At 69.3% G+C, this 54,365-nt stretch carries 61 protein-coding genes and 2 tRNA genes (1 of these 63 running past the window's edge); 40 read left to right on the top strand and 23 right to left on the bottom strand.

What is annotated here, in order from left to right; genetic code table 11:
- On the top strand, position 1 holds a 1-nt sliver of the coding sequence (locus tag ON34_RS17170; RefSeq protein WP_040780485.1) for a hypothetical protein. It extends 422 nt beyond the left edge of the window; just 1 of its 423 coding nucleotides falls inside the window; the start codon falls outside the window, past its left edge; the stop codon is cut by the window's left edge — 1 of its three bases falls inside, at position 1.
- Between the two features lie 13 nt (positions 2-14).
- Here ON34_RS17170 and ON34_RS17165 read toward each other — a convergent pair whose 3' ends face one another.
- Entirely contained in the window at positions 15-344 is a 330-nt protein-coding gene (locus ON34_RS17165; protein ID WP_051022788.1) for a helix-turn-helix domain-containing protein, read from the bottom strand.
- Between the two features lie 93 nt (positions 345-437).
- On the opposite strand from ON34_RS17165, the gene ON34_RS17160 reads away from it, so the two are divergent.
- The 6 genes from ON34_RS17160 to ON34_RS17135 all read left to right on the top strand — a co-directional run bounded on the left by ON34_RS17160 (position 438) and on the right by ON34_RS17135 (position 4,394).
- The gene (locus ON34_RS17160) at positions 438-1,655 is read left to right on the top strand and encodes an MFS transporter (RefSeq protein WP_051022787.1); all 1,218 of its coding nucleotides are present in this window, start codon (positions 438-440) and stop codon (positions 1,653-1,655) included.
- Between the two features lie 71 nt (positions 1,656-1,726).
- Positions 1,727-1,802: transfer RNA gene (locus tag ON34_RS17155), tRNA-Gly, on the top strand.
- A gap of 195 nt (positions 1,803-1,997) precedes the next feature.
- Positions 1,998-2,888: a manganese catalase family protein gene (locus tag ON34_RS17150; protein WP_040780484.1), complete on the top strand. Its 891-nt coding sequence runs from the start codon at positions 1,998-2,000 to the stop codon at positions 2,886-2,888.
- Positions 2,889-3,145: 257 nt separating this feature from the next.
- On the top strand, positions 3,146-3,559 hold the full coding sequence (locus ON34_RS33610; RefSeq protein WP_157172320.1) for a hypothetical protein: 414 nt from the start codon (positions 3,146-3,148) through the stop codon (positions 3,557-3,559).
- Complete coding sequence (locus ON34_RS17140; protein ID WP_040780483.1) at positions 3,556-3,756, top strand: DUF6186 family protein; 201 nt, start codon at positions 3,556-3,558, stop codon at positions 3,754-3,756. Before ON34_RS33610 ends, ON34_RS17140 begins: the two co-directional genes overlap by 4 nt.
- Positions 3,757-3,905: 149 nt before the next feature.
- Positions 3,906-4,394 carry an FBP domain-containing protein gene (locus ON34_RS17135; protein WP_040780482.1) on the top strand — a complete coding sequence of 163 codons (489 nt, stop codon included), beginning with the start codon at positions 3,906-3,908 and terminating at the stop codon, positions 4,392-4,394.
- A gap of 220 nt (positions 4,395-4,614) precedes the next feature.
- Here ON34_RS17135 and ON34_RS17130 read toward each other — a convergent pair whose 3' ends face one another.
- From ON34_RS17130 to ON34_RS17120, 3 genes are all read right to left on the bottom strand, one after another.
- The gene (locus ON34_RS17130) at positions 4,615-5,040 is read right to left on the bottom strand and encodes a YbaB/EbfC family nucleoid-associated protein (RefSeq protein WP_051022776.1); all 426 of its coding nucleotides are present in this window, start codon (positions 5,038-5,040) and stop codon (positions 4,615-4,617) included.
- A gap of 148 nt (positions 5,041-5,188) precedes the next feature.
- Complete coding sequence (locus ON34_RS17125; RefSeq protein WP_040780481.1) at positions 5,189-5,581, bottom strand: DUF4440 domain-containing protein; 393 nt, start codon at positions 5,579-5,581, stop codon at positions 5,189-5,191.
- A gap of 23 nt (positions 5,582-5,604) precedes the next feature.
- Positions 5,605-5,994, bottom strand: a complete 390-nt coding sequence (locus tag ON34_RS17120) for a VOC family protein (RefSeq protein WP_040780480.1) — start codon at positions 5,992-5,994, stop codon at positions 5,605-5,607.
- 146 nt (positions 5,995-6,140) lie between these two features.
- Here ON34_RS17120 and ON34_RS17115 point away from each other — a divergent pair, with 146 nt between their 5' ends.
- A complete protein-coding gene (locus tag ON34_RS17115; RefSeq protein ID WP_040780479.1) occupies positions 6,141-7,253 on the top strand; it encodes an alcohol dehydrogenase catalytic domain-containing protein in 1,113 nt (370 codons plus the stop codon).
- Positions 7,254-7,281: 28 nt separating this feature from the next.
- On the opposite strand, the gene ON34_RS17110 is transcribed toward ON34_RS17115, so the two are convergent.
- Positions 7,282-7,716, bottom strand: a complete 435-nt coding sequence (locus ON34_RS17110) for a MarR family winged helix-turn-helix transcriptional regulator (protein WP_040780478.1) — start codon at positions 7,714-7,716, stop codon at positions 7,282-7,284.
- A 75-nt stretch (positions 7,717-7,791) separates the two neighbouring features.
- Here ON34_RS17110 and ON34_RS17105 point away from each other — a divergent pair, with 75 nt between their 5' ends.
- The 8 genes from ON34_RS17105 to ON34_RS17070 all read left to right on the top strand — a co-directional run bounded on the left by ON34_RS17105 (position 7,792) and on the right by ON34_RS17070 (position 14,829).
- On the top strand, positions 7,792-8,229 hold the full coding sequence (locus tag ON34_RS17105) for a MarR family winged helix-turn-helix transcriptional regulator (protein WP_040780477.1): 438 nt from the start codon (positions 7,792-7,794) through the stop codon (positions 8,227-8,229).
- Positions 8,230-8,363: 134 nt separating this feature from the next.
- Positions 8,364-9,110, top strand: a complete 747-nt coding sequence (gene dapB / locus ON34_RS17100) for a 4-hydroxy-tetrahydrodipicolinate reductase (RefSeq protein WP_040780476.1) — start codon at positions 8,364-8,366, stop codon at positions 9,108-9,110.
- A 76-nt stretch (positions 9,111-9,186) separates the two neighbouring features.
- Positions 9,187-9,687: a hypothetical protein gene (locus tag ON34_RS17095; RefSeq protein ID WP_051022774.1), complete on the top strand. Its 501-nt coding sequence runs from the start codon at positions 9,187-9,189 to the stop codon at positions 9,685-9,687.
- Between the two features lie 28 nt (positions 9,688-9,715).
- Positions 9,716-10,168 carry a flavodoxin family protein gene (locus ON34_RS17090; RefSeq protein ID WP_040780474.1) on the top strand — a complete coding sequence of 151 codons (453 nt, stop codon included), beginning with the start codon at positions 9,716-9,718 and terminating at the stop codon, positions 10,166-10,168.
- 107 nt (positions 10,169-10,275) lie between these two features.
- The gene (locus tag ON34_RS17085) at positions 10,276-10,962 is read left to right on the top strand and encodes a response regulator transcription factor (protein ID WP_040780472.1); all 687 of its coding nucleotides are present in this window, start codon (positions 10,276-10,278) and stop codon (positions 10,960-10,962) included.
- The gene (locus ON34_RS17080) at positions 10,926-12,251 is read left to right on the top strand and encodes an ATP-binding protein (RefSeq protein ID WP_245548072.1); all 1,326 of its coding nucleotides are present in this window, start codon (positions 10,926-10,928) and stop codon (positions 12,249-12,251) included. The genes ON34_RS17085 and ON34_RS17080 overlap by 37 nt, the downstream gene beginning before the upstream one ends.
- A gap of 13 nt (positions 12,252-12,264) precedes the next feature.
- Positions 12,265-13,284: a DUF8320 family protein gene (locus ON34_RS17075; protein WP_040780520.1), complete on the top strand. Its 1,020-nt coding sequence runs from the start codon at positions 12,265-12,267 to the stop codon at positions 13,282-13,284.
- 345 nt (positions 13,285-13,629) lie between these two features.
- Positions 13,630-14,829 (top strand): winged helix-turn-helix domain-containing protein, encoded by a 1,200-nt coding sequence (locus ON34_RS17070; RefSeq protein ID WP_040780469.1) that lies wholly within the window; start codon positions 13,630-13,632, stop codon positions 14,827-14,829.
- A 24-nt stretch (positions 14,830-14,853) separates the two neighbouring features.
- Here the strand turns inward: ON34_RS17070 and ON34_RS17065 are convergent, their stop codons facing one another.
- Positions 14,854-15,300: a hypothetical protein gene (locus ON34_RS17065; protein ID WP_040780467.1), complete on the bottom strand. Its 447-nt coding sequence runs from the start codon at positions 15,298-15,300 to the stop codon at positions 14,854-14,856.
- Between the two features lie 148 nt (positions 15,301-15,448).
- On the opposite strand from ON34_RS17065, the gene dapA reads away from it, so the two are divergent.
- Entirely contained in the window at positions 15,449-16,357 is a 909-nt protein-coding gene (dapA, locus tag ON34_RS17060; RefSeq protein WP_040780466.1) for a 4-hydroxy-tetrahydrodipicolinate synthase, read from the top strand.
- The gene (locus tag ON34_RS17055; protein WP_040780465.1) at positions 16,354-18,333 is read left to right on the top strand and encodes a ribonuclease J; all 1,980 of its coding nucleotides are present in this window, start codon (positions 16,354-16,356) and stop codon (positions 18,331-18,333) included. Before dapA ends, ON34_RS17055 begins: the two co-directional genes overlap by 4 nt.
- A gap of 64 nt (positions 18,334-18,397) precedes the next feature.
- Here ON34_RS17055 and ON34_RS17050 read toward each other — a convergent pair whose 3' ends face one another.
- Both ON34_RS17050 and ON34_RS35570 read right to left on the bottom strand, forming a co-directional pair.
- Positions 18,398-18,955: a WKL family lipoprotein gene (locus ON34_RS17050; protein ID WP_040780519.1), complete on the bottom strand. Its 558-nt coding sequence runs from the start codon at positions 18,953-18,955 to the stop codon at positions 18,398-18,400.
- 29 nt (positions 18,956-18,984) lie between these two features.
- Positions 18,985-19,365, bottom strand: a complete 381-nt coding sequence (locus ON34_RS35570) for a DUF4189 domain-containing protein (protein WP_245548071.1) — start codon at positions 19,363-19,365, stop codon at positions 18,985-18,987.
- Between the two features lie 333 nt (positions 19,366-19,698).
- Here ON34_RS35570 and ON34_RS17040 point away from each other — a divergent pair, with 333 nt between their 5' ends.
- Positions 19,699-22,278 carry a DNA translocase FtsK gene (locus tag ON34_RS17040; protein ID WP_040780462.1) on the top strand — a complete coding sequence of 860 codons (2,580 nt, stop codon included), beginning with the start codon at positions 19,699-19,701 and terminating at the stop codon, positions 22,276-22,278.
- Positions 22,279-22,284: 6 nt separating this feature from the next.
- On the opposite strand, the gene ON34_RS17035 is transcribed toward ON34_RS17040, so the two are convergent.
- Positions 22,285-22,361 (bottom strand) — tRNA-Leu (locus tag ON34_RS17035).
- 497 nt (positions 22,362-22,858) lie between these two features.
- On the opposite strand from ON34_RS17035, the gene ON34_RS17030 reads away from it, so the two are divergent.
- The gene (locus ON34_RS17030) at positions 22,859-23,839 is read left to right on the top strand and encodes a TerC family protein (RefSeq protein WP_040780460.1); all 981 of its coding nucleotides are present in this window, start codon (positions 22,859-22,861) and stop codon (positions 23,837-23,839) included.
- Between the two features lie 4 nt (positions 23,840-23,843).
- Here ON34_RS17030 and ON34_RS17025 read toward each other — a convergent pair whose 3' ends face one another.
- On the bottom strand, positions 23,844-24,128 hold the full coding sequence (locus ON34_RS17025; protein WP_040780458.1) for a YciI family protein: 285 nt from the start codon (positions 24,126-24,128) through the stop codon (positions 23,844-23,846).
- 26 nt (positions 24,129-24,154) lie between these two features.
- On the bottom strand, positions 24,155-24,721 hold the full coding sequence (locus ON34_RS17020; RefSeq protein WP_040780457.1) for an amino-acid N-acetyltransferase: 567 nt from the start codon (positions 24,719-24,721) through the stop codon (positions 24,155-24,157).
- Positions 24,722-24,863: 142 nt separating this feature from the next.
- Here ON34_RS17020 and pgsA point away from each other — a divergent pair, with 142 nt between their 5' ends.
- The 5 genes from pgsA (at position 24,864) to pspM (ending at position 28,723) form a co-directional block, all read left to right on the top strand.
- Entirely contained in the window at positions 24,864-25,523 is a 660-nt protein-coding gene (gene pgsA, locus ON34_RS17015; RefSeq protein WP_040780455.1) for a CDP-diacylglycerol--glycerol-3-phosphate 3-phosphatidyltransferase, read from the top strand.
- On the top strand, positions 25,520-26,041 hold the full coding sequence (locus ON34_RS17010) for a CinA family protein (protein ID WP_040780518.1): 522 nt from the start codon (positions 25,520-25,522) through the stop codon (positions 26,039-26,041). Before pgsA ends, ON34_RS17010 begins: the two co-directional genes overlap by 4 nt.
- Positions 26,042-26,147: 106 nt before the next feature.
- Positions 26,148-26,597: a helix-turn-helix domain-containing protein gene (locus tag ON34_RS17005; RefSeq protein ID WP_040780453.1), complete on the top strand. Its 450-nt coding sequence runs from the start codon at positions 26,148-26,150 to the stop codon at positions 26,595-26,597.
- A gap of 200 nt (positions 26,598-26,797) precedes the next feature.
- Complete coding sequence (gene pspA / locus ON34_RS17000; protein ID WP_040780451.1) at positions 26,798-27,619, top strand: phage shock protein PspA; 822 nt, start codon at positions 26,798-26,800, stop codon at positions 27,617-27,619.
- A 213-nt stretch (positions 27,620-27,832) separates the two neighbouring features.
- Complete coding sequence (gene pspM / locus ON34_RS16995) at positions 27,833-28,723, top strand: phage shock envelope stress response protein PspM (RefSeq protein WP_051022772.1); 891 nt, start codon at positions 27,833-27,835, stop codon at positions 28,721-28,723.
- Positions 28,724-28,733: 10 nt separating this feature from the next.
- Here pspM and ON34_RS16990 read toward each other — a convergent pair whose 3' ends face one another.
- A complete protein-coding gene (locus ON34_RS16990; RefSeq protein WP_040780449.1) occupies positions 28,734-28,934 on the bottom strand; it encodes a hypothetical protein in 201 nt (66 codons plus the stop codon).
- A 253-nt stretch (positions 28,935-29,187) separates the two neighbouring features.
- Between ON34_RS16990 and ON34_RS16985 the strand changes: the two genes are divergently transcribed.
- The 3 genes from ON34_RS16985 (at position 29,188) to ON34_RS16980 (ending at position 31,741) form a co-directional block, all read left to right on the top strand.
- Positions 29,188-30,714, top strand: a complete 1,527-nt coding sequence (locus ON34_RS16985) for a bifunctional phosphatase PAP2/diacylglycerol kinase family protein (RefSeq protein WP_083889508.1) — start codon at positions 29,188-29,190, stop codon at positions 30,712-30,714.
- Between the two features lie 158 nt (positions 30,715-30,872).
- On the top strand, positions 30,873-31,037 hold the full coding sequence (locus ON34_RS36095) for a hypothetical protein (protein WP_157172319.1): 165 nt from the start codon (positions 30,873-30,875) through the stop codon (positions 31,035-31,037).
- Between the two features lie 80 nt (positions 31,038-31,117).
- Positions 31,118-31,741, top strand: a complete 624-nt coding sequence (locus ON34_RS16980; RefSeq protein ID WP_051022771.1) for a PRC-barrel domain-containing protein — start codon at positions 31,118-31,120, stop codon at positions 31,739-31,741.
- Between the two features lie 69 nt (positions 31,742-31,810).
- Here the strand turns inward: ON34_RS16980 and ON34_RS16975 are convergent, their stop codons facing one another.
- Both ON34_RS16975 and ON34_RS34670 read right to left on the bottom strand, forming a co-directional pair.
- Entirely contained in the window at positions 31,811-33,508 is a 1,698-nt protein-coding gene (locus tag ON34_RS16975; protein ID WP_083889507.1) for a PucR family transcriptional regulator, read from the bottom strand.
- Positions 33,509-33,620: 112 nt separating this feature from the next.
- Positions 33,621-33,887 (bottom strand): UBP-type zinc finger domain-containing protein, encoded by a 267-nt coding sequence (locus tag ON34_RS34670; protein ID WP_083889506.1) that lies wholly within the window; start codon positions 33,885-33,887, stop codon positions 33,621-33,623.
- Positions 33,888-34,256: 369 nt separating this feature from the next.
- Between ON34_RS34670 and ON34_RS36790 the strand changes: the two genes are divergently transcribed.
- The 5 genes from ON34_RS36790 to ON34_RS16950 all read left to right on the top strand — a co-directional run bounded on the left by ON34_RS36790 (position 34,257) and on the right by ON34_RS16950 (position 37,969).
- Positions 34,257-34,430, top strand: a complete 174-nt coding sequence (locus ON34_RS36790) for a hypothetical protein (protein ID WP_040780448.1) — start codon at positions 34,257-34,259, stop codon at positions 34,428-34,430.
- A 64-nt stretch (positions 34,431-34,494) separates the two neighbouring features.
- A complete protein-coding gene (locus ON34_RS16965; protein ID WP_040780446.1) occupies positions 34,495-35,205 on the top strand; it encodes a PIG-L deacetylase family protein in 711 nt (236 codons plus the stop codon).
- Positions 35,206-35,311: 106 nt separating this feature from the next.
- Positions 35,312-36,469, top strand: coding sequence for a glycosyltransferase (locus ON34_RS16960; RefSeq protein WP_040780444.1), 1,158 nt, complete (start codon positions 35,312-35,314; stop codon positions 36,467-36,469).
- A 61-nt stretch (positions 36,470-36,530) separates the two neighbouring features.
- Positions 36,531-36,725, top strand: a complete 195-nt coding sequence (locus tag ON34_RS16955; RefSeq protein WP_040780443.1) for a DUF3046 domain-containing protein — start codon at positions 36,531-36,533, stop codon at positions 36,723-36,725.
- Positions 36,722-37,969: an aminoglycoside 3'-phosphotransferase gene (locus ON34_RS16950; protein ID WP_245548070.1), complete on the top strand. Its 1,248-nt coding sequence runs from the start codon at positions 36,722-36,724 to the stop codon at positions 37,967-37,969. The genes ON34_RS16955 and ON34_RS16950 overlap by 4 nt, the downstream gene beginning before the upstream one ends.
- A 19-nt stretch (positions 37,970-37,988) precedes the next feature.
- On the opposite strand, the gene ON34_RS16945 is transcribed toward ON34_RS16950, so the two are convergent.
- Positions 37,989-38,504, bottom strand: a complete 516-nt coding sequence (locus ON34_RS16945) for a CGNR zinc finger domain-containing protein (protein ID WP_040780511.1) — start codon at positions 38,502-38,504, stop codon at positions 37,989-37,991.
- 155 nt (positions 38,505-38,659) lie between these two features.
- Here ON34_RS16945 and ON34_RS16940 point away from each other — a divergent pair, with 155 nt between their 5' ends.
- Genes ON34_RS16940 through ON34_RS16930 form a run of 3 tightly spaced genes read left to right on the top strand, consistent with a single transcriptional unit; the run spans position 38,660 to position 40,514 of the window.
- A complete protein-coding gene (locus ON34_RS16940) occupies positions 38,660-39,121 on the top strand; it encodes a VOC family protein (protein ID WP_040780441.1) in 462 nt (153 codons plus the stop codon).
- 32 nt (positions 39,122-39,153) lie between these two features.
- On the top strand, positions 39,154-40,038 hold the full coding sequence (locus tag ON34_RS16935; protein WP_040780439.1) for a pyridoxamine 5'-phosphate oxidase family protein: 885 nt from the start codon (positions 39,154-39,156) through the stop codon (positions 40,036-40,038).
- 26 nt (positions 40,039-40,064) lie between these two features.
- A complete protein-coding gene (locus ON34_RS16930) occupies positions 40,065-40,514 on the top strand; it encodes a nuclear transport factor 2 family protein (protein WP_040780438.1) in 450 nt (149 codons plus the stop codon).
- Between the two features lie 61 nt (positions 40,515-40,575).
- On the opposite strand, the gene ON34_RS16925 is transcribed toward ON34_RS16930, so the two are convergent.
- Positions 40,576-41,985 (bottom strand): MFS transporter, encoded by a 1,410-nt coding sequence (locus tag ON34_RS16925; RefSeq protein WP_245548069.1) that lies wholly within the window; start codon positions 41,983-41,985, stop codon positions 40,576-40,578.
- 98 nt (positions 41,986-42,083) lie between these two features.
- On the opposite strand from ON34_RS16925, the gene ON34_RS16920 reads away from it, so the two are divergent.
- The 3 genes from ON34_RS16920 (at position 42,084) to recX (ending at position 45,302) form a co-directional block, all read left to right on the top strand.
- Entirely contained in the window at positions 42,084-43,106 is a 1,023-nt protein-coding gene (locus tag ON34_RS16920) for an Lrp/AsnC family transcriptional regulator (RefSeq protein WP_040780436.1), read from the top strand.
- A 170-nt stretch (positions 43,107-43,276) separates the two neighbouring features.
- The gene (gene recA / locus ON34_RS16915; protein ID WP_040780434.1) at positions 43,277-44,317 is read left to right on the top strand and encodes a recombinase RecA; all 1,041 of its coding nucleotides are present in this window, start codon (positions 43,277-43,279) and stop codon (positions 44,315-44,317) included.
- Between the two features lie 406 nt (positions 44,318-44,723).
- Entirely contained in the window at positions 44,724-45,302 is a 579-nt protein-coding gene (gene recX, locus ON34_RS16910) for a recombination regulator RecX (RefSeq protein WP_245548076.1), read from the top strand.
- 358 nt (positions 45,303-45,660) lie between these two features.
- On the opposite strand, the gene ON34_RS16905 is transcribed toward recX, so the two are convergent.
- From ON34_RS16905 to ON34_RS16875, 7 genes are all read right to left on the bottom strand, one after another.
- Positions 45,661-46,113: a GlcG/HbpS family heme-binding protein gene (locus ON34_RS16905; RefSeq protein ID WP_040780433.1), complete on the bottom strand. Its 453-nt coding sequence runs from the start codon at positions 46,111-46,113 to the stop codon at positions 45,661-45,663.
- Positions 46,058-47,452 carry a DMT family transporter gene (locus ON34_RS16900; RefSeq protein WP_040780431.1) on the bottom strand — a complete coding sequence of 465 codons (1,395 nt, stop codon included), beginning with the start codon at positions 47,450-47,452 and terminating at the stop codon, positions 46,058-46,060. Before ON34_RS16900 ends, ON34_RS16905 begins: the two co-directional genes overlap by 56 nt.
- The gene (locus ON34_RS16895; RefSeq protein WP_040780429.1) at positions 47,442-48,962 is read right to left on the bottom strand and encodes a flavin monoamine oxidase family protein; all 1,521 of its coding nucleotides are present in this window, start codon (positions 48,960-48,962) and stop codon (positions 47,442-47,444) included. Before ON34_RS16895 ends, ON34_RS16900 begins: the two co-directional genes overlap by 11 nt.
- A gap of 278 nt (positions 48,963-49,240) precedes the next feature.
- Positions 49,241-50,143 carry an amino acid ABC transporter permease gene (locus ON34_RS16890; RefSeq protein ID WP_040780427.1) on the bottom strand — a complete coding sequence of 301 codons (903 nt, stop codon included), beginning with the start codon at positions 50,141-50,143 and terminating at the stop codon, positions 49,241-49,243.
- Positions 50,140-50,820, bottom strand: a complete 681-nt coding sequence (locus tag ON34_RS16885) for an amino acid ABC transporter permease (protein WP_040780425.1) — start codon at positions 50,818-50,820, stop codon at positions 50,140-50,142. Before ON34_RS16885 ends, ON34_RS16890 begins: the two co-directional genes overlap by 4 nt.
- A 104-nt stretch (positions 50,821-50,924) precedes the next feature.
- Positions 50,925-51,761, bottom strand: coding sequence for a glutamate ABC transporter substrate-binding protein (locus ON34_RS16880; RefSeq protein ID WP_040780422.1), 837 nt, complete (start codon positions 51,759-51,761; stop codon positions 50,925-50,927).
- A 51-nt stretch (positions 51,762-51,812) separates the two neighbouring features.
- Positions 51,813-52,541, bottom strand: a complete 729-nt coding sequence (locus ON34_RS16875; RefSeq protein WP_040780508.1) for an amino acid ABC transporter ATP-binding protein — start codon at positions 52,539-52,541, stop codon at positions 51,813-51,815.
- 262 nt (positions 52,542-52,803) lie between these two features.
- Between ON34_RS16875 and miaB the strand changes: the two genes are divergently transcribed.
- Positions 52,804-54,351 carry a tRNA (N6-isopentenyl adenosine(37)-C2)-methylthiotransferase MiaB gene (gene miaB / locus ON34_RS16870; RefSeq protein ID WP_051022769.1) on the top strand — a complete coding sequence of 516 codons (1,548 nt, stop codon included), beginning with the start codon at positions 52,804-52,806 and terminating at the stop codon, positions 54,349-54,351.
- Positions 54,352-54,365 lie beyond the last annotated feature (14 nt).

The raw sequence follows: 54,365 nt of genomic DNA, 5'->3' as shown, positions 1-54,365 counted from the left end.
AACGCGTCCGGCGGTCACTCGGTGTGGGAGCGATTGGCGGCGTCGACGATCGCCGGGATCACGCCCGGCAGTGCGGATTCCAGGTCGTCGACGCGGAGGCGCTGGCAGGTATGGCCGTCCACGATCAGGCGCTCGGTGACGCCCGCTTCGCGCAGGATCTTGAAGTGATGGGTGGCGGTGGACTTGTTGATCGCTTCATAGAGCGCGCCGCAGCGGACCGCCGTACCCGCGTTGCTGAGCCGGCGCACCATCTCCAGGCGCACCGGATCCTGCAGCGCGCCGAGCACGGTGGACAGCCCGGCCACCGGAGGCAGCTCCGGCGCCCCGTCCTTGGCGTCGGCCATGATCTGGCTCACTCTCAGGTTTGATGATTGTCGTACCGGATGTATCGTCGACTGCGGTTCGATCACTATCAAACTTACCTGATCGGAGATCTGATGGCAGCGACGATAGCGGTGGCCGCCGACGAGCGGACCGCACAACGCTGGGCCTACGCCTTGATTCTCGCGGCCAGTGGCGTCGCACTCGGGGTGTCCGGCGTGCCCGCACCGCTCTACGGCATCTACGAAAGCCAGTGGCACCTCTCGCCGCTCACCACCACCATCGTGTTCGCCGTCTACGCCGTAGCCGCGCTGGCGGCGGTGCTGGTGTCCGGCCGCATCTCCGACGTGGTCGGCCGGAAACCGGTGCTGCTCGGCGCCTTCGGCACGATGGTCGTCGGACTGATGGTGTTCGTGCTCGCCGACAGCGTGCCCATGCTGCTACTGGCGCGGGCGCTGCACGGGATCGCGGTCGGATCGACCGTGGTGGCGGGTGCTGCCGCCCTGCTGGATCTGCGTCCACACCGGGGAGCGCGGTCCGGGCAGCTCAGCGGCGTCGCGTTCAATGTCGGGATGGCGGTGGCGATCCTGGGCTCGGCCTTGCTGGCGCAGTACGCCCCGCACCCGCTGCGCACGCCCTACGTCGTGATCACCGTCGTCTGCCTGGCCATCGGCGCCGGGGTGCTCGCACTGCGGGAACCGCATTCCGCGCGGGTGGCCGGACGCATCCGGATCGCGAAACCCGCTGTTCCGCAGGAGATCCGCGCCGACTTCTGGTTTTCCGCGATCGGCGTGATGGCGGCCTGGTCGGTGCTCGGCGTGCTGCTGTCGCTGTACCCGTCGCTGGCCGCGCAGCAGACCGGCATCCACAATCTCGTCTTCGGTGGCACGGTGGTCGCTTCGACCGCGCTCTCCGGTGCGACCGCGCAGCTGTTCGCGACCGGTATACCGGCTCGGTGGGCCGCGATCCTCGGCGACACCGGCATGGCGCTGTCGCTGCTGTCGACCGTGCCCGCGCTGGCCACGCACAGCTGGGTCGCGGTCCTGGTCGCGGGCGTCGCGCTCGGAGCGACCTTCGGACTCGGCTTCGGCGGTTCGCTGCGTCATCTGTCGGACGTTGTGCCGCAACACAAGCGGGGCGAGACCATGTCGGCGTACTACCTGCTGGCCTACTCGGCCATGGCCATGCCCACCATCCTGGCCGGCTGGGCTGCCACCACATGGGGCCTGAGCACCGTGTTCCCGTGGTTCGTCGGTGTGGTCGCGGTGGCTTGCCTGATCGCGGCCGGGCTGGGCCTGCGCCGCGATCGGGCGGCGGCCGAGCAGCAGGCATGAGCGGCGATTGGCTTTCGCGGCCGAGTGTCGGCTAATGTTCTGTGTCGCATCGCGGACAACGTGATGCGAGTGCGGATGTAGCGCAGCTGGTAGCGCATCACCTTGCCAAGGTGAGGGTCGCGGGTTCGAATCCCGTCATCCGCTCCACGAAAAGACGCGCATATCGCCCGTTCGTGTCGCTGCGAACAAGTGGCAACCCCGCCCCGTATCGTCGCCCTTACGAGAAATGCTCTTGCTCGTCCCCGGTCTGGTACGGCACTGAAAGCCGCGCTGGAGGCGGAGCGTAAGCGGCCCAGACCACGAGTGGATCGTCGAACAGCCACCACACTGGTAAGGAGAGCGATGTTCACCCATAACAAAGAGCTCCAGTTCGAGGTACGCGTGGACCGGCCCGATCCGCGGTTCGCCACATTGCTGCAAGAACAGTTCGGCGGCGCCAACGGTGAACTGAAAGCCGCGATGCAGTACTTCAGTCAGGCGTTTCTGCTGCGCCGCGCGCATCCCAAGATCTACGACCTGTTCATGGACATCGCGACCGAGGAATTCAGTCACCTGGAGATCGTCGGCTCCATGATCACCATGCTGCTCGACGGGCTCAACGAGGATCTGAAGCAGGCCAACGAGCGGTGCGACTGGATGCCGGTCGTGGCGAGCTCCGGCGGACGCGAACAGGCCATCCACCAGGTCGCGGTGAACCCGGTGTACTTCGCGCTGACCGGCGGCGGCCCCGACGTGAGCAATTCCGCGGGTGTGCCGTGGTCGGGCGCCTACGTCAACGCCAACGGTGAGCCCTCGGTGGATCTGCGCAGCAACCTCGCCGCGGAATCGCGCGCCAAGATCGTCTACGAGTACCTCAAGCAGTTCACCGACGACCCGGGTGTGCAAGACACGCTGTCGTTCTTGATGACCCGGGAAGTGGCGCACTTCCAGCAGTTCACGGCCGCCCTCAACGAACTGCCGGTCAACTTCCCCCCTGGTGTGCTGCCCGGCGACGACCGGTTCCAGAACGTCGCGTTCAACATGTCCAACGGCGCCGCGAGCGCCCGGGGGCCCTGGAACGAAGGGCAAGGCCCCTGGCCCGCGGGCACGGAATGGCGCTACATCGACAACCCCGTCGCCGAATGGCTCCCCTCCGATGCGCACGTCAACCATGGCGCCGAAACCAACCCGCAGGGCGAACCCGCGGTGCGCGGCACCAAGCCGTTCACCCACGAATCGCACGTACCCGACTGAGACGGTCTCCGACGTCGACCCCAGGCGACGGCGCGGCCCACGGTCGCGCCGTCGTCGGGGTTGTGTAGCGGGACCGGCGCGCTCGGACGGCGGAAACCGTTATTGCCCGTGGTGCTGCGGCGAAGCATCCGGGAGTCAGGCGGCTGCGGGTCGTGGCCCGCAGTTTGCCGGTCGTCACCGAACACGCCGTGCGGCCTCGACAAATCGCAAGTGCGAATGTCCCGGGGACGGCCGCGTGCGAGCCATATTCTGCCAATGTGACCCCCGAACCGGCATCCCCGCCGCGAGCATTGCGGCGACGCGTGGTGCTGTTGGCCGCTGGTGCGGTGCTGGCGGCGGGGGGTGCCGCCACCCGGCCGTTCAGCTGGTCGGCCACCGCATTGCTGGTTGTGCTGCTGGTCGTGGCTTCGGCATTGGCCTGGCGGGCGCGGCCCGTGCGGACTCCACCGACCGCCCGGCTGCGGCGCGGTGCGGCCCTGTGGTCGGCGCTGCTGGTCGCCGCGGTGCTCTGGGAGGGTTACGCCTTTGCGCGGCAACCGGATCTGATGCGGCCGAGTGAAGAACATCCGACCTTGTCGACGCTGCTGGATCCGGCACTCGAGCAGTTGCCGCTGCGGTTCGCCGGATGGGTGGTGTGGCTGGGTGTCGGCTGGTGGCTGGTGTCGCGATGAGTGATCGGGCGATCGTCGTCGTCGGGTTCGTGCTGCTGCTGGCGGCCACGCTGGGCGCGGTCGTCCTGACGCATGTTCGCCGGGATCTGATCGCGCCCGTCGGTGAAACCATCGCGTACCTCAGCCGCACTCGGGTGGCGCGGATCGCCGCCGTTCTCGTGTGGGCCTGGCTCGGCTGGCATTTTCTGGCGCGCTAGGGGTTCAGGGCGCGGCGCCAAGGCGACGGAACCGGAGGCCGCCGCGCACTGTTTTCAGCGTGATCGGTCAGGAAAATCCGTTGTTCGAGCCTCGCTCGGACCGTAACGTCCCTTCGGTTTGTCCACCGATCAACCGAAGGAGAGCCGTCATGGAACCCGTTACCGAACGCGACATCCGGTCGTCGTTCGTCAACTGTTCGAAAGGGGATGCCAAGCGACTGCCCGTGCCCAGGGACCTGGACGAGCGGCCGTGGGACGATCTGGATTTTCTCGGCTGGAGCGACCCCTCCCTACCCGGTCGGGGCTATCTGGTCGTCCCGCAGGACGACCGCCTGGTCGGGGTCGCACTGCGCTATGCCACCGGCGGCAACGGCCGGGCGCAGATGTGCACGATCTGCCTGACCGGCCACATCGGCGGCGGCGTCTCCCTGATGACCGCGCACAAGGCGGGCGAATCCGGGCGCCGGGGTAACTCGGTGGGCACCTACATGTGCACCGACCTCGCCTGCTCGCTGTACGCGCGCAACAAGAAGCGGCCCGCGCTCGGGAGCCGCTATCGAGAAGATCTCACGCTGGAGCAGAAGGTCGAGCGGGTGCGCGACAACATGACCGCGTTCCTCGCCAAGCTCTACGCCTGATCGTTTTCCGACACCTGACCACCCGCAGCCGACGAGCTGCCCGCCGAACGGAGGTAGATGCCATGTGCCGACACTCGAGGACCACCGGTCGCGCCGCCCCCGGTGCAGCGACGCCGCGACTCGGTGCGGTGCCGGATTCCTCGCCGGTCGAGTCGGCCCGGATCGCCCGGACCGTCCCATCCGGCGAGGAATCCGCACTGTCAGAGACGTCGTGTCCAGTTCATTGCGCCGGATCCTGACGCGCGGGTTCCCAGATCTCGCGCAAGCTCGGTGCACCGGGAACCAGATCGGGCAGGTCGGGAACGGACCCGGCTTCGGCGGCGATCGGAACGATGATCCGCGCGTGCTGTTCGCGGGCCAGGCGCGCCGCCTCCCGCCCCGCCTCGGTGACCGAGCGGCCCAGTTGTTCGGGTGTGCCGCGCAAGGCGGCCGGAGTGAACCGGACATCGGTGAGAACGCCACCGGCGTCCACGGTCACTTCCACCAGGCCATCGGCGGAGGCAGCCGTGCATCGCACCGCCGACAGCTTCTCGTGGAGGTCCGTCAGGTGGGTGCGCTGCTCGACGAGCGCGTCCAGAATGTGGTCGACCTGGTTGCGGATTCCGCTGTTGGCGGAGCGTAGCCCGTCGCGTTCCCGCCGATCCACCGGAACGTACCTCCTCGACTCCCATGCTCTCGGACCGTCCTCGACGGGAGGAAATTCCGAGACCGAAAGCCCTCATTGTGTCGGCACCGGTGTGGCTGCCGCGGCACAGTATTCCCAGTGCTCGGGGATGGTGGGGTGACGCGCGCGGTCAGCCGACCGGCGCTTCGGTTTCCTGCACGGTCAGCCAGCGCACGCCGTCCGGGTCATCGATGACCAGCACCGCGGTAACCCAGCGCCGCGTCACGCCTTCGGCCGCCCGGTGCGTCTCCAGGAAACGAACCACCGCCACGCTCTCCGACCGCAGGAGTTCCTCGACGTCGGATACCTCGATCCGCAGCCCCGGCACCCCGTTTCCGGCCGCGCGTAATCCGGCGATCAGCTCGCTCCGGCCCAGCACTTCACCGCCGGTCGTCACCATGGAGAACCGCTCGTGCTGCGCCGCCGCGAACCGCTCGAACACCTCGACCGGCGCCTGCGACCCCAGCCACGTCGCGAGGTCGGCATGCAACCGCTCGACCACCCCGACCAGATCGACACCCATGCGCGGCATCGTATCCAGCGGAATCAAAAACCGCCGTACGGGACGGTGATCAACTCCAGGTAATGACCACTGGGGTCGAGGAAGTACACGCCGCGCCCGCCGTCGTTGTGATTGATCTCGCCGGGACGCTGCTGGCGTGGATCGGCCCAATGATCCAGCCGATAGCGCTGGATCTTGGCGTAGGCCGCGTCGAACTCGGCCTCGGAGATCAGGAACGCGTAATGCTGGGGCTGAATTTCGCCGATACCGGGCGGCACGTTCGCGAAATCGAAGGTGACGCCGTTGGCGACAGAGACCGGAATGAACGGCCCCCACGGTGTTCCTACTTCCAGGCCCAGGATGTCGGCCCAGAATTCGGCGGACTCGCGGTTGTCGTGGCAACCGACAATGGTGTGGTTGAACTGTACGGACAGTGGAATTGCTCCTCTGAGTCGTGACGATCCCGACCCCGGGCTCGGTACAAGGCGGCCAACGGGAGCACCGTCACGATCGGCGAAGATAGCACCGACTCGTGGAAGCCGCCAGTGTCGGCACAGCGCTGCGAACTAGACTCGGCCGAATGAGGATTCGTGGCGCGGTACTGGAGCGGATCGCGGCGCCTGCGCCGTTCGCCGAATCGACACCGATCACGGTGTGCGATCTGGACCTGCGCGAACCGGGCCCAGGGGAGCTGCTGGTCCGGATCGAGGCCGCGGGGCTGTGCCATTCCGACCTGTCTGTGGTGGACGGCAACCGCGTGCGGCCGGTACCGATGCTGCTCGGACACGAGGCCGCGGGACGGGTCGAGTCGGTCGGCCCCGGCGACAGTGATATCGCGGCCGGGCAGCGTGTCGTGATGACGTTCTTGCCCCGCTGCGGCGAATGCGCGGGCTGCGCGACCGAGGGACGCACCCCTTGCGTGCCGGGCAGCATCGCCAACAACGCGGGTGAACTGCTCGGCGGGGGAAGGCGGTTGCTCCGCGACGGCGCCGAAGTGCACCACCATCTGGGCGTGTCCGCCTTCGCCACGCACGCGGTGGTGGATCGCAGGTCGGTGGTCCCGGTCGACGACGACGTGCCCCCCGAAGTCGCGGCCGTGCTGGGCTGCGCGGTGCTGACCGGTGGTGGCGCCCTGCTGAATTCGGCGAAGCCGGGCATCGGCGACCGGATCATGGTCGTCGGTCTCGGCGGTGTCGGCATGGCGGCGGTCCTGGTCGCGGTGTCGCTGGCCGCGGAGGGCCACGAAGTCATCGCGGTGGACACCGTGCCCGCCAAGCTCGCTCTCGCACGGGAATTGGGAGCGCACGCGGTGTACACCCCGGCCGAGGTCGCCGAGCTCGGCGTGCAGGCCGAAGTGGTGGTCGAAGCCGCGGGCAATATTCGCGCCTTCGAGACCGCGGTCGCCGCGACCGCGCCCGGCGGCACCACGGTCACCGTCGGACTCCCGGCTCCCGATGCCCGTGCGAGCATTTCGCCGCTGGCGCTGGTCGCGCAGGGGCGTTCGATCGTCGGCAGTTACCTCGGTTCCGCCGTGCCTTCCCGCGACATTCCCGAATATGTCCGCATGTGGCGGTCGGGACGTCTGCCGGTGGAGCGGCTGGTCTCCGCGCGGGTGGGTCTCGACGACATCAACCGCGCCATGGACGAACTCGCCGCTGGCCACGCCCTGCGTCAGGTGATCGTCTTCGACTGAGGCGACGCGTCCGGCCCGGTGTCTCCGTTCACTCGGCGGATCGGTCCATCGCGTCGACGAATCGTTCGAGCAGCCGGGCGAAGTCGGCGCGCTCGGTGGGGGTCCAGTCCGCCATGGCGGCGGCCATGGCCGCACGACGCCCCGCCTTGGCGGTGGCGACGGCGTCGCGTCCGGCGGGGGTCAGGCGCAGGACCGCGCGCCGTCCGTCGCGCTGATCGGCGACCCGTTCCAGCAGCCCGGACGAGACCGCCTGGGCGACCAGGCGACTCGCGCGGGGTTGATCGACACCGAGAGCCGGAGCGAGCGCGCCGACCGTGTCGGCGGCGCCATCGGCAACGGCATCGAGCACGCGGGACACGGCGACCGGAATCGCGCCGTCGCTGAGCGCTCCGCGCGTCTGCCTGCGCCGGATCCGGACCATGGCCGCCTCCACGGCGATGGTGGTCGCGTCGTGCTCGTCCATGCACTCAGCCTGCCATGCCCGATCAATACATGTAATAATACATGCAGTTGTACATTTATATACAAAGGAGCTGTGATGGCTATCCAGCGTGGAATCGGGTACTGGCTCGTGGAACTCGACCGGTTGATCAACCAGCGTTTCGACGAGGATCTCGCCGCGGGCGAACTCAGCCGCAGACGCTGGCAGGTACTGCACTCACTCGCCGACGGGCCACAGCGCGCCGACGACATCCGCGACGCGCTCGACACCTTCTGGACCGACGACGCCGAATGGCCCACCGAACTGGCCGACCTCCTCGACAACCGGCTGGTCTCCGAGGACGCGGGCGTGCTCTCGCTGACCGAGGCGGGACGAGCGACACACGACCAGGCCTGGGTCCGGATCAGCGAGCGCAGGCGGCAGATGGCCGACGGGATCACCGACGAGCAGTTCGCCGAAACCATGCGGATGCTGCGACGAATGGCGGCGAACCTGGCTGGCGCGCCGACTGCGGAGATCGGCGGCCGGGCGTAGGCGCGCTCGATCCGCGGCTGCCTCGCCGCGGCGGCTGTCTCGGGTTCGTTCGGCGCGGTGCGGGGGCTGCGGGCGGATCTCGTTCGGCGGCGCACACTAGGCTGACACCGACCGAAGCGGAACGAGGAGGTGCGGTGACCATTCGGGTCGGAGTGCTCGGGGCGCGTGGCAAAGTCGGGCAGGCGATCTGCGCGGCGGTGACGGCGGCGGATGACCTGGAATTGGTCGCGGAAGTCGACAAGGGCGATTCGCTCGACCTGTTCACCGCGGCCCGGACGCAGGTGGTCGTCGACTTCACTCATCCCGACGTCGTGATGGGCAACCTGAAGTTCCTGGTGGAGCACGGTATTCACGCGGTGGTCGGCACCACGGGATTCGACGAGTCCCGCCTGGCCGAGGTGCGCGGCTGGCTGGCCGGACATCCGGACGTCGGCGTGCTGATCGCACCGAACTTCGCCATCGGCGCGGTGCTGTCCATGCGTTTCGCCGAGCAGGCCGCCCGGTTCTTCGACTCGGTCGAAGTCATCGAGCTGCACCACCCGAACAAGGCGGACGCGCCCTCCGGCACCGCTTACCGCACCGCCGGACTGATCGCCGCGGCCAGGGACAAGGCGGGTCGGGGCGGCAGTCCCGACGCGACGACCACCGAGCTCGAGGGCGCGCGCGGCGCCGACGTGGACGGGGTGCGGGTGCACTCGGTGCGTCTGGCGGGGCTCGTCGCCCACCAGGAGGTGCTGTTCGGCACCCAGGGCGAGACCCTCACCATCCGGCACGACTCGATCGACCGCTCGTCCTTCGCGCCCGGTGTGCTGCTCGGCGTACGGGAAATCGCGAACCGTCCCGGCCTGACCGTCGGGCTCGATCCGTTCCTGGACCTGTGAACGAGCGTCGGCGAGTGATCCGAGGACACCGGGCGCGGTTGCGCGCGGCGGAACCGAGACCCGGCCGGGAGCGGTCGTGAGCAGCGCGGAACCGGTCGAGCCGAAGGGCGGCGCGGAGGTCGTCAAGGTCGTCGCGTTGATCGCGGCGCTCGTGCTGGTGCTCGGGTTTTACTTCCTGCTGCTCGGCCGGATCGCGTTCAGCCTGATCGGTTCCGGTGACGTGGCGGCGATCGTCATCGGTGTCGGCGTGCTGATCCTGCCGCTGCTCGGCGTCTGGATCGTCGCGGCCACCGTGCGCGCGGCGCTGGCGCATCAGCATCTGGCCCGGCGTATCCACGACGAAGGTCTCGAGCTGGACACCGAACAGCTGCCGCGCCTTCCGTCCGGCCGCATCGAGCGTGCGGCCGCCGACGAACTGTTCGCGAAGGTCAAGGCCGAATGGGAAGCCGATCCGGACAACTGGCGGATCTCCTACCGACTGGCGCGGGCCTACGACTACGCGGGTGACCGGACCCGAGCCCGCGAGACCATGCGCCGCGCGGTCGCGCTGGAACGGCACGAGCGCGACAACACCTGAGCACCGCGGCGGCCGATACGATCGCAGGGTGGCCCGGTTGCTGATCATCCATCACACGCCGTCCCCGCACATGCAGGCGATGTTCGAGGCCGTCGTCTCCGGGGCCGCCGACCCCGAGATCGAAGGCGTGCAGGTCGTACGCCGCGCCGCACTGGCCGTCACCGCGTCCGACGTGCTGGCCGCCGACGGGTACCTGCTCGGCAGCCCCGCCAATCTCGGATACATGAGCGGTGCGCTCAAGCACGCGTTCGACACGTTCTACTATCCGTGCCTCGATTCCACCAGGGGTCGCCCATACGGGCTGTACCTGCACGGGAACGAAGGCACCGAGGGCGCCGAGCGCGGCGTGGTCAGCGTGACCACCGGACTGGGCTGGGAGCAGGCAGCCCCCGTCGTGGTGGTGTCCGGTCCGCCCGCCAAGGAGGACCTGCAGCGGTGCTGGGAACTCGGCGCGACGCTGGCCGCTGGACTCATGGAGTGACAGCGTCCCCCGATTTCTGGTGTCTGACCATTCCGCACCAGGGACCGGCATACTGGCTTGGCTGTTGTTCCGGTGGGGTTGTGAGTGAGCTCGGATGGGAGAGTCAGGTGACGTGGGCCGAAGGGGGCGAGAACGCGCCGCGCCGGATCGGATTGGTGGAAGACCACGAATCGGTCGCGATCGGTCTCGCCGCGATGCTTGCGCCGGAAACCGACCTCGATCTGGTCCTGACCGCGGGTACCGTGCCGGAACTGCTCGCCGCCGCGGACGGCGCGGCGCCACTGGATCTGGTGGTGCTGGATCTGCGGTTGGCCGACGGCTCCTCGCCCGAGGACAACGTGCGCGCCCTGCGGGCCCGCGGCATCGAGGTCTTGGTCTTCACCGGGGCGGACAACGCCTTCCTGGTGCGCTCGGCCGCGCGTGCCGGTGTGCTCGGCGTCGTGCGTAAATCCGAGGACGTGCCGACCGTCGTCGCGGCGGTGCGCCGGGCCGCGTCCGGCGAACAGGTGGTCACCACCGATTGGGCGGCCGCCATCGACGGCGACCCGCAACTGTCCGACGTGGGTCTGAGCCCGCGGCAAGAGGAAGTGCTCACGTTGTACGCGTCCGGCGAGAAAGCCTCCCGGGTCGCGCGATTGACCGGTCTGTCCGAGCAGACGGTCAACGACTATCTCGGCCGGATCCGCCAGAAGTACGCCGACGCCGGTCGTCCGGCGCCGACCAAGACCGACCTGTACAAGCGGGCGGTGGAGGACGGATGGCTTCCGGTTCCCGAGCGGCATCCGCGCGGATGACCGCGTCCAGCATGCTGGACACCCCGTCGCACTCCCGCTCTCTCGCGCTCGGCCGGTTCCGCCCGAGCTGTTGGCGCCGCGGTGTCGTCGCGCTGTCGGGCGAGAAGACCTCCGAGGGCGCCGCCGACCGCATCCTGCGCAGGCTGGGGCTTGCCATCGGCATCGCCGGGGTGATCGCCGCGGTGGTCGAGCTACCGGAGATCGCCGACCAGAGCCGGTTCGTGTCGGTCGGCTGGACGGTCGTCGAGGTGGTGCTGGCCTTCGGGTGGTTCCCGGTGCTCGCGGTCGTCTCGATCGCCCTGGGTCCGCGCGTCATCCAGCTGGTCGCCGGCGCGGCGGCGGTGAGTTTCCTCGCCGCCATGGCCGTGGTGCCGTTCGCGTACGCCGAACCGGCCGCCGAGGGGGCCGCCTCGGTGTGGCTGTACCGCGTCCTGGCGTTGGGCGTCCTCGCGGCCGTGCTCGCGTGGCGTCCGCCGTTCGCCGTGGCGTACCTGATGGTCGGCGCCGCGTTCAGTGCGCTGGCGAACCTGGCCGTGCTGCACGAGACCACCGCGTTGGCGCTGCTCGGCGATTTCGCCAGGGCGGCAGGGCTCAGCGCGTTGTTCCTGTGGTGTGTGATCTACGCCAGGGCCGCGGCCGACCGGGTGGATCGGGAGTCGGCGATCGAGAGCAGCCGGGCGGCGGCGGTCGCGGGGGCGGCGGCCAGGGAACGGGAACGCGCGCGATTCGCCGCGCTGATCCACGACGCGGTGCTGTCCACCCTGCTGGACGCCTCGCGTGCCGGGACCGAATCGCCGGTGCTGCGCCGCCAGGCCGAGCGAACCCTGGAACAACTCGACGAATGCCGGGTGGGAGACACCGAACCCGATCGGCTGGACGCGCAATCCGCGATCGGATTCCTGCGCTCGGCCGTGCACGAGGTGAACCCGGGCATCCGGTTCACGGCACGGCGCTGGACCGGATTCGACGATCTGCACCTGCCGGTCGAAGCCGCCAGCACGATCGCCGCCGCGCTCGCCGAGGCCGCGCGCAACAGTCTGCGCCACGCCACCGTCGCGGGGCGCGAGGTCGTGCGGACCGTCACCGTGACGATCAGCGCGGGCGGTATCCGCGTGGTGTTCCGCGACGACGGTGCGGGATTCGATCTGAGCGAGGTGCCCGTCGATCGGCTCGGCATCTCGGTGAGCATCCTGGGCCGCATGCGACAGCTCGCGGGCGGCGCCGGGTTCGTGGAATCCCAGCCGGGCGAGGGTACGACCGTCACGCTGGTGTGGGGTGGCAATGGTTGAGCAGGACACGGCAATGGCTGAGCAGGACACCGAATTCGGGCTGCGGGATCTGCTCGGCCTGCGCGAGCGGGCGGCTTGGCTGTTCCTGGTCATCCTCGAGGCGACCATCGCGCTGTACATGGTCCGGAACTTCTCGGAAACGCCGCTGTCCGCCGCCGTCGCCGCGCTGATCGTGCTGGCGCTGGCCGGTGTGGTGGTCGTGGCGTCGCCGGTCGACCCGCTGCCGTGGCCCGCGACCGTGTTCGTCGCCGCCGCCGGACCGGTGGCCACGATCCTGACCTCGTTCGACGTCGAACACGGCTGGTCGAAGCAGGTGTGGACGGCGTTCGCCGCGTCGTACGTGCTCGCCGTGCTGGTGCTGCGCGGACGGCTGGCCGCGGCGTGGCTCGGCGTCCTCGGCATCGGCGTGGTGATCGCGGTGGTGGGTGTGGTGGCCGGGCTGCGGGTCGGCGTGGTCGTCGGTTCCATCGTGCCGGTCGCCACGGTCGCGGGAGTGTCGCTGTTCGCGGCGATCATGCGCCCCACACAGCGCTCGCTGCGCCTGCTGCGGGAGGAGGCGACCATGCGCGCCGCGGCCGAGGCCGCCATGGCCGCGGAGAACGGGGAACGCAACCGGCAGATCGCCCGTCTCGACGCGGTGGCGCGTCCGATCCTGGAACGCATCGCCGACGGCGACGAACTCACCGCCGCCGAGCGGGAACAGTGCCGCCTCCTGGAAGCCGAGTTGCGCGACGGTCTTCGAGCCCCGCATCTGGTCACCGACCAGCTCAGCAGCGCCGCCCGCGGAGCCCGCTCGCGTGGCGTCGAAGTGGTTCTGCTCGATGACGGCGGTTTCGCGGGCGTCCCGGCCCCGGTGCGCCAGCAGGTGATCGACGCGGCCACCCGCGAGCTGGACGCCGCGAACGAGGGCTCGGTGACGGTCCGCATCCTCCCGACCGGCCGCCGCATTCTGGCGACCGTCCTGGCGACCGCGTCGGACCGAGACCGCCGCACCGAGATCGACGCGACCGGCGCGGTTACCGTGTCGACTTGAGGGTGTACTCGGCCTCCCGTGGGAGGAGCGGAATGCCGTGCGGGCAGCGTCCGACTGCGCTTGCTGACTCGAGCCGAGGGCCTGGCGACTCCTTGAACAAGCGGCGAACACTCAGGTTCTGCGCTTGTCACCCACGCAACCAGATGGCCCAGCTCCGACTTTCGAGCGAAGCGAGACCGGGCATTGTCCGTTCGCGGCCCGGCTCGCGTCCGAGTGGCCGCCGCGTCCGCGACGAAGTCGCCAGCGGCGGTCGCTCGGACGCGAGCCACAAGGGGGCCGCGAACACGCAGCGCCGCAGGCGCTGCAAATCCAACACTGTCGGTAGCCCATGGCATGGTTCCTTCCATGCGGAAGATGGGTGCGGCGGCTGCGCGTCGAACGGCGTTGGCGGCGCAGGGTTTCGGGGCGCGCAAGCCCGGACGGGCGACACGGCGATCGGTGCTCGGGGTACTGGACAGAACGCAGCTGCTGCAACTGGATTCGGTGTCGGCGGTGGTCCGGGCGCATTACGCGCCGGTGTTCAGCCGAATCGGTCCTTACGATCGCGCGCTGCTCGATCAGGCCGCGTGGAGCAATGGTGTGCGGCGGCCCCGCGCGCTGGTCGAGTACTGGGCGCACGAGGCCGCGCTGATCCCGGTGCAGGACTGGCCGCTGCTGCGCTGGCGGATGCGGCGGTATGAGCACGGGCGCTGGTCCGGCATGCGCAAGGTGGTGGAGCGCAATCCCACGTTGGGCAAGGACATCCTGGACGTGATCACCGAGGTGGGGGCGGCCACCGCCGGTGAAGTGGAGCGCCATCTCGAACTGGACAAGCCGCGGCCCAAGGGTTCCTGGTGGAATCTCAGCGACACCAAGATGATCTGCGAGCAGCTTTTCGCGGCGGGCGCGCTGTCTGTGGCCACCCGGGTCGGGTTCACCAGGCATTACGACCTCGCGGAGCGGGTGCTCCCGCCCGACGTGCTGGCGCGCGACGTCTCCGAGCAGGACGCGGTCCGCGAGCTGGTGCTGCGGGCGGCCACCGCGCACGGCATCGGCACCGAGGCCGATCTGCGCGACTACTACCGCCTGCAGCGCACCCAGACCGAGCCGGCCATCGCCGATCTGGTGGACGGGGGCGAGTTGATCCCGGTGGAGGTGGCGGGCTGGGGGAAACCGGCCTATCTGCGGGCCGGGGCGCCCACACCGCGCCGCATCGAGGGCGCCGCACTGCTGTGCCCGTTCGATCCGCTGATCTTCTTCCGCGCGCGCACCGAGCGGATTTTCGACTTCCACTACCGCATCGAGATCTACACGCCGGAACACAAACGGGTGCACGGCTATTACGTCTTCCCGTTCCTGCTGGACGGCGAACTGGTCGGCCGCGTCGACCTGCGCGCCGAACGCGCCGCCGGACGGCTGCTGGTACCGGCCGCGTTCGCCGAACCAGGCCACGACACCCCGGCCACCGCCCACGCGCTCACCGGCGCGCTGCGGGAACTGGCCGACTGGCTCGAACTCGACGACGTGGTGATCGGGGACCGGGGCGATCTCGCCGCGCTGCTGTAGGGCGAGCGCCGGTGCGGGCGGGGCTCAGGTGTCGTCGCGCTTCGGGCCGTGGCCGCGCATCTGGTCGCGCAGCGCGCCGTGCACGGCGCTGGACAGCCAGGCGTTCAGCGACTGACCGCTCTGTGCCGCAGCCTCTTCCGCGCGCGCCTTCATCTGCTCGACGAGCCGGAGCGTGACCCTGCTGATGTCTCCGGTCATCTCCTCGAACGTGGGCGGATCGTCGGTCGTCGTGCTCTTGCGCACATCCACGGAGGCGTTCGTGCCGTCGACCGACACGTGCACCGTGCGGTCGCCGAGCGCCGCGCTGACCTCCGCGGCGAGCTCGGACAGCGCGGCGAGCAACGCCAACCGGGCCGAACCCTCGGTCGCCGCGGCCAGCGCCGCCGCCGTGGCCTGGGTCTTCTCGTCGCCGAGCGCCGCGGCGGCGATCAGGTTCTCGCGCAGCTGTCCGGTGTACTTGTTCAAATCCATGACATCAGTCTGATGTCAAAAATGACGCCAAGCAAGCGGTGGTATGACGCCATCGTGTAGTCGGTCGCGGGCGATCGCCCCGCTGTTGCGGCCCGATCGCCGACAAGGGTGTCGAGGGTCTGTCCCAGACCGGGTAGCCTTTTTGACCATGACGAACGGTGAATCGACGCCAACGGAGCTGCGTGCGTCCGGCACGGTAGGTGTCGCGATGGTGACCCCCTTCAGTGCCGACGGCAAGCTCGACGTCGATGCCGGGGTCGCGCTCGCGGCCCGCCTGGTCGACCGCGGCGTCGACCTGCTCGCGATCTCCGGAACCACCGGGGAGTCGCCGACCACCACCGAGTCGGAGAAGGCCGATCTGCTGCGTGCCGTCGTCGACGCGGTCGGCGACCGCGCCACCGTGATCGCGGGCGCGGGCACCTACGACACCGCGCACTCGATCGAACTCGCGCGCTGCGCGCAGCGCGCGGGTGCGCACGGTTTGCTCGTGGTGACGCCGTACTACTCCCGGCCCACCCAGGCGGGCCTGATCGCGCACTTCACCGCCGTCGCTGACGCTACCGACCTGCCGGTCACCCTGTACGACATCCCGGGCCGGTCGGTGGTGCCGATCGCCAGCGACACCATTCGCAAGCTCGCCGAGCACCCGCGCATCGTCGCGGTCAAAGATGCCAAGGGCGACCTGAACATGGGCGCCGAGCTCATCGCGAGCACCGGCCTGACCTTCTACTCCGGCGACGACGCGCTCAACCTGCCGTGGCTGTCGGTCGGCGCGGCCGGATTCATCAGCGTGATCGGGCATCTCGTGCCCGAACGGCTGCGTGCGTTGCTGGAGGCGTATACCGCCGGTGAGGTGGTGCGCGCCCGGGAGATCAATGCCACGCTGCTGCCGCTGCACGCCGCGATGGCCAGGCTGGGCGGCGTCGCGATGAGCAAGGGCGGGCTGCGCCTGCTCGGGGTCGAGGTGGGCGAGCCGCGGCTGCCACAGCTGATGCCCTCCGCCGAGGAATTGGCAGCGTTGGCTGCCGATCTGCGCACGGTTGGGGTGCTCTCATGAGTGACCCCCTAGCTCGTCGTCGCCGCCGCAGCGCATCCCGCCCCGCGGGGGCGCCCGCACCGTCCGCGCCGGTCGAGCCGACGCCGCCCGCACCGCCGCGTGCGGCCGAACCGCGTGCGGCCGCGCCCGTCGAGGTGGCGGTGGAGGCCGCACCGGTCGTGCCCGCCGAGGCGGCGAAGCCCGCGCAGGCCCGCCCGGAGCCCCGGGCCAAGGAGGCGCCGTCCCGGCGTCGTGGACGCGCCGCCTCCGGCGGACGGCGAGCCGAAGCGCCCGCACCGCAGCCGGTTCCGACCGCCACGCACGACCGTCTCGGCGCCCCGCCCGCCCTGCCCCAGAACGGCCTGCGGGTGTTCGCGCTCGGCGGCATCGGCGAGATCGGGCGCAACATGACCGTTTTCGAATACGGCGGCAAGCTGCTGATCGTCGACTGCGGCGTGCTGTTCCCGGAAGACCAGCAGCCCGGCGTCGACTTGATCCTGCCGGACTTCCGTCCCATCGAGCACCGGATGGACGACGTGGTCGCCGTCGTGCTCACCCACGGCCACGAGGACCACATCGGCGCGGTGCCGTTCCTGCTGCGGCTGCGGCCCGATATTCCGGTCGTCGGCTCGAAGTTCACGCTCGCGCTGGTCGCCGCGAAATGCCGGGAGCACCGGCAGCATCCGAAGCTGGTCGAGGTCAGCGAGGGACAGCACACCACGCACGGCCCGTTCGGCTGCGAGTACTTCGCGGTCAATCACTCCATTCCGGATGCGATCGCCGTCGCCATCCGCACGCCCGCGGGCGTCGCCCTGCACACCGGCGACATCAAACTCGACCAGCTGCCGCTGGACGGACGGCTCACCGACCTGGCCGGATTCTCCCGGCTCGGCGACGAGGGCGTCGACCTGTTCCTGGTGGACTCCACGAACGCGGAGGTCCCCGGGTTCGTCACGCCGGAACGCGAGATCGGCGGAGTGCTGGACACGGTCATCGGCAAGGCACGCAGCCGGGTGATCGTCGCGTCGTTCGCCAGTCACGTGCATCGCATCCAGCAGGTGGTCGACGTGGCGCAGAAGTACGGGCGGCGGGTGTGTTTCATCGGGCGCTCGATGGTGCGCAATATGCAGATCGCCCAAGACCTCGGCTATCTGACGGTGCCGGACGGCGTGGTCGTCGACCTCGACGTCGCCGCGACCCTGCCGGGCCACCGCCTGGTGCTGATCTCGACCGGGTCGCAGGGCGAGCCGTTGTCGGCGCTGTCGCGGATGGCGCGCGGCGAGCACCGGCAGATCAACATTCGCGCCGACGATCTGGTGGTGCTGGCGTCCTCGCTCATCCCCGGCAACGAGAACTCCGTGTTCGCCGTGGTGAACGGCCTGGCCCGGCTGGGCGCCACGGTGATCACCCAGCAGAACGCCAAGGTGCACGTCTCCGGGCACGCGTCCGCGGGTGAGTTGCTGTATCTGTACAACGCGGTGCGGCCGACCAACGCGATGCCGGTGCACGGCGAGTGGCGCCACCTGCGGGCGAACGCCGCCTTGGCGGTGGCGACCGGGGTGCCCGAGGACCGGGTGGTGCTCGCCGAGGACGGCGTGGTAGTCGATCTGGTCGACGGCATCGCATCGATCGTCGGACGGGTGCCGGTCGGGCACGTGTACGTCGACGGGCTGTCGGTGGGCGATGTCGGCGAGTCGACGCTGTCGGACCGGCTGGTGCTCGGCGAGGGCGGTTTCATCGCGATCACCGTCGCCATCGACGAGACCACCGGCAAGGCGGTCAGCACACCCGAACTCAGCGGGCGCGGCTTCTCCGACGATCCGACCGCATTGCTGGACGCGGCGGAACTGGTGGAGGCCGAGCTGCTGCGGCTGGCCGGCGAGGGCGTCACGGACACCCATCGGATCGCGCAGGGCGTGCGACGGGTGGTCGGGCGCTGGGTGGCCGACACGTATCGGCGTCGTCCGATGATCGTGCCGACGGTTATCGGCGTCTGATCTCCCGAACGCGAAAGCGCCGGACAGCTCGGCTGTCCGGCGCTTTTCGCTCATTCGTGCGCGGTCACTCCTGGCAGGCCGCGGATTCGATCTTCGCGCTCTTGACGATGTTGCAGGCGAAGGTGTGGTCGACCTTCCACTGGCCGCCCTCGGAGACGAACTGGATGAACGCGTCGTCCACCGGGGTGCCGTCGATGGTGACTTTGGCGTCGGCCTTGAGCTTGCCGTCCTTCGGGTCGCCCACATTGGTGACCTCGACGGTGACCTTCTGCTTCTTCGCGGCGTCGACGAGGTTGGCGACCAGGTAGGGGTCCTGCTCGGCGGCCTGGATCCAGCTGATCTTCTCCGCGTTCGGCACGTTGGGATCGAACGCCTTCTGCAGCCGCTCGTTCAGCTGCGCGACGGTGGGCTTGGCCAGTGCGGGCGAGGACGGCGTGGTCGGCGCGGAGCCGGCCTCCTTGTCGCCCTTGTCGGAGCCACCCTCCAATTCGCCCGCCGCATGGCTGGGGTGGGCGCTGGTGCTCGGGGACGAGGAGTCGTCGCCGGAGGCGCACGCGGTCAGGGAGCAGGCCACTGCGGTGAGGACGACAGCCACGGCGGTCCGGAAAGTGCGGTGCTTCACGATGTTTCCTTCGACTCGAATACCGGGCATCAGCCGTGGTTGGACGTGCAGTTCCAGTGCACGATGTAGGCGTCGGAATCGTTGTGCAGCAGGGCTTGCCCCTGCGCGCTGCGCCGGGACGACGCGTACCCCCAGCTCCAGGTGCCGCTGCCGCTGGAGTACGCCACGGCGCCGCAGCCGTTGCGGAACCAGACCACCGAGTTGCAGTCCGCGGCGCCGCAGGAGCTCACGGCGCGCCGCTGCGCGGAAGCCGAATCCGGGTAGTCGTAGGAGTACCCGATCAAGCCGGTGGAGGTGGACAGCGCGATGGCGCCGTAGTTGTTGGTGTAGGCGTGCGCCGCGGGCGCGCTGACGGCCAGCGCGGTACCCGCGGCCGCCAACGCGGCCACACCGGTAGCAAACTTCTTCACGGAGGATTTGCCCCTTCTTGTCATTAGGCCCACGACCCGATGGGCCGAGAGACAAGGTACAGAGCGGACTCTCGTTGCGCTAGCCGGGAGATTTCCCGGCATGGGGAGTAACAGACCCTGTGGTATGAAATCCCGGCCTCTCCTGGCAGCTGATCGTCGTCGCGTTGCTCGGTGTTTCCTGCCGGGCGGTGGCCGAGGCAGGCTGCTGGAACTCTCCGGGCACGCCCATAACTCGAGCGGCACTCGACGCAGGACCTGAACGCGGTCCTGTGGCATCGACTGGTACGGCCCGAATATCGGAGAGGCGGGACAGAACAGGCTAGCCTGAAGGTCATGGCAGGTAAGTCCCGCAGCACCACGACGACTCGGGCGCGGGCGGGATCGGCGCGGGGGAAGGCCACCACGGCGCGGTCTCGCGCGGCCACGCCCCGCTCAGCGGCGCCCCGCACCCCCGCGCCCCGCGGACGGGCCACGCGCACCCGGCGCCCGGCGCGCGGCGCCTCGAACACGGCGCCGCTCACGGTGATCGGCCGCGGTATCAGCAGCGGCTGGACGATGCTGGCCCGCGGCGTCGGCGCGACCACCCGCACGTTGAGCCGGGCCGGGGAGATCGAACACGGACATCGGCGCGACGGCGTCGCGCTGGCCCTGATCGCGGTGAGCGCCGTGATCGCCGCGGCGGTGTGGTTGTCGGCGGGCGGGCCGGTCGGGCACTGGGTCGAGGACGTCATCCGCGCGATCTCCGGATCCGCCTCGGCCGCATTGCCGTTCGTGGCCTCCGGGATCGCCGTGGTCCTGATGCGTACCGAACCGCGCCCGGAGATCCGTCCGCGGCTGGTGCTCGGCGGCCTGCTGATCGGCCTGCCCATGCTGGGTTTGTGGCACGTCGCGGCAGGCGCCCCCACCGATGCGCACGGACGTTCCCGCGCAGCGGGTTTCGTCGGCTTCGTGGTCGGCGGGCCGCTGACCAACGGGCTCACCGCCTGGCTGTCGATACCGATCCTGTTGCTGGCCATCGTCTTCGGCGTGCTGCTGGTGACGGGTACGACGGTGCGTGAGGTTCCCGACAAGCTGCGACAGTTCTTCGGCACCGAGCGCGAGGGCGACGAATACGACCGCGACTACCGGGACTACGATTCGGCCGACTACGACGCCGACGGCTTCCCGGTGCACCGCTCGAGCGCCAAACGGCGCGGTCGCACACCCGCCGAGAACTACCCGCCCGACGAGTTCGGCGACCCCGGCGCGGCTACCGAAGTACTCGGCGAACCGCCGCTGCGTGACGCCAAGTCGATCGCGGCCGAAGAGCCCCCGGCCAAGCCGAAGCCGAAGAAGCAGCGACCTGCGGCGGTCGAGGATCAAACCCCACCGCCGCCGAAGCAGCTGGAATTCGTCGCCGACCGCGAAGTCGAGGGCGATTACACGCTGCCGCCGCTGTCGCTGCTGACCGACGGCGATCCGCCAAAGAAGCGCAGCGCCGCGAACGAATCGATGATCGAGGCGATCACCGAGGTGCTGGTGCAGTTCAAGATCGACGCCGCGGTCACCGGTTTCGTGCGCGGTCCGACGGTCACCCGCTACGAGGTCGAACTCGGGCCGGGCGTGAAGGTCGAGAAGATCACCGCGCTGGCCCGCAACATCGCGTATGCCGTCGCGACGGAGAACGTCCGGCTGCTCGCGCCCATCCCGGGGAAGTCCGCCGTCGGCATCGAGGTGCCCAACGCCGACCGCGAACTGGTCCGGCTGGCCGACGTGCTCAAGGCGCCGTCCACCCGCAACGACCACCATCCGCTGGTGATCGGTCTCGGCAAGAACATCGAGGGCGAGTTCGTCTCGGCCAATCTGGCCAAGATGCCGCATCTGCTGGTCGCCGGGTCCACCGGTTCGGGTAAGTCCAGTTTCGTGAACTCGATGCTGGTGTCGCTGCTGCAACGGGCGACGCCGGACGAGGTGCGGATGATCCTGATCGACCCGAAAATGGTGGAACTGACGCCGTATGAGGGCATTCCGCACCTGATCACGCCCATCATCACGCAGCCGAAGAAGGCCGCCGCCGCGCTGGCCTGGCTGGTGGAGGAGATGGAGCAGCGGTATCAGGACATGCAGGCGAACAAGGTGCGCCACATCGACGACTTCAACAAGAAGGTCAAGTCGGGTGCGATCACCGCGCCGCTGGGCAGTGAACGGGTGTACCGGCCCTATCCGTACATCCTCGCCATCGTCGACGAGTTGGCCGACCTGATGATGACCGCCCCGCGCGACGTGGAAGACGCCATCGTCCGCATCACCCAGAAGGCCCGTGCGGCGGGCATCCATCTCGTGCTCGCCACGCAGCGTCCGTCGGTGGACGTGGTGACCGGTCTGATCAAGACCAACGTGCCTTCCCGGCTGGCGTTCGCGACCTCGTCGCTGACCGACTCGCGGGTGATCCTCGACCAGCCCGGCGCCGAGAAGCTGATCGGCATGGGTGACGGGTTATTCCTCCCGATGGGCGCGGGCAAGCCGACTCGTCTGCAGGGCGCCTTCATCAGCGACGAGGAGATCCACGCCGTCGTCGACTTCACCAAGAACCAGGCCGAGCCCGAGTATCAGGAGGGCGTGACCGCGGCCAAACCGGGCGAGAAGAAGGATGTCGACCCCGATATCGGCGACGACCTCGACGTCTTCCTGCAGGCGGTGGAACTCGTGGTCACCTCCCAATTCGGGTCCACCTCCATGCTGCAGCGCAAGCTGCGCGTCGGCTTCGCCAAGGCGGGGCGGCTGATGGACCTCATGGAGACCAGGGGCGTGGTCGGCCCGAGCGAAGGTTCCAAGGCGCGTGACGTGCTTGTGAAACCCGATGAGCTGGAAGGGTTGCTGTGGTCGATCCGCGGTGGCGGCGACGGCGGCGATCCCGCCGAACCGCAGGAGTGATTGTGATGGTTCCCTCGGCGAGATTCGAACTCGCATCTCCCGGAATCTAGATCCGGCGCCTCTACCTATTGGGCTACGAGGGATCGGGGCGGTGCGGAACCATGAAAAAGGGGCCACCCCTTGGCGATTCGCCGCGGGGTGGCCCCTTTCGTACGGGTCCTTGCGAAAGACACGTTCAGGGGCCGCTCCGCACGCTCATCCGCCCATCCAGGACGGACGACGCGGATAGCGCGACCTGGGCGCACGACTGCCGGGCACTGCTCGGCGACACCTGTCGCAGCGCCGTCCCGGTCATCGATTCGCCTCCTGTGATCTTCGTTGCTATTGAAACTAACACCCGATTCCGGTGTTGTGAACCGCTTTCCGCCGCCGCCCCGGCGGGGTGCGGTTCTTTCGCCGCTGATGGGTCCGGCTCACCGTGGTTCAGCGGTGCGGCCGGGCGCAGGTCACGGGCCACGGCTGGCAGGACAGTCGAGGTAGCGCATGTGGAATCATGGTTGGCAACTACCCCGCAACCTAGTTAAACGGACAAATCGGGCATTATGGACGTCATGACCTTCGCTTCCGATCGGCGCACCGCATGCAGGTAACCGCACTCGAATGGGTGATCACCATCGCGGTGATCCTCGGATTGTTCGTCTTCGACTTCTACGCGCACGTCCGCACCCCGCACGAGCCGACGTTCCGGGAATCCGGATTCTGGTCCGCGGTCTACATCGGGCTGGCCCTGGCCTTCGGCGGCGTGGTCGCCTGGCAATGGGGCTCGACCTACGCGGGGGAGTACTACGCGGGCTTCGTCACCGAGAAGGCGCTCTCGGTGGACAACCTGTTCGTCTTCCTGATCATCATGTCCACCTTCGCGGTGCCGCGGATCTATCAGCAGAAGGTGCTGCTGATCGGCATCGTGATCGCCTTGGTGATGCGCGGCGTGTTCATCGGCATCGGCGCGGCCGCGATCAGCGCGTTCAGCTGGGTGTTCTACCTGTTCGGGTTCTTCCTCGTCTACACCGCCGTGAACCTGATGCGCGAGAGCGGCCACGAGGTCGAAGTCGAGGAGAAGCGCGACAGCCGCATCGTCGCGCTGGCCAAGCGGGTCCTGCCCACCACCGACGAGTACGACGGCGACAAGCTGGTGACCAAGATCGACGGACGCCGCGCCGTCACGCCGCTGCTGCTGGCCCTGCTGGCCATCGGCTTCGCCGACCTGCTGTTCGCGCTGGACTCCATCCCGGCCATCTACGGACTGACCGAGCAGCCCTACCTGGTGTTCACCGCGAACGCGTTCGCGCTCATGGGCCTGCGGCAGCTGTACTTCCTGATCGGCGGACTGCTCGACCGGCTGGTGTACCTGTCCTACGGCTTGGCGGCCATCCTCGCGTTCATCGGCGTGAAGCTGGTGCTGCACGCACTGCACGAGAACACGTTGCCGTTCATCAACGGCGGCGAGCACGTCGCGGTCCCGGAGATCTCCACGCCGGTCTCCCTCGGCGTCATCCTGGTCATCCTGGTCGTCGCCACGATCGCGAGCCTGCTCCGGACGCGCGCCCGGGTCGAGCGCTAGCGGGTCAGGACGCGAAGGCGCCGAACACCGGCGCCCACTCGACCGCGCGGACGTCGTCGATCAGGCCCTCTCGGGCGAACGGATCCTGCGTGAGCAGGTCCTTCAACGCGCCCGCGTCCTCCGATCGGAAGATCAGCAGCGCGCCGGAGCCGTCCGGGTACGGCCCGCTGCTGAGCAGGACGCCGGACTCGAGCAGACCGGCCAGCCACGCGCGATGCTCGGGACGGTGGGTGTCGCGACCGGCGACGGTGGCTTCGGAGTAGACGTAGTGGACGGCGAAGATCGGCACGGGTATCGCTTCCTGTGGGGACGGGCTCAAAGCGTCAGCAGCATTCGAGTATTGCCGAGGGTGTTCGGCTTCACATAGCTGAGATCGAGGAATTCCGCGACGCCGGTGTCGTAGGACCGGCACATCTCCGCGTACACCTCGGCGGTCACCGGCGTGCCGTCGATCTCCACGAAACCGTGCCTGCCGAAGAACTCCACCTCGAAGGTCAGCACGAACAGCCGCTGCAGCTCCAGTTCGCGCGCGACCGCGATCAGCCGCTGCACGATGAGCTTGCCCACACCGGCGCCCTTCACGTCGGGATGCACCGCGACGGTGCGCACCTCGCCCAGATCGGCCCACAACACGTGCAGGGCGCCGCAGCCGACGACGCGGCCGTCCAGTTCCGCGACCCAGAACTCCTGCACCGCCTCGTACAGCGTGACCAGGTTCTTCTCCAGCAGGATGCGCCCGGCGTACACGTCGACGAGGCGCTTGATCTCGGGCACGTCGGAGGTTCGGGCGCGTCGCACGACCGGGACGGAGGTCTGCGCGGCGGAGGCCGCGCCCGGGTGCGCGTCGCTGGTCGAACCACCTAATGGTCCCCGAGAGGTCATGGGGTGCACAGTAGTCGGCCCGGCTACCGATAGTCTGAACGTGTGCCGCAGATCCAGTCGTCCCGCTCACCGCATCGCGCCGGGCAGCGCGACGGGATGACGGGGCGGCCATGACGCGGCCGGCCGCGGGCGAGGCGGCGCGATGAGTGTGCAACCAGAGGAGACGGACCGTCCCTGGACCGCGCCCGGCCCGGTCCGGCCCGGGTTCGCGACCGCCCAGACCGAGGCGGGGGCGCCGCTGCTGAACATCGCGAACGTGCTCACCATGCTGCGCATCGCGATCGTCCCGCTGTTCGTCGTGACGCTGTTCGTCGGCGGGGGTGATCAGACGGGCTGGCGGATCACCGCCGCCGCGCTGTTCGGCCTCGCCGCCATCACCGATCGGTTCGACGGGCAACTCGCTCGCAAATACGGTTTGGTCACGGATTTCGGCAAGCTCGCTGACCCCATCGCGGACAAGGCGCTCATCGGGTCCGCGGTGATCGGCCTGTCGCTGCTCGGTGACCTCGCCTGGTGGATCACGATCGTCATCTGCGGTCGCGAGGTCGGCGTGACGCTGCTGCGGCTGGTGGTGGTGCGACGCGGGGTGATTCCCGCCGGACGCGGCGGCAAGCTGAAGACCCTGGTGCAGTCCCTGGCGATCGCCCTGCTGCTGTTGCCGTTGTCGGGCTGGTTCGCCGACCTGGGGATGGCGCTGATGTATCTGGCCGTCGCGCTGACCGTGGCCACCGGGCTGGACTACGTCGGCCAGGCGGCCAGGGTGTGGTTGGCCGGCGCACCGGGCCGCACGCGCGGCGCATGACCGATCCGCTCGTTGCCCAGGTGCCCGCCGCCGACCTCGTGCGGGCGCTGGTGACAGCGCGGCAAACCGTCGCGACCGCCGAATCGCTGACCGCCGGTCTGCTGGCCGCCGCGATCGCCGGGGTTCCCGGCGCCAGCGCCGTGCTGCGCGGCGGGTTGGTGGTGTACGCCACCGATCTCAAACACAGTCTCGGAGGCGTCGACGCGGACGTGCTCGCGACGGAAGGCCCGGTCGCGGCCAGCACCGCCGAGCAGCTGGCCGTCGGCGCGCGCACCAGATGCGGCGCGGACTGGGGTGTGGCGCTGACCGGGGTCGCAGGCCCGGATTCGCAGGACGGTCACCCGGTCGGCACGGTCTTCCTCGGCGTCGCTGGTCCGGTCCATTCCGAAGTGGTGCGGTTGAAACTCCCCGGCGACCGGTGGACGATCAGAATCGGCGCAACACGCACGGCGGTATCCGAATTGCTGCGCTGCGTGCGGGAGACGGGTTCGGTCGGCCGCGCCGGGCGCGGCGGTTAGCCCGGCGGGAACCAACCGGCCCCGCTCCGACGTTGTGCGAGAAAGAACGGCATGCGTGGGGTCACGAATCGCGTCGGCCCGGCGACCGGGAGCGAAGGAGAACGAGATGACGCTGCTGCGAGAGGCGATCGGGGACAGTCTGCGGCGTGCTCGTCTCGCCCAGAACCGGACCCTGCGCGAGGTGTCCACGTCGGCGCGGGTGAGCCTGGGCTATCTCTCCGAGGTCGAGCGAGGTCGCAAAGAGGCGTCGAGTGAACTGCTCGCCGCCATCTGCGAGGCGCTGGACGTGCCGCTGTCGCGGGTGCTGTGGGATGTGAGCACGATCATGGCGGGCGCCGACGGATTGCCGGTCGGCGCGGACGCGGAGAACGCCACCGCGCCCACAGCGGTCGAGCCGGAGGAGGCCGCCGCCGATTCCGCGGCGACCGCCGAGCCCGCACCGGCCTCCGCCTCCATGTCGGCGGCCGGGGCCGCGCCGCTGCCGCTGGCCGAAGACACCAGGATCGTCATTCCGGCGCCGCGAGCGGACATGCTGGTTCTGGTGAAGGGGATCTGACCGGCATGCGACGTGGCCGTCCCGGCAACGCTGCGGGCCGATGCGAAAAGCGGATAGATTCTCCGTAAGGCGTCGTTCGGGCCGGGCTCGCCCGGCCGGGGTGGCACATGGTGGAGGATAGGCACATATCGAGTGCGTGACGGTCGCGCACTGGAGTCGCGCCAGGGGCGCGGCATGTCAGATGGAGGCGGGATCAATCGATGGCTAATCCGTTCGTCAAGGCCTGGAAGTACCTGATGGCCCTCTTCGACGCCAAGATCGAGGAGCACGCGGATCCGAAGGTCCAGATTCAGCAGGCTATCGAGGAAGCCCAGCGGCAGCACCAGGCCCTTTCGCAGCAGGCCGCGTCGGTCATCGGCAACCAGCGCCAGCTGGAGATGAAGCTCAACCGGCAGCTGGACGAGGTCGAGAAGCTCAACGCCAACGCGCGCCAAGCCGTGTTGCTGGCCGATCAGGCCACCGCGGCGGGCGACACCGAGAAGGCGATCCAGTACACGAACGCCGCCGAGGCGTTCGCCGCCCAGCTGGTCACCGCCGAGCAGGCCGTCGAAGACCTGAAGGTGCTGCACGATCAGTCGCTGCAGGCCGCGGCCCAGGCCAAGAAGGCCGTGGAGCAGAACGCGATGCTGCTGCAGCAGAAGGTCGCCGAGCGGACCAAGCTGCTCAGCCAGCTGGAGCAGGCCAAGATGCAGGAGCAGGTCTCCGCGTCGTTGCAGCAGATGGATTCGACGTTGTCCGCGCCGGGCACCACGCCGAGCCTGGACGCGGTGCGCGAGAAGATCGAGCGCCGCTACGCCAACGCGCTCGGCGCCGCCGAACTCGCGCAGAACTCGGTGCAGGGCCGCATGCTCGAGGTGCAGCAGGCCAGCATTCAGATGGCCGGGCACAGCAAGCTCGAACAGATCCGCGCGTCCATGCGCGGCGACCAGCTGCCCGCCGGTGGCGCCCAGACCGCTATCAATCCGGCGCAGCCCAACGCGGCGCAGCCGCAGATGAACAAGGGGCAGGCCGCGCAGCAGTAGCCAGCGGAGGGACATTCGGCGAGGATGTGTCGGTGGGGGCTGCTTCACTGAAGGACATGGCACGGGTACCCGACCGGCCGGCCGTCGGCCAGGTCGGACCCGAGTTCGTCCGATGCGCGCGACCGGTGGGAGAGAAGGCATGAGCGGTCAGGCCTGGAGGCGGCAGCGGAGCGTGACCATGGAAGGCCCCGCTCATGCCGGAATGGATACAGCATGAGCGGCAGTGCATTTCGCGAGCGGCGGATCGAAACGTGGCGCCCGCGCGGGTCCGCGCTGATCCGGGCGCAGGCCGCGCTCGCGCCGCAGCCGGGCAGCCTACCGGACAGCATTCGGGAAGTCGGCGAGAACGCACTGGTCGCGGTGCGGCGCTGGGCCGATCCGCGGGAGCGGGAGTTGCGCCGCCGCCGCAGGGCTCGCCGCCGCAGCTTTCAACTCGGCACCGTCTCCGGCCTCACCACGGCGGGAACGGTGGGGCTGGTAGTCATTTCGGCGCCGGTCTGGGCCGTGGTCATGGTCGGCGGCGGCGCGGTCGCGCTGGTGACCGGTGCGGCGCTGAGCACGCGCCGGTATCTGCGGCTGCGCGGCGCTCCGCTGCCGCAGGCCGCGTTCATCCCGCGCAAGCAGCCGCCGCCGTGGTCGAACGCACGTCCGCCGATCGCGCGATTGGTGCGGGCGGAGAAGGCATTACACGGATTGGGTACGCAGATCGCCCGTTCGCGGCGGCTGCCGCAAGACGAGTTGGCGGACATGCTGGAGACGGCCGCCTCGGGCGCGGCGGCGCTGCATGCGCTCGCCGCCGACATCACGGCCATGGAGCAGGGGCTCGCCGCGATGGGCCGCGCGAATTCGCCTGCCGCCGTGGCGCTCACCGAGAACCTGCGACTCGTCCTCGACCGGCTCGAAACCGGCGTGGCGGAGTACGAACAGGTCGTCGCCGCCGCGGGCCGGATTCTCGCGGTCCCCGAGAACACCGTGGTGCGGCACAACTTCGACACCATCGTCGCGGACCTCCGGCATGCCTCCGACCGGCTGGACGGATGGGCTCAGGCCCTCACCGAGGTCGCCGACCGATCGGTGCCCGCGTCGCCGCAACCACCGATCTGATCGATCCGGCTCAGCGCGTCCGGTCCCGGCCGCGCAGGTCTTCGGCCCTGGCGCGGAGGGCCGCACCGACCAGTTCGCGGCTCTCGGCCACCAGGTCGAGCACCTCCCAGGACGCCTTACGCGCGGCGGAGCCGACGATCCCCGCTATCGCCGAACCGTGCCGTCGTGCCGCCGCCGCGAGTTCTTGTGCCAGCTCACTCGTGTGTTCCATCAGGCCCCGACCGTCACGTGATGTTCAGTGCATGACTGTGTGCTGAATGGGGTGTCGGCATGGATGGTCCATCCCTTCTTCTTGTCGTTCAAGGTCATTTCGGTTTGAAGATCAGAGTACATCCGTGCACTGAATTGGGGTACCGTCCAGGCGCGGCGCGGGCAGATACCGTCAGCGGATCCGATCACGCTGCTCGGCAGGGCAATTGCCCATGCCGGACACGTCGCCAAGGCAAATCGGTAGGCTTCGGCGAATGCGGTTTCTTTCGACTGGCAGCCGCGACAGTGGGCGCGTCGCCGGTCTGGCGCGCGGCCTGGATCGCTGGTTGGTCGATCGCAGCGCGCGTGTCCGGCCGACGCGGGCGGATCGGGTGCTGAAAGCGTTGAGCACCGCGGCCGACAAGAACCGCCTGTGGATCGCGCTCGGCGCGGTTCTGTTCGCCGCGGGAGACCGCTCGGCTCGTCGCGGCGCGGTGCGTGGTCTGCTCGCGCTGGGCGTCGCCAGCGGCGTGGCCAACGGGATCGCCAAACCGCTGTTTCCGCGCCGTCGTCCACCCGACGAATCCGTTCCCTTCGTGCGCAGGTTGGTCGCTCCGCCGGTGTCGTCGTCGTTCCCGTCCGGACATTCGGCCTCGGCCGCCGCGTTCGCCGCGGGACTCGCACTGGAATCCCCCGTGGCGGGCGCCGTGGTGGCTCCGGTCGCCGCCGCGGTCGCGTACTCGCGGGTGCACATCGGCGTGCACTGGCCGTCCGATGTCGTGGCCGGTGCGCTGTTCGGCGGCGCGGTCGCGCTGGTCACCAGCCGGTGGTGGGCGGTGCGCGACGACGAACCCGCCACCCTCGGCCCGGTCGAACACATCGAGCCGCTGCCCGGTGGCGCCGGACTCCTGCTGATCGGCAACCCGCAGGCGGGAACGGGCGACGACGTGCTCGCCGTGCTGCGCGAGCGACTGCCCGCCGCCACGGTGCTGGAGATCGGCGGCGCGGAGGATGTCGAAGAGCGGGTCGAGCAGATGGTGGGGCGCGAGGACATCGTCGCGCTCGGCGTCGTCGGCGGCGACGGAACGGTGTCCACCGTCGCGCAGTACGCGGTGCGGCACGGGTTGCCGCTCGCGGTCTTCGCGGGCGGCACACTGAACCATTTCGCCAGGGACGCGGGGGTGGAGGATCCCGAGGTGACCTTCGCCGCGCTGGAGGCGGGCGATGCGGTCCGCGTCGACGTGGCCGAGGTGCGTCTCGACGACGCAGGCGAACGAGTCTTCGTCAATACCGCCAGCCTCGGCGGGTATCCCGATTTCGTCCGCATCCGGGAGCGCTGGCAGCGCCGGGTCGGAAAGTGGCCCGCCGCGGGAATCGCCATGGTGCGCGTGCTGTTCCGCGCGCAGCCACTGCGGGTCACCGTGGACGGCACGCGCATCGCGCTGTGGATGCTGTTCGTCGGAAACGGCACCTACCAGCCGGCCGACCAGGTACCGATGGCGCGCCCGAGGCTGCACGGCGGCACGCTCGACGTCCGCTACCTCCGCGCGGATGTCCCGTTGTCGCGGTTGCGCCTGATCTCGGCGACGTTCACGGGCACGTTGGGGTACTCCGCCACCTATGTCCACCGCCGGGTGTCCCGGCTGGAGGTCCGGGTGGCCGACGAACCGGTCTCGCTGGCGACCGACGGCGAAGTCGACCATCGGGGCAAGGTCTTTCGGTTCCGCAGCAGGCTGGCGGAGCTGATCCTGATCGAGGGCGGACAGGCGCATCCTGCGGCACGCCACACCCCCAGTAGGTAGCGCAATGATTGCTGCATTGCAGATTCCGCTGTGCTGATCCGCTGAAATCACCGCTGGTTCGGTTTGATCGAGCGGATGACGGGTAGTTGCCACCCTGTAGCTGATCGACCCGACCCGGTGCTGGGCCGGGACCATGCACAACTGGGTAGGAGCACGTCATGCTCGATGTTTCCCACCGGCAATCGCTGCTCGACGAGGATACCCAGCGGCTGGACATCAGCCGCTATCTGGCGTGTGAATCCGCCGATGACCCGGTGCGAAAGGCGCGCAGGACACAGCGCGTCGACGCCGGACTCGGCGCCGATCGATCCACAAGCGACTGAACCCCCTTTCTCGGTACGCGCGGTGTACAGCCGCGTTCTGTCGGCCTGCGCATCGCACCGAACGAACTGCGGAGGAACCCATGACCGAAATGCTGGAAACGCTCATCGGCAGCTCTGTGTACGACCCCGGCGGCGCCAAGATCGGCAAGGTCAAGCGGGTCTATGTGGACAACAACTCCGGTTCGCCCACCTGGGTCGCGGTGTCCACCGGGCTGTTCAGCCCCGATGCCTTGGTCCCGCTGGCCGGAGCCGAGCATCGCGCCGACTCGGCCGTCTTGCAGGTACAGGTCGAGAAGGAGGCGGTGAAGTCCGCGCCCCAGCTGGACCATGACGGGCAGATCAGTCCGCAGGCCGAGCAGGAGCTGTTCGACCACTACCAGATCGATCCGGACTGCGCGGCGTGGGACGTCTACGGCAGGCAGCCGCTGCCGGACCAGCGGCCGCCTGCCGAAAGGGGGATGCTGCGCTCGGACGAACGCTGCGATATCGGCGCCGAGCAGGAGGATGCCGGGATGGCACGGATGCGCACGTTCCTGGAGGCCGAAGAGGAGACGCTGCGCATGCCCGCCACCGGCGACCCGATGCGGATCCAGCCCGAACGGGTCGCCGACCCGTACGCAGTCGACTCGGCCGATCTCGGTATGCAGGAACCAAAGGTCACGTCGTCCGACGGGATGGAAGACCCGGAGCGCCCCAGGCGCTGACCGGAGCGCCCGGACCGGCCGCGCCCGGGGCGTCCACCCCGGCGCGACCGATTCTGGCGACGCCTGTCCTCACCGAGGCCGCTTCCCCGAGGCGGGCCACGTCGGCGGCGCGACCGGCGACAGGAATTGCCATGCGCGTGTCGCGGCGTGCAAGTTGAACCGGGTGTTGACATCGCGCAGATCGAAGCCGGTGAGCTCGCGGATGCGCCCCAGGCGGTAGCGCAGCGTGCTGCGGTGGATGTGCAACGCCGCGGCCGAGTCGTCGTAGTTGCCACCGCATTCCAGATATCGGCTCAGCGTGTACACCAGGTCGGCATGGTGATTCCGGTCGTAGTCGAGCAGGACGCCGAGCCACTCGCGCATGAACTGCTCGACTTGGCCGTCGGCTCGGGCGGCGTCGACGAGACGGTAGAAGCCCAGCTCGTCGAACGCCGTCGCGCCGTCGGGTATCCGTGACCGCAGCCGGATGTTGATCGCGCTGCGCGCGTCATCGAAGGATCGGGCGAAGTCGCTCGGCTGGGCGCAGCTGCCGCTGATGCCGATGGTCACCGGCGTCGTGTCGAGATGCTCGCAGATGGCGTGGTGCAGCGTGACCGCGTCGGGGCGGCGGTCGGTGATCAGGACGACCATGCCCGCGTGGCGTCCCTGGATGGAATGCAGATCCAGGGCGGTCGCGGCGCGGCCGACCGCGTCGGGGAGGGCGTCGTCGTCGCTGTGCACGAGCACCACGTAGTGCTCGCCGTGCAGGTCGTAACCCAGTGCCTCGGCACGGGCGAAAGCGCTGTCGTCGTCGGTGCCCGACAGCAGATCGTCGACCAGTTCCCGGCGCAACCGCAGCTCGATCTCGGCGAGGTTGCGCTGATGCGCCAGCTCCAAGGCGAGCACCGTGCTGGCGTAGCTGAGGGCGAAGACATGATCCTCGGTCACCCGGTTGTCCGGGTCGATCAGCGCGAGAGTGCCCAGGATCTCGGTGCGCGGCTTCACCAGCACCACCATCCGATCGCGAATGCGCAGCGGCGCGTTGTGGGTGGCGAGGCGGTGCAGCAATTGTTCGCGCTGCTGCGGTGGCGCTTTCGGATAGGGATCCGGTCGGCCGGGCCCCGACCAGGCGCGCAGGTTGCCGAATGGGTCTTCGATGGCGACCGGGAACCCGGTCAGCTGCGCCAACGCGTCCGCGATGCCCTGCTCGCCGGTGCCATAGGCAGCGGCGCTGGACAACACCTCATGCACGCGGGTGCGGTGCTCCAGCCACAGCACGGTGGCGGACAGATGCTCGTTGATGGCGGTGAGGTCGACGGCATCGGCGGACGCCCGTTCGCGCGGCGCGGCATCCGCCAGCGCGGCGCCCACGAGCCGGGTGAGCACGGTGAGCAGGACGATCTCCTGCGGCGGCGGTTCGTGATCGGCGGCGGCGACCAGCGCGCCGACCGTCTCGGACCGGTTGCGCAGCGGGAACGCCCAGCCCCACTGACCATGGGGCAGCCGAATCCGGCCCGCACCATGCCGGACACGGAGCTGGGCGGCCAAATCGGGCGGGGGAGGCTGCGGCTGCGGGCAGAGCAGGTAGTCGCCGTCGACCACCCGATAGCAGGCCAGCGTGCGGCAACACCCGATGGTCGGCACGGCCTGCGCGGCGATCCGGATGATGTCCTGCTCGCCATGCTCGGTGAAAAGCCGCACCGACAGTGCGCCCAGGGCACACAGCGCCGAAGCCGGTAGGGACGACAGTGCGCCGCCGACATCCGAACTCGACGTTCGCTGGTTCATGGGCTCCGGTCCGTAGCCGTCGAGGTCAATTCCCGACGGTACACCGGTCGGTTTGGGACGCCCAGAGGGCAGTCCGGTGCTCCAGAAGGGTTTCGGCGCTTTGTCGCGCCGCTCAGACGAAGTCTCGGTGAACGTAGCACCAGCGCCAATCCTCACCGGGTTGCAGCGAGCGCACGATCGGGTGACCGGCGGCGCCCGCGTGGGCCCGTGCGTGCCGCATGGGCGAGGAGTCGCAGCAGCCGACGTGCCCGCACGTCAGGCACAACCGCAGGTGGACCCACGGCGTGCCGAGTCGTAGGCACTCCTCGCACCCCTGTGGCGTTCGTGGTCGCACCGGCCGAACCGAGGCCAGATGCGGATCCGCGTGCACCGAAGTCATCTCGTCACCTCCTTCTGCGTGTCCGCGACAGTGCCGCGTCGAGCCACCTCCGCGGTTCCGCGTCCACCCGGTCGAATACGAGGAGCGTGGCACCGCCCGCGCCAACGCCCCATCGTGACAATCGGCTTTCCGGGAGAACACGGTCCGCCATGTCGAAACCGGGTTCTCGATTCGTCCTGCGAGCACGAGACCGAAGCCGGGGCATCCACGGGCGCACCGGGCGAGAACCCGCGGTGACGCCCCGACACCGAACACCCTCCGAGGTAGGGGTGAACCCTGATTTACACCCGGATATCCCGTCTCACCTGCTGATTCGCGAACGGACAGGTGTCATGCTCGAAGCGTAAACGGACTTCTGGGAGGCATCACATGTTGTGGAAGATCATCGGCGTCGTCGCGGTCGCCTGGATCGCGCTGGCCATCATCGGGGCGCTGATCAAGGGGCTGTTCCCGATCCTCGTCATCAGCGCCATCGTGTTCGGGCTGTACCTGCTGTACAAGGCGGTGTCGGGCTCGGACAAATCGACGGTCGGCAAGTTGTGACGACAGCTCGGTCGGGGGCGTCGCCCGGCCGGTCACCGGGACGGCAGTGCTTGAATGATCTCTCGTGGATCAGGTTCCGGAAGACTGGCAGCGCGGCTTGGTCATCGTCGCGCACCCCGACGACATCGAGTACGGCGCCGCCGCCGCGGTCGCACGGTGGACCCGGCAGGGCAAGGACATTCGCTACGTGCTGGTGACCAGCGGAGAGGCCGGTATCGCCGGTGTGCAGCCAGCGGTCGCCGGACCCCTCCGCGAGGCCGAGGAGATCGCGGCGGCCGAAGTGGTGGGCGTGCGGGAGGTGGAGTTCCTCGGCTACCCGGACGGTCGAGTCCAGGAGAGCCTGGAACTGCGCCGCGACCTGGCCACCGCGATCCGCATGCATCAACCGGAAATGGTGGTGCTGTTCAATTTCGGCGACACCTGGGCGCCCGGCTATCCCAACAGCGCCGATCACCGCGCCGTCGGCCGCGCTGCCCTGGACGCCATCTCCGACGCGGGCAACGAGTGGATCTTCCCGGAGATCGCCGAGTGGAAACCGTGGTCGGCACGCTGGGCGGCGGTGGTGGGACCGGTCGCCACGCACGCCGTCGACGTCACCGAGACGCTCGACCAGGCGGCCGCCTCGCTCGCCGAACATCGCCGCTATCTCGAGGCGCTGAGCCCCGAGCCCATCGCCGACCAGGTCCGCGCCGTCGTGGAGCGAGCCACCGGCCCCAAGGACGGATTCCCCGCCGCGCACGCGGTCGGTTTCGAGCTGTTCTACTTCGGCGCCTGATCGTCGCACCGCGTGGACGATGACGAAGCGGTGGCCGGGTGGTCACCGCGGACGCGCGACCACCGGGTGCCATCCGGCTCAGGTGGCCGTGTGGCAGGCTAGGCGGATGCGAGTAGCCGTCGTCGCAGGACCCGATCCGGGCCATGCGTTTCCCGCTATCGCGCTGTGCTTGCGGTTCCTGGCCGCCGGCGACGAGCCGGTGCTGTTCACCGGTCCGCGCTGGTTCGAGGCGGCGCTGGCCGCCGGGATCGGCGTGCGCCGACTCAAGGGCCTGGCGCCACGGCCGGTGGACGACGACACCGACGCGGGGCAGCGTATCCACGAGCGGGCCGCGCATATCTCCACCGAGATCCTGCCGGAATTGAGCGCCATGCTGCCCGAACTGGTCGTCTCGGATGTGCTGACCGCGGGCGGCGGGATGGCCGCGGAACGACTCGGCGTGCCCTGGGTGGAACTGTCCCCCCATCCGCTGTACCTGCCGTCGAAGGCGTTGCCCCCGATCGGAAGTGGCCTCGCTCCCGGCGCGGGCCTGTACGGGCGGATGCGCGACGGCCTGTTACGCGGCATGACCGCCCGCGCGCTGCGCCACGGCCGCCGTCAGCGGGAGCGGGCACGCGGGAGCGTCGGATTACCGGCCGTCGATCCCGGCCCCGCCGCCCGTCTGATCGCCACCTTGCCCGCGCTCGAGGTGCCGCGCCCCGACTGGCCGGAATCGGCTCACGTCATCGGTCCGCTGCTGTGGGAGCCGACCGATGCGATCCTGGACCTTCCGCCCGGCGACGGTCCGCTGGTCATGGTCGCTCCCTCCACCGCGCACACCGGCGTCGCGGGGATGGTCGAGACCGTCCTGGAGGGGCTCGACGGCGCCGGTGTCCGCGTGGCGATCTCGATGCTGGACACGCCACCGGCGGATCTGCCCCCGTGGGCGACGGCCGGGCTGGGCCGCCAAGACGAACTCCTGAACCACGCCTCCGTCGTGGTGGGCGGCGGCGGGCACGGCCTGCTCGCCAAATCGCTGTCCGCCGGTGTCCCGATCGTCACCGTTCCCGGTGGCGGCGATCAGTGGGAGCTGGCCAATCGCGCTGCCCGCCAAGGCAGTTCGATCGTCGTCCGCCCGTTGTCGCCCGGCGCTGTGCGCGCCGCGGTCGAGGAGATCCTCGCCGACCCCGGCTACACCAGGGCCGCCGAAGCGGCCGCCGCGCACGCCGAACTCCCGGACCCCGTCGCCCTCTGCCACCGGATTCTCCAGCCTGTCCATCCCTGACCGGCACGGGCAGGTGTGCCACTGAGCTGGGGACGCGTCGAAGGCGGGTAAGTTCGGTACGGTGCGGTTGACCGAGTTCCAGGAACTGTTGCACACCGAGTTCGGTGTGGCCCGGGGCGACGCCCTGCTGGCCGACCATGTGATTCCCGCCCTGGGCGGACGCACCGGAGCCGACGCCATCGAGGCCGGGGTCGATCCCCGCGATGTGTGGCGTGCGTTGTGCGCGGAGTTCGACGTGCCGAAGGCGCGCTGGTGAGCGTGCCCGGCCGGGTCGAGCAGGACGACGGGCCGCTCTACCGATTCGACGAGCGGCAGCGGATGATTCCGCACGACCCGGAGCGCCTCGCCGCCCGGGTGGCGCAGGCTCGTCCCGTTGATTTCGCGGATTTCCGGCAGACCGGTATCGAGCTGATGCTGCTCGGTCGCTACGACGAGGCGCTGGATCACCTCGATCGCGCGCTGGAGCTGGTGGACACCGAGCGCCGCAGGATCACCGTGTGGATCAACCTCGGCGACGTCTACCGCTACCGCGGTGACGCCGGTACGGCCGAGACTCTCTACCGCCGCGCGGTCGAGCACGCGCGGGCGGCCGCGCCGGACGTGCTCTCGTTCGCGCTCCAGCATCTGGGGAAGGCGCTCGCCGAACGGAATCAGCTGGAGCAGGCGCACGCGCTGCTCACGGAGGCGATGCGGCTGCGCCTCGCCGAAGGCGAACCCGAGGAGATCGAATCCACCCGCGACGCCCTGGACACCCTGGCGCAGCTGCCGATTCCGTTGCCGCCCACGGTCGCCGAGCTGCTCGGCGAGTCGCCGACCTGGTCGGACGAGCACGAAGGCATGAGCGGCGACGTCGTCTTGGTGAACGGCGTCTATTGGCTCAAACGCGGACCGAAGGCGGTCGCCGAGCACGAACGCCTGAACTGGTTGCGCGGCCGCGGGATTCGCCTGGCGGAGGTCGCGGCGTTCGAGGACGACGTGTTGCTGCTGGCTGACGCGAGCGCGCCGAGCCTGGCCGCTCGAGCGGGCTCCGGCGCCGGGCATCCGGCCTCGATCGGCACCGTGCTGGGCTCGGTGTTGCGGCGGCTGCACAGCATTCCGGTCGGCGAGTGCCCGTTCGACGGGCGGCTGGACGTGGTCTTGGCGCAGGCGCGCCGCCGCGTGATCGAAGACCTGGTCGATCCGGGCGACTTCGACGACGACCACCGCGGCTCGACTCCGGCGCAGATCCTCGCGCGGCTGCTGGCGCAGCGCCCGAATCAGGAGGATCTGGTGGTCGCGCACGGTGATTTCACCCCCTCGAACGTGCTGGAGGGCGAGATCCTGCTCGATGTGGGCGCGCTGGGCGTCGCCGATCGCCACCGCGATCTGGCGCCGGCCGTGCGCGATCTGCGCGAGGACTTCGGCGACGCCGAGGTGACCGCCTTCTTCGCGGCCTACGGCCTGGCCGAGCCGGACGAGAGCCGCCTGGAGTACTACCGGCTGCTCGACGAATTGTTCTGAGGCCCCTGATTTCCGCGCCTCACGCCTTCCGCGCGTAGTGCCGGGCCGCTTTGGTGCGGTTGCCGCACGTGGCCATCGAGTGCCAGCGCCGGGTTCCGTTCTTCGAGGTGTCGTAGAAGAACAAGACGCACTCCGGGTGCGCGCACTGACGGATTCGGTCGGGCGCGGCGCGCAGTAGGTCCAGCAGGTTGTCCGCGGCCAGCCAGGCGGGCAGCCAGGGTCTCTCGGGGACCTCCACCAGATCGGCGGGTCCGGAGCCGGTGAGCGCGCGGCGGATGCGGCCATGGGCGAGCACCTCGTTGAGCGCGTCGTGGGAGGCGTGCACGACCACGTCGTAGACGGCGGTGCGGGCGGCCAGCACCGCGGCCAGCGTGGCCTCGTCGGCGCTCGCGCGATCGGCGAGGCCCGCCGACGCCAGCCAGATGCGCAGTCCGGCTGTGTCGGTGAGCAGATCCTGCGGTCCGTGCTCGATCCAGCGTGTGTTCAGCAGATCGAGCGCCAGGGGTTCACCGAGGTGGGGGCGTGGATCGGGCATGCCCGAGGGTATCGAGTCCGCGTCGGTCGGCACCGTGACCACCCTTCCTCTAACCAGTAAAATTCATTTCAGCGGTTGACACGCCTGGCGTGATCTCAGTATGTTCTAACCAGTTAAACCGATAAAGACGGTTGAACATTCCGAGGAGGAACACCATGACCGCAGTCGCCGCACCTCAGCTCGCCACCGGGCACATCGGCCTGAACGTCTCCGATCTGGATCGCTCGGTGGACTTCTATCGCCGCGCCCTCGGTTTCGAACAGCTCGCCGCCAGTTCCGACGCCGAACGCCGCTGGGCCTTCCTCGGCGCGGGAGGCAAGCTCGTCGTCACGCTGTGGGAGCAGAGCGACGGCACGTTCTCCGCCGAAACGCCGGGACTGCACCATCTCTCGTTCCAGGTCGACACCATCGACCAAGTGCGCGCGGTGGAGCGGGTGCTGCGCGAGTTGTCGGTCGCCTTCGCCCATGACGGGGTGGTGGCGCACGGCGAGGGTGTTGCGTCCGGTGGCATCTTCTTCACCGACCCTGACGGCATTCGGCTCGAGGTCTACGCCCCCAGCGGGGCCGAATCCGCACCCGCACCCAGCGGCGCCGCGCCGACCTGCGGGTTCTTCTGATCTCTCGGCCGCGAAGCGACAGGAGGAGTGTGATGGAGCCGTTCCATGCCGGGGAGGTCGCCGTCCAGCGCCGGATGGGCCAGGCGCACATCGCCGAGCGGGTCGGCCGCATGATCCGCCCCGACATCCCCGCCGTCGCCGCCGACTTCCTGGCCGAACAGCGGATGGTGGTGCTCGCCGCCGCCGACGCGGCGGGCCGCCTCTGGGCGAGCGAGCTGGACGGTCCGCCGGGATTCGTGCACGCGGTCGACGACCGGACGATCATGGTCGGCGCTCGGCCCGCCGCGGCCGACCCGCTGCACGAGACGCTGACACACCACACCGGCATCGGCATGATCGCCCTGCAACCGCAGCGGCGCAGGCGGATGCGGGTCAACGGCAGATCGACGCCGGAGGGCGCGGGTCTGCGCATCGTCACCGACCAGGTGTATTCGAACTGCCCGAAGTACATCTCCCGCCGCGAGATCGAGAGCTACACGCCGGAAGCCGCGGCGTCGACGGTCCGGCGCAGCGGCGAACTCGACCAGGACCAGCAGGCCGCGGTGGCGGCGGCCGACACGTTCTTCGTCGCGACGGCCGACGCGGACGGCAACGCGGACGCCTCCCATCGCGGCGGGAATCCGGGCTTTCTGCAGGTGCTTTCGCCCACGCGGCTGCGCTGGCCGGATTACCGGGGCAATTCGATGTTCATGACACTCGGCAATATCGAGGTGAATCCCCGATGCGGCATCCTGATCCCGGATTGGGCCACCGGGGCGGCGCTCCAGCTGACCGGCACCGGCGAATTGGTCTGGGGGCCGGAAACTTTCGCCACCGGCGCGCAGTGCTCCATCGACTTCACCATCGAGGAAGTGATCGAGCGGCGTGGGGGAGCGCTGCGCTGGGGAGCCGCCGAGCTCTCGCCCGTCAACCCGTGAAATCTCTATGAGAAGGGAGCCGTCCCATGCGACCTCCGCTACCGCCGTTCGACGCGGCATCGGCCAGGCTCAAGGTGCGGGCCGCCGAAGACGCCTGGAACACCCGTGATCCCGAGCGCGTCGCCGCCGCGTACACCGAGGACTCGGTGTGGCGCAATCGCGACGAGTTCCTCACCGGCCGTGACGCCATCGTCGAGTTCTTGACCAGGAAGTGGTCCATCGAGAACGGATACGCACTGCGCAAGGATCTGTGGGCATTCGAAGGCAACCGCATCGCCGTGCGTTTCCAGTACGAATGGCACGACGACTCCGGCCGGTGGTGGCGCAGCTACGGCAACGAGCAGTGGGAGTTCGCGCCGGACGGGCTGATGTCCCGGCGCGAGGCCAGCATCAACGACGTCCGGATCGAGGAGTCCGACCGGCGCATCCTCGGGCCGCGCGAGCCGGGCGACGAGTCGGTGCTGCCCCAGCGGTAGGACCCCGAACGCCACCGCCGCATCGTCTGATGCGGCGGTGGCGAGGCGTTGTCGGCGCCGATCAGGCGGCGACCGCGTGCTCCTCGACTCCGGCCGGGTCGACGTGGGCACGCTGCCGGTGGAACAGCCCGAACGCGATGAGCCCGAACGCGACGCCCACCGCGGCCGCGACAGCCAACGCCGCGTCCAGCCCGGCGACGAAGTCCGGCAACGTCATCGGCTGCTCGGTGCCGGCCACGCCGCGGAACACGGTGCCGAGTACCGCGACGCCCAGCGCCAGCCCCAACTGCCGGGCGGTGTTCACCGCGCCAGCCGCGGTGCCGCCCTGCTGCGGCGGCACCGCCGCCATGCCGACCGACACCAGCGCGGGCGCGTTGACGCCGATCCCGACGCCGATCACCACGAATCCAGGAAGCAGCGCGACCCAGGAGGACCCCTCGTCGATCAGCGTGAGCAGCCCGGTACCCAGACCGAGCACCACCAAGCCCGCGCCGATGGTCCACTTCGGCGCCACGTCGTGCAGCAGCCGCCCGAAGGCGCCCGACACCACGAAGCCGGTCACGGCCATCGGGAGCATCGCCAGGCCCGCGTGCAGCGGCGACAGGCGCAGATGCTGCTGCAGCCACAGCGAGATCAGCGGAGTGCTGGCGAAGGCGGCGAAGGTCTGCCCGGAGGCGCCGAGCAGCGTCGCGCCGAGATCGCGGTTGCGCACCAGCGCGAGCGGGAACATCGGTGCGGCACCGCGGGATTCGACGAGACCGAAGAGCAGCGTCGCGGCGGCGCCGAGCGCGAGCGCGGTCAGCGCGGCCGCGTCGGTCCAGCCGTGCTCGCCGCCGCGGATGACACCGTAGGTGATCGCCGTCGCCGCGGTCGCGAAGGAGAGCATGCCCGGCACGTCCACCGGCCGATCCGCCCGGCGGCGCGAGGGCGGGAACACGGTCGCGCTCAACGCGATCGCCAGCACCGCTATGGGCAGGTTGACCAAGAAGATCCAGCGCCACGACAGCGCCTCGGTGAGAATCCCGCCGAGCACGACTCCGATTCCCGCGGCCGCACCGGAGACCGCGCCCCAGATGCCGAAGGCCAGGCCGCGATCGCGACCGGTGTAGGTCGCGTGCAGCAGCGAGAGCGTCGTGGCGAACATGGCCGCGCCGCCGACGCCTTGCAGCGCCCTGGCCGCGACGAGGATCGCCGCGGATTCGGCGACACCGCAGGCGAGCGACGCGACTGCGAAGACGACGAGTCCGCCCAGATACGCGCGTTCGGCGCCGACCCGGTCGGCGAGCGAGCCGAGCACCAGCAGCAGCGCGGCCAGCGCCAGCGCGTAGCCGTCCACTACCCACTGCAAGCCGGACAATCCGGTGCCGAGATCAGCGGCGATGTCGGGTAGCGCGACGTTCACGATGGTGACGTCGATGAGCAGCATGAGCGTGCCGAGGCACGCGGCGAACAGAGGGAGCCATTTCCTCACGGGAGCCTCCACGGCGGATTCGAATGATTTCGACGCCAAGCGTGCGGCAATCGAATGCATCCCCCTAGCTGGACCGCATTCCACGTTAGATTCCTCCTATGCGCCGCAGTGACTCAGGGGAATCCTCCGTACTCGATGTGCTGGACAAGCAGATCATGCACGCGCTGGCGCAGGACGCCCGGATCCCGTTCGCCAAGCTGGGCGGCATCCTCGGTGTCTCCGAACAGACGGTGGCCCGGCGCTATCGCGCGCTGCGCGAGCGGGGGATCCTGCATGTGGCGGGGCAGGTGAACGCGGTTCCGCTCGGGCACACGCGCTGGATGCTGCGGTTGAAATCGACGCCGGACAAGGCGCTGCGGCTGGCCGAGTCGCTGGCCAGATTTCCGGATCTGAGCTGGGTGACGTTGCTGTCCACCGGATCCGAGGTGACGTGTGTGAGCAGGCCGCGCTCGGTCGAACGGCGCGACGCGCTGCTGCTGCACATCCTGCCGCGCGCTCCGCAGGTGCTCGAGCTGACCGCGCACGAGGTGATCCATCGGTTTCCGCTCGACGAGGAGTGGCCGCGGTACCGGCATCTGTTCACCCCCGCGCAACTCGAGGAGCTGGGTCCGGCCCGGTTCCGTCCTGGGAGTGAGGGACCGGACGCGCCCGTGGACTTGTCCGCGGCGGACGAGGCGATGCTGGCGCTGCTCGCGCGGGACGGTCGTGCGCCGTACGCCCAGCTCGCGGCCGAAACCGGATGGACGGCGCCCCGGGTCGCGCGGCGCATGGCCGAGCTGATGGCGGCCGGGGTGCTCTACTTCGACCTCGACTTCGCGATCGAGCGGATGGGCTATGGCGTGCGCGGTGCCCTGTGGTTGCGCGTGCGTCCGGCCGATCTGGACGCGGTGGGGCGGGCGATGGCGGCGCATCCCGAGATCGTCTACGTGGCCGCAACCACGGGGTCGTTCAATCTGATGGCGTCGATCATCTGCCGCGACACCGCGCACCTGTACCGGTATGTCACCGAGCGGCTCGGCGCGCTGGACGGGATCACCGGCCTCGAGGTGGCGCCCTCACTGCGCGTGTTCAAACAGGCGCAGACGCTGCTGGATACCGATCGGATCGCGCTGGTGCGGTGATCGCGCGGCGTTTGCCGAGGGTGGCGCGGACGGTGCGGGGTGTCGCCGGGCGCGTCGCTTGACTCGAACACCTGTTCGTCTAGTCTTGTCGGCAGAACTTGTCGGTGCCGCGCTCTACTGTAGGCGCCAACCACAGAACGAGACTTACCCGTCGAAGAGGGGATCAGGACATGGCACCACAGGCGTACGACCGGGACAAGGCGCTCGAGCTCGCGCTGGCCCAGGTGGAGAAGAGCTTCGGTAAGGGCGCCGTCATGCGCCTCGGCGAGGAGGCGCGCCAGCCCATCTCGGTGATCCCCACCGGTTCGATCGCGCTCGACGTCGCACTGGGCATCGGCGGCCTGCCGCGCGGCCGCATCGTCGAGATCTACGGTCCGGAATCCTCGGGTAAGACCACTGTCGCGCTGCACGCGGTGGCCAACGCGCAGGCCGCGGGCGGTGTGGCGGCGTTCATCGACGCCGAGCACGCGCTCGACCCCGACTACGCCCGCAAGCTCGGCGTCGACACCGACGCGCTGCTCGTCTCCCAGCCCGACACCGGTGAGCAGGCGTTGGAGATCGCCGACATGCTGGTGCGCTCCGGCGCCATCGACATCATCGTCATCGACTCGGTGGCCGCGCTGGTGCCGCGCGCGGAGATCGAGGGCGAGATGGGCGACAGCCACGTCGGTCTGCAGGCCCGCCTGATGAGCCAGGCGCTGCGGAAGATGACCAGCGCGCTGAACAACTCCGGCACCACCGCGATCTTCATCAACCAGCTGCGCGAGAAGATCGGCGTGATGTTCGGCTCCCCGGAGACCACCACCGGTGGTAAGGCGCTGAAGTTCTACGCGTCGGTGCGCCTGGACGTGCGCCGCATCGAGACGCTGAAGGACGGCAGCGACGCGGTGGGCAACCGCACCCGCGTGAAGGTCGTGAAGAACAAGGTCTCGCCGCCGTTCAAGCAGGCCGAGTTCGACATCCTCTACGGGCACGGCATCTCCAAGGAGGGCTCGCTCATCGACATGGGCGTCGAGCAGGGCTTCATCCGCAAGTCCGGCTCCTGGTACACCTACGAGGGCGATCAGCTCGGTCAGGGCAAGGAGAACGCCCGCAAGTTCCTGCTGGAGAACGTCGACGTCCGCGACGAGATCGAGAAGAAGATCAAGGAGAAGCTCGGCATCGGCGCCGACGTGACGGCCGACGCGGCCGAGGTGCCTGCCGATTTCTGAGTCGATGAACAGTCGGCGGTCGTCGGGTCGGGGCGCGCGTGCGAAGCCGCCCTCCGATCCGATCGCGGACATGCGGCGTCAGCTGGCTCGTCTCGGTGTCGATGACGCCGGGACAACAGCAGGCAGGTCGCGTGCCCGCGAGGACGACTCGGCATTGCCGACTGCCGCAGGCCGATCAGTGGGTCCGGTGACCGCCGGATTCCGGTCGGAGGAGCGGAAACCGAGACCAGTCCGATCGGCCGATGGTGGTTCGGCCGAGGTGGACACCATGGGAACGCGGTCGAGCGCGCCCGATCCGCAGCGGGCGCGCTCGACCGGGTCCCGTCGGGGACGCCGGAATACGTTTCGGCACAGTGATTTACAGTCCGACGACGTCGACCAAGCCGAAGGCCGCTGGGTGGATCCGGTGGTGGCCCGGCCCGAGTCGGGTCCGCCCGACACGGAAACAGCTGCGAGCAGGTCCTCTGCGTACCGCGACCCACCGGGCGGGACGGTCGAGCAGGCGAAAGAGGTGTGTCTTCGCTTGCTCGCCGTGCGTGCTCGCAGCCGAGCCGAGCTGGCCGGGCGCCTGGCCGCCAAGGGGTACTCGCCCGACGTGAGCGAACGGGCGCTCGATCGCCTGACCGAGGTCGGTCTCGTCGACGACGCCGCCTTCGCCGAGCAGTGGGTGCACTCCCGCCACACCTTCTCCGGCAAAGGCAAGCAGGCGCTGGCGCAGGAGCTCCGGCGCAAAGGCGTCGCGCAATCGGATGCCGCATCCGCCCTCGCGGGGATCACCGTCGACGACGAGGAATCCCGCGCCGCCGAGCTGGTCCGCCGCAAAATGCGGTCTCTGCCGCGAGACCTGGACCGCGACAAGGCGATTCGCCGACTCGTCGGCATGCTCGCCCGCCGCGGTTACGGCCAGTCCACGGCCTACCGAGTGGTCAAGGCGGCACTGACCGACGATGGCGTCGAAAGCGATCCCATCGACCCCATCGACTGATGGCACGGCGAGCGGACGGCGTAATGCGTGCTGCGGCCACCGCTCGCCTGAGCACGGTGGCAGCAAAGGCGAGCTGCGCCGCCGAAGGACGCGCAACGCGACTAGGGGGCATCCCGCTCACAACTGCGTCCACGCTGGTCGGCATGCGTGATGCGGACAATCGATTGGTGCCGACCGCTGTGGCGGCGCGGTCGCCTACCGGAATCTCGGGCGGCTGCGGCGTTTTCGGTCGGTTTGCTGGTTGTCGGTGCTGGAACAGCCGATCGGGGCACGGCCCGCGGCGGTCGAGGTCTCGAACCGTCGTACCGCCGCCGCGGACGTGCAACGCCGAGCGGGATTCGGGTGTGGCATCGTCGGTCTAGACCTCACCGGTGTCGGCGACCAGACCGGCGGCCTCGATGCCCGCCACCGCCGCGCGTTCGTCCTCGAGAGACGTGGCGGCGCCGGTGGAACCCACCGCACCCAGCAGCCCGCCTGCCGCGTCCCGGATGAAGACGCCGCCGGGCACGTCGAGGATGCGTCCCTCGGCGAGCGCGGCCACCGAGGTGAAGAAGGTCGGCGCGGCGGCGGCGCGACGCGCGATCTCACGATTGGAGACGCCCAAGCCGAGCACGCCCCAAGCCTTCGCGATCGCGATCTGCGGGCGCAGGATGCCCGAGCCGTCCTGACGTTGCAGGGCGACGAGGTGGCCGCCGGGGTCGAGCACCGCGACAGTGAGCGGATCGAATCCCTGTGCCGCGCCGAACGCCAGTGCCTCAGTGATGATGAGCGTCGCGCGTTCCAGCGTGATCGCGTTCGTCGTGATCGTCATTTCGTACTCCTGTGTCGAGAACCTTCGGATTGCGTTGGCTGTAGGCCAGCGCCGCGAGCACCAAGCCCGCACCGGCGACCTGCAGCCCGGTGATGCGCTCGGCGCCGACCGCGACGGCGAACACCGCCGCCGCGACCGGCACCGCGAACATGAAGACCATGGTCTGTGCCGACCCCACCCGCCGGACGCCCCAATACCACGCCACCAGCCCGTACACGGTTACGGCAAGTACGGAGAACACCAGCGAAATCACCGTCAGCCCGGACAGTCCCGCCCACGTCGTCTCCAGGGGCGCTCCGCGCGCCACCACATGCCCCGCTCGCGGGGGCGGATCAGAATTCGCACGGTCGTGCGCGTCCAGTTCGCCCTGGCCCGCCGGATGTCCCGCACCTTGTGGCCCGCTCGAGGGGGCGGCGATTCGCCGCTCCTTGACCACAGTCGCGGTGTCCGGTGCGTTCAGAGCGATCGTGTCAGCCGGGTCCGAGAATGTCGCTGCGGCCCGATTCGATTGCCCCACAGGACCTTTTCCGCTGGCGGCACCGTTCGATGCCACCAGCGGACCGCTTGTGGCGATACGCGGATCGGTCTCGGCGGTGGTCGCGCTGTGTGGCCAGCTGGAGACTGTTTGCATTACCCCGTCCAGCTCCATCGGGGAGCTATATGGAGGGTCGGCACGCGCAGCCCGATAGGAGTGGGCGGCAGTCTCTTTCGCATTCGTGGTGTCGTCCAGCGTCGAGAGCGTGATGGCCGTCAGAAGCAGGACGGCCGCGCCGATCGCCGAAGCCCAAGCCGTCACGCGGAGAGGGCTGTGGTCTTTCAGTAGTGGCCGGGTGATGACCGGGTAGGAGCCCCACAGCGCGGCCGCCGCAAGGGCGGACAGATCGCCGAGGACGCGGTGGGGTGCGGAATGGTTTGTGTCGCGGCCGAGGACCACCAGGACGACGCCGACCATCGCCACGGTCGCGCCGATCAGCACGGCGCCGCGGACCGGCTCACCCGCCCGCCGGGCGAACAGCGCGGTCCAGAAGGGAGACAGCGCGATCAAAACGGAGGACTCGGTAACCGTGGTGAGGGCCACGGCGGCGCTGAAGGTCAGCTGATAGGCCACGATGCCGATCGCGGCCGACAGCGCCAGACGCGGCCACCAGCGGCGGCCGATGGCGGGACGGCCTTCCACGACGAGCACCAGCAACAGCAGCAGCGGCGCCGCCGCCGCGAAACGGATCGCGTTGTAGGTCACCACATCCAGCTCGCGCAGACCCCAGCCGGTGACGGTGTAACTGGCGCCCCACACGGCGCTGACCGAGGCGAGCAGCCAGGTGGCGCGGTCAAGCCGCACGCGACACGCTCACCTGATCCAGCACCTGGCGCACCGACTCCAGCGCCGATTGCAGCGCGCCCTGAATCCAGGCGTGCGCGACCGAGAGGTGTTCGCCCGCGAAGAACACCTGCGGTGCCGGGAGAGGATGCGGGGCACCGATGCCCGCGAGATACCGCGAATGCTGCCCGGGCGCCAGGTAGGCGAACGCGCCGCCGCCGATACCTACCTGCTCGTCCCAGGTCCAGTGCACGACGTCGTCCACCGCGGCGGACAGACCGGGGTGCAGCTGTTCGAGCGAGGCGAGCACGACCCTGGTGCGGTCGCTTTCGGGCAGCGCCGCGAACCGCCTGGCGTTGTTCTCCCACAGGTAGGCGGCGGTGAGCACGGCCGGGGCGTGCGAGCGACCGGGATCCTGCGCGGCCCAGCGGGAATCGCCGGGCACCGGCTCGGCGTTGTCCGACGGGTACCACACCTGCTGGATCGGGAGATCCGTGAAGCTGCCGCCGCCGAAGATCCCGTCGACGTGCTCCCAGCGCCGCTCGCTCACGTGCACGAGCGTTTTGGTGCTGCTGGCATAGCTGATGCCGCGGATCGCCTGCCGCTGATGTGCCGGTAGCGCGGGGTAGATGTCGATCTGGTCGAGGCCGGGCGCGGGTATCGCGCAGACCACGAAGTCGGCCTCGTCGGCGAGCGGAGCGCCGTGCCGCTCGCCCCGCAGCCGCACGCCGTCGGCGGTGACGTGCAGTTCGGTGATGCGAGTGGCCAGCCGGAGGCTGCCCGGGCGCAGCGCGTCGGTGAAACCGCGGATGAGCGCGTCGGTTCCGTCCACCAGCTCCAGCTGGTCGACATTGAACAGCCCGAAGTAGTCGACCAGCACCTCCAGCAGCGAGGCGTGCTCGTAGTGCAGCAGCCCGCTGGCGTGTCCGATCAGATCCCAGGCGTCCGGTGAGAGACGCTGGCTGGCGAACTGCCACAGCGAGGTCGCGGCGAGCCGGTCCAGTTCGGGATCGGCCACGTCACCGGCCAGCAGCGCCTTGCGCCGATGGTCGCCGAGCCCCTGCCAGGCGTCGCGCAGCAACTGTTCGAGCACCAGCAGCGGGTCGGTTCGCTCGGCCGCGCGCAGGTGATAGGCGGTCAGCACCTCGCCCACCCGCGACCGGCGGACCCGCCGTCCGCGCAGGTGATAGTAGGCGTCCGGATTCGCGTTGACGAAAGGCCTCGTGGCCAAGCCGAACTCCTCGACGTAGTGCAATGTGCACCGGTGATTGCCCGGAATCCGCATCGCGCCGAGCTCGCCGTGGGTGCCGTCCCAGAACCGCCAGGTGCGAATCCGTCCGCCGGGGCGTGCGGCGCGCTCGTACACGGTGACGTCGAGGCCGTGCCGTTGCAGCTCGTAGGCGGCGGCCAGGCCGCTGGCGCCCGCGCCTATCACGGCGACACGCGCGGGGCCTGAATACCCGGGGCGGCGCAACTCGCCAGGGAACGCGAAGCTCTCGTCGAAAAGGCGGTCAGAGGTACGGCTGGTCATCGATCATCAACTCCCCGTCGGCATGAAGCACTGCTGACCGTCTCACCGGTCGGCTACCGGGATCGGTTGTCTGCCTACGAGATTGGCGTGCAGCCGCCGACGGGACGAGTGTTGCGCTCAGCTCGAGCGCAACCATCCCGGTGCGGCAAGCCGCTCGATGCCGCGTTCAGGGCTCGCCGGAGAGCTTCTCTCCGGCGAGTTCGCGCCGCTCCAGTTCGCGCGGGATCTCCCGCACCGCCTCCAGGTTCAGATCATCCCACCGCTTGTGCTCGCCGAACTCACGGTTTCGTGCCGATGTCGACGCCGGGCGCCGCGTCGGTGATGATGGAATCCGCGGCGACGACGGCGCCTGCGCCCTTCCCGCGCTTGCGTGCCCGCAGTCGCTGTTCCAGCTTGGTCGCCACCTGGGTCAGCGCGCTGTTGAGCGCGATCATGACGACCGCGATGACCATCAGCGCCGGGACGGTGTTCTGCTCGGCCGCGCCGAGCTGCTGGCCCGAGCGCACGATTTCGACGTAGGTGATCTGGTAACCCAGCGCCGAGTCCTTGAGCGCGACCACCATCTGCGAGACCAGCGCGGGCAGCATCGCCGTGATCGCCTGCGGCAACAGGATCAAGCGCATCAGCTGGCCCTTGCGCATGCCCAGCGCGACGGCCGCCTCGGTCTGTCCCTTCGGCAGCGACCGGATGCCCGCCCGGACGATCTCCGCGATGACCGAGCCGTTGTAGATGGTCAGCGCGGTGACCACCGCGGCGAGCGCGAGATCCTCGGACTTGAACAGGTCGTAGTCGGAGTACACCGCGAACAGGAAGATCATCAGGATCAGCACCGGGATGGCGCGCGCCACCTCGACGATCGTGCCCGCCACCCAGCGCACGGCACGATGCTCCGACAGCCGCAGCACGCCGAAGATCATGCCGAGGATCAACGCGAGCACGATCGACAGCAGCGCCGCGACGACGGTGCCACGGAGACCGGGCAGCAGGTAGGTCGACCAGACCTCGGCCTCCAGGAACGGCTTCCACTTCTCGGCGGTGAACTGTCCCTTGTCGGCGAACCCGCGGTAGAGCACCCACAGGGCCGCGGCCACGGCGGCCGCGACCAGCACCGAGTAGACGTTGTTGCGCAGCCTCGCCTTCGGGCCCGGCGCGTCGAACAGAACCGAAGCACCTGAGCTCATCGGGCCACCTCGTAACGCTTGGCCAGCCAGCCGAAGAACAGGCCGGTCGGCAGGGTCAGGATCACGAAGCCGAGCGCGAAGATCGCGCCGATCGCCAGCACCGCGGCCTCGGTCTCGGTCATCTCCGCCATCAGTGTCGCGGCCTCGGCGACGCCGATGGCCGAGGAGATGGTGGAGTTCTTGGTCAGCGCGATCAGCACACTGCCCAGCGGCGCGATGACCGAACGGAACGCCTGCGGCAACACGATCAGCCGCAGGTTCTGCAGGAAGCCGAAGCCGAGCGAGCGGCCCGCCTCGGACTGGCCCATCGGCACGGTGTTGATGCCCGCGCGCAGCGATTCGCAGACGAAGGCGGCGGTGTAGATGCTCAGGCCGACGACCGCGAAGCGGAAGTTGTTCTGCGCCAGCGAATCCGGGCCCTCACCCGCGAGCCTCCAGCCCATCGTGGTGTAGAGGCCCAGCGACATGAACACGATGATCAGCGTGAGCGGGGTGTTGCGGAAGATGGTGACGTAGGCGGTGCCGACCCAGCGCGCCACCGGCACGGGAGACACCCGCAGCCCGGCGACGACGGTGCCGAGGATCAGCGCGCCGATCGCCGACAGCACGGTCAGCTGAATGGTCACCCAGAAGGCTTCGAGGATTTCGGTGTCGTACCTCGAGATCAGGTCGAACACGACGGACGCGTCCCTCCGATCGGGTTTCGATGGTCAGGGGAAGTGCGGCGGGTGTCCCGGCCCGGTCGGGGCCGGGACACCCGTGCTGGTGAAGACGGAGGAACTCAGTACCGGTTCACCGTCGGCGGCTGCGGGGCCTGGTAGCCCGAGGCGCCGACGGTGGAGTCGAACGCCTTCTTCCACGAGCCGTCTGCGATCATCGCCTCGATCGCGTCGTTGATCTTGTCGCGCAGTTCCTTGTCGCCCTTCTTCAGCCCGATGCCGTAGTTCTCCGTGGTGAACGGCTTGCCGACCACCTTGAACGCGCCGGTGCTCTGCGCGGCGTAGCCGGCCAGGATGATGTCGTCGGTGGTCACCGCGTCCCAGGAACCCGCGCGCAGGCCCTCGAGGCACAGCGAATAGGTGTCGTTGGCCTGCAACTGCGTGTCGGGGAAGTTCTTGCTGATGTTCTGCGCCGGGGTGGAGCCCTTCACCGAGCAGACCTTCTTGCCCTTCAGGTCGTCGGGGCCGTTGATGGCGTTGTTGTCGGCGCGCACCAGTAGCGACTGGCCCGCGACGTAGTACGGACCGGCGAAGTCGACCTTCTCCTTGCGCTGGTCGTTGATCGAGTAGGTGGCGACGATGTAGTCGACCTGGCCGTTCTCGATCAGCGTCTCGCGCTGGCCGGAGGGGGATTCCTTGAACGTGATGCTCTCGGGCTGCACGCCGAGCTTGCCCGCGACGTACTTGGCCACCTCGACGTCGAAGCCGCTGTAGGAGCCATCCTTGTTGCGCAGAGCCAGACCCGGCTGGTCGAACTTGATGCCGATGGTCAGTTTGCCGTCCTTGGCGTGGTCAAGGGCGGATTTGTCGCCGCCGCCGCCACAGCCGGTGGCGGTCGCGGCGGCGAGTGCCAGGGCGATCGCCCCGACACCGATTCGCAGGGCACGGTTGATCCTCATCGAGTTTCCTTCTCCCTCTCGTGGGTGTTGCTGGCCGCTGTGTCCGGCAGGTCAGTGGCTCAAGATCTTGCCCAGGAAGTCCTTGGCGCGCTCGGACTTGGGGGCGGTGAAGAAGACGTCCGGCGGCGCGTCCTCCACCACCTGGCCGTCGGCCATGAACAGCACGCGGTTTCCGGCGCGGCGGGCGAACCCCATCTCGTGGGTGACGACCAGCATGGTCATCCCGTCCTTGGCCAGCGACACCATCACCTCGAGCACCTCGTTGACCATCTCCGGGTCCAGCGCCGAGGTCGGCTCGTCGAACAGCATCACCTTAGGGTTCATCGCCAGCGCGCGGGCGATCGCGACGCGCTGCTGCTGCCCGCCGGAGAGCTGGGCAGGGTACTTGTCGGCCTGATTTGCGATGCCGACCCGGTCGAGCAGTTCCATGGCCCGGGTGCGGGCGGCGTCCTTCTTGATCTTGCGGACCTTGATCGGCGCGAGCATGACGTTCTCCAGGATCGTCTTGTGCGCGAACAAGTTGAACGACTGGAACACCATGCCGACATCGGCGCGCAGCGCGGCCAGCGCGCGGCCCTCGGCGGGCAGCGGGACGCCGTCGATGGCGATGTCGCCGGAGTCGATGGGTTCCAGGCGGTTGATGGTGCGGCACAGCGTCGACTTGCCGGAACCCGAGGGGCCCAGAACGATGACGACCTGCCCTTTGGGGACCTCGAGGGTGATGTCCTGGAGTACGTGCAGGTCGCCGAAGTGTTTGTCCACATTGTGCATCGAGATCATCGGCGGCGCGCTGGTAGCGGCGCTGACGGCCCCGGCAGGAGCGTCCCCGGTCGTGTCGGGGATGGCGGCGTCATCGGTCATGGTCAAGACCTTAAGCAAAAAACGGGGATTTGCCCGAGTTTCGGCGACACACCGTCGCGACACGCCGATTTGACACATCGCCGCAACCTATCGGCCCCCGGCTCGGATCGCCGGAGAATTGCCCGAGGGCCTGCACCGATGCCAGCGAAACCCGCCGGAGGCGGCCCCGTACCCTGGATGGGTGGATTCGATCGGACAGGCAGTGTGGACTCCCGCGGAGGGCACAGCACGCAGCTACGAGGTCCGCACCTTCGGTTGCCAGATGAACGTGCACGATTCCGAACGCTTGTCGGGCCTGCTGGAGGACGCGGGATACGTCAAGGCCGCGCCCGGCGCGACGGCCGACCTCGTGGTGTTCAACACCTGCGCGGTGCGCGAGAACGCCGACAACAAGCTCTACGGCACGCTCGGCCACCTGGCGCCGATCAAAGCGAGTCGACCCGGCATGCAGATCGCCGTCGGCGGCTGCCTGGCGCAGAAGGACCGCGACGTCGTGGTGCGCAAAGCGCCGTGGGTGGACGTGGTCTTCGGCACGCACAACATCGGCTCGCTGCCGGTGCTGCTGGAGCGGGCCCGGCACAACCGGGAAGCCCAGGTGGAGATCCTGGAGTCGCTGGAGGCGTTCCCGTCCACCCTGCCCGCCAAGCGCGAATCGGCCTACGCGGGCTGGGTGTCCATCTCGGTCGGCTGCAACAACACCTGCACCTTCTGCATCGTGCCCTCGTTGCGCGGCAAGGAGGTCGACCGCCGCCCCGGTGACGTGCTCGCCGAGGTGCAGGCGCTGGTCGACCAGGGCGTGCTCGAGGTGACCCTGCTCGGCCAGAACGTGAACTCCTATGGCGCGTCGTTCGCCGACCCGGCCGAGCCGCGCGACCGCGGCGCGTTCGCCAAGCTGCTGCGCGCGTGCGGAAGCATCGACGGCCTGGAGCGGGTTCGCTTCACCTCGCCGCACCCGGCCGAGTTCACCGATGACGTGATCGAGGCGATGGCCGAGACCCCGAACATCTGCCCGCAGCTGCACATGCCCTTGCAGTCCGGATCGGACCGGGTGCTCAAGGCCATGCGGCGCTCCTACCGCAAGGCCCGCTACCTGGGCATCATCGACAAGGTGCGCGCCGCGATGCCGCACGCGGCGATCACCACCGACATCATCGTCGGCTTCCCCGGCGAGACCGAGGAGGACTTCCAGGAAACCCTGGACGTGGTCCGCCGCGCGCGCTTCACCAGCGCCTACACCTTCCAGTACTCCAAGCGCCCCGGCACGCCCGCCGCCGACATGCCCGATCAGCTGCCCAAAGCCGTCGTGCAGGAGCGCTACGACCGGCTGATCGCGGTGCAGGAGCAGATCTCCCTGGCCGCCAACCAGGAACTCATCGGCACCGAGGTGGAGCTGCTGGTCGCCGAGGGGGCGGGCAGGAAGAACGCCGCGACCGCCAGGATGAGCGGCCGCGCCCGCGACGGCAGGCTGGTGCACTTCCGCCCCGGCGACACCGCGGAGCCGATCCGCCCCGGCGATCTGGTCACCGTCGACATCACCGGCGCCGCCCCGCACCATCTGATCGCCGACGCCGCGGTCAAGACCCATCGCCGCACCCGCGCCGGTGACGCGCACGAGCGCGGCGTCACGCCGAAGACCGAGCCCATCGGCGTGGGGCTGGGTCTGCCGCGGATCGGCGCGCCCGCCCCGGAGCCGGCGGCCGCGGGCTGCTCGACCGGCTGCGGCGCATGACCACCAGGCCGGAC

Origin of the sequence: Nocardia pneumoniae NBRC 100136, from assembly GCF_000308755.1 — a bacterium.
Classification (GTDB): Bacteria; Actinomycetota; Actinomycetes; order Mycobacteriales; family Mycobacteriaceae; genus Nocardia; species Nocardia pneumoniae.
Note: the sequence above shows the minus strand (reverse complement) of the source record. Positions and strands in the feature narration are given on the sequence as shown.

What these genes read in the sequence shown, in the direction of transcription:
- ON34_RS17160 (WP_051022787.1), top strand. Translation starts at nt 438, where the DNA reads ATGGCAGCGACGATAGCGGTGGCCGCCGACGAGCGGACCGCACAACGC.
- ON34_RS16980 (WP_051022771.1), top strand. Translation starts at nt 31,118, where the DNA reads ATGACCGAAATGCTGGAAACGCTCATCGGCAGCTCTGTGTACGACCCC.
- ON34_RS17075 (WP_040780520.1), top strand. Translation starts at nt 12,265, where the DNA reads ATGGCTGAGCAGGACACCGAATTCGGGCTGCGGGATCTGCTCGGCCTG.
- ON34_RS34670 (WP_083889506.1), bottom strand. Translation starts at nt 33,887, where the DNA reads ATGACTTCGGTGCACGCGGATCCGCATCTGGCCTCGGTTCGGCCGGTG.
- ON34_RS17080 (WP_245548072.1), top strand. Translation starts at nt 10,926, where the DNA reads ATGGCTTCCGGTTCCCGAGCGGCATCCGCGCGGATGACCGCGTCCAGC.
- ON34_RS16990 (WP_040780449.1), bottom strand. Translation starts at nt 28,934, where the DNA reads ATGGAACACACGAGTGAGCTGGCACAAGAACTCGCGGCGGCGGCACGA.
- ON34_RS16905 (WP_040780433.1), bottom strand. Translation starts at nt 46,113, where the DNA reads ATGACGATCACGACGAACGCGATCACGCTGGAACGCGCGACGCTCATC.
- ON34_RS17140 (WP_040780483.1), top strand. Translation starts at nt 3,556, where the DNA reads ATGAGTGATCGGGCGATCGTCGTCGTCGGGTTCGTGCTGCTGCTGGCG.
- ON34_RS16975 (WP_083889507.1), bottom strand. Translation starts at nt 33,508, where the DNA reads ATGAACCAGCGAACGTCGAGTTCGGATGTCGGCGGCGCACTGTCGTCC.
- ON34_RS17105 (WP_040780477.1), top strand. Translation starts at nt 7,792, where the DNA reads ATGGCTATCCAGCGTGGAATCGGGTACTGGCTCGTGGAACTCGACCGG.
- ON34_RS17165 (WP_051022788.1), bottom strand. Translation starts at nt 344, where the DNA reads ATGGCCGACGCCAAGGACGGGGCGCCGGAGCTGCCTCCGGTGGCCGGG.
- ON34_RS17040 (WP_040780462.1), top strand. Translation starts at nt 19,699, where the DNA reads ATGGCAGGTAAGTCCCGCAGCACCACGACGACTCGGGCGCGGGCGGGA.
- pgsA (WP_040780455.1), top strand. Translation starts at nt 24,864, where the DNA reads ATGAGTGTGCAACCAGAGGAGACGGACCGTCCCTGGACCGCGCCCGGC.
- pspM (WP_051022772.1), top strand. Translation starts at nt 27,833, where the DNA reads ATGAGCGGCAGTGCATTTCGCGAGCGGCGGATCGAAACGTGGCGCCCG.
- ON34_RS16940 (WP_040780441.1), top strand. Translation starts at nt 38,660, where the DNA reads ATGACCGCAGTCGCCGCACCTCAGCTCGCCACCGGGCACATCGGCCTG.
- ON34_RS16920 (WP_040780436.1), top strand. Translation starts at nt 42,084, where the DNA reads ATGCGCCGCAGTGACTCAGGGGAATCCTCCGTACTCGATGTGCTGGAC.
- ON34_RS16895 (WP_040780429.1), bottom strand. Translation starts at nt 48,962, where the DNA reads ATGACCAGCCGTACCTCTGACCGCCTTTTCGACGAGAGCTTCGCGTTC.
- recA (WP_040780434.1), top strand. Translation starts at nt 43,277, where the DNA reads ATGGCACCACAGGCGTACGACCGGGACAAGGCGCTCGAGCTCGCGCTG.
- ON34_RS17055 (WP_040780465.1), top strand. Translation starts at nt 16,354, where the DNA reads ATGAGTGACCCCCTAGCTCGTCGTCGCCGCCGCAGCGCATCCCGCCCC.
- ON34_RS16935 (WP_040780439.1), top strand. Translation starts at nt 39,154, where the DNA reads ATGGAGCCGTTCCATGCCGGGGAGGTCGCCGTCCAGCGCCGGATGGGC.
- ON34_RS17070 (WP_040780469.1), top strand. Translation starts at nt 13,630, where the DNA reads ATGCGGAAGATGGGTGCGGCGGCTGCGCGTCGAACGGCGTTGGCGGCG.
- ON34_RS16880 (WP_040780422.1), bottom strand. Translation starts at nt 51,761, where the DNA reads ATGAGGATCAACCGTGCCCTGCGAATCGGTGTCGGGGCGATCGCCCTG.
- ON34_RS17020 (WP_040780457.1), bottom strand. Translation starts at nt 24,721, where the DNA reads ATGACCTCTCGGGGACCATTAGGTGGTTCGACCAGCGACGCGCACCCG.
- ON34_RS16930 (WP_040780438.1), top strand. Translation starts at nt 40,065, where the DNA reads ATGCGACCTCCGCTACCGCCGTTCGACGCGGCATCGGCCAGGCTCAAG.
- ON34_RS17125 (WP_040780481.1), bottom strand. Translation starts at nt 5,581, where the DNA reads ATGGGTGTCGATCTGGTCGGGGTGGTCGAGCGGTTGCATGCCGACCTC.
- ON34_RS36095 (WP_157172319.1), top strand. Translation starts at nt 30,873, where the DNA reads ATGCTCGATGTTTCCCACCGGCAATCGCTGCTCGACGAGGATACCCAG.
- pspA (WP_040780451.1), top strand. Translation starts at nt 26,798, where the DNA reads ATGGCTAATCCGTTCGTCAAGGCCTGGAAGTACCTGATGGCCCTCTTC.
- ON34_RS16960 (WP_040780444.1), top strand. Translation starts at nt 35,312, where the DNA reads ATGCGAGTAGCCGTCGTCGCAGGACCCGATCCGGGCCATGCGTTTCCC.
- ON34_RS36790 (WP_040780448.1), top strand. Translation starts at nt 34,257, where the DNA reads ATGTTGTGGAAGATCATCGGCGTCGTCGCGGTCGCCTGGATCGCGCTG.
- ON34_RS17110 (WP_040780478.1), bottom strand. Translation starts at nt 7,716, where the DNA reads ATGGACGAGCACGACGCGACCACCATCGCCGTGGAGGCGGCCATGGTC.
- ON34_RS16875 (WP_040780508.1), bottom strand. Translation starts at nt 52,541, where the DNA reads ATGATCTCGATGCACAATGTGGACAAACACTTCGGCGACCTGCACGTA.
- ON34_RS17030 (WP_040780460.1), top strand. Translation starts at nt 22,859, where the DNA reads ATGCAGGTAACCGCACTCGAATGGGTGATCACCATCGCGGTGATCCTC.
- dapA (WP_040780466.1), top strand. Translation starts at nt 15,449, where the DNA reads ATGACGAACGGTGAATCGACGCCAACGGAGCTGCGTGCGTCCGGCACG.
- ON34_RS17065 (WP_040780467.1), bottom strand. Translation starts at nt 15,300, where the DNA reads ATGGATTTGAACAAGTACACCGGACAGCTGCGCGAGAACCTGATCGCC.
- ON34_RS16985 (WP_083889508.1), top strand. Translation starts at nt 29,188, where the DNA reads ATGCGGTTTCTTTCGACTGGCAGCCGCGACAGTGGGCGCGTCGCCGGT.
- ON34_RS17115 (WP_040780479.1), top strand. Translation starts at nt 6,141, where the DNA reads ATGAGGATTCGTGGCGCGGTACTGGAGCGGATCGCGGCGCCTGCGCCG.
- ON34_RS16945 (WP_040780511.1), bottom strand. Translation starts at nt 38,504, where the DNA reads ATGCCCGATCCACGCCCCCACCTCGGTGAACCCCTGGCGCTCGATCTG.
- ON34_RS17150 (WP_040780484.1), top strand. Translation starts at nt 1,998, where the DNA reads ATGTTCACCCATAACAAAGAGCTCCAGTTCGAGGTACGCGTGGACCGG.
- ON34_RS17005 (WP_040780453.1), top strand. Translation starts at nt 26,148, where the DNA reads ATGACGCTGCTGCGAGAGGCGATCGGGGACAGTCTGCGGCGTGCTCGT.
- ON34_RS17135 (WP_040780482.1), top strand. Translation starts at nt 3,906, where the DNA reads ATGGAACCCGTTACCGAACGCGACATCCGGTCGTCGTTCGTCAACTGT.
- ON34_RS17010 (WP_040780518.1), top strand. Translation starts at nt 25,520, where the DNA reads ATGACCGATCCGCTCGTTGCCCAGGTGCCCGCCGCCGACCTCGTGCGG.
- ON34_RS16890 (WP_040780427.1), bottom strand. Translation starts at nt 50,143, where the DNA reads ATGAGCTCAGGTGCTTCGGTTCTGTTCGACGCGCCGGGCCCGAAGGCG.